The 56,299-nt window shown below is 69.7% G+C and carries 50 protein-coding genes (3 of these 50 only partly in view); 30 read left to right on the top strand and 20 right to left on the bottom strand.

Translation table 11 applies throughout. The features are described from left to right. Positions 1–2: a 2-nt sliver of a ChaN family lipoprotein gene (locus OMP39_RS14795; protein WP_264892583.1), read on the top strand. The gene continues 889 nt to the left of window position 1, outside the view; only 2 of the gene's 891 nt are visible here; its start codon lies off the left edge, out of view; only part of the stop codon is in view: it crosses the left edge, with 2 bases visible at positions 1–2. Then, positions 1–1,198, top strand: partial view of a CaiB/BaiF CoA transferase family protein gene (locus OMP39_RS14790; RefSeq protein ID WP_264892581.1) — the 3' portion only. Its footprint begins 2 nt before the window's first position; the window shows 1,198 of its 1,200 coding nt (coding positions 3–1,200); only part of the start codon is in view: it crosses the left edge, with 1 base visible at position 1; it ends in the stop codon at positions 1,196–1,198. Before OMP39_RS14795 ends, OMP39_RS14790 begins: the two co-directional genes overlap by 4 nt. A 259-nt stretch (positions 1,199–1,457) precedes the next feature. Then, a complete protein-coding gene (locus tag OMP39_RS14785; protein ID WP_264892580.1) occupies positions 1,458–2,132 on the top strand; it encodes a CAAX prenyl protease-related protein in 675 nt (224 codons plus the stop codon). Here the strand turns inward: OMP39_RS14785 and tgt are convergent, their stop codons facing one another. Then, a complete protein-coding gene (gene tgt, locus OMP39_RS14780) occupies positions 2,133–3,302 on the bottom strand; it encodes a tRNA guanosine(34) transglycosylase Tgt (protein WP_264892579.1) in 1,170 nt (389 codons plus the stop codon). Between the two features lie 72 nt (positions 3,303–3,374). Here tgt and OMP39_RS14775 point away from each other — a divergent pair, with 72 nt between their 5' ends. Continuing rightward, positions 3,375–3,599, top strand: a complete 225-nt coding sequence (locus OMP39_RS14775; RefSeq protein WP_264892578.1) for an AbrB/MazE/SpoVT family DNA-binding domain-containing protein — start codon at positions 3,375–3,377, stop codon at positions 3,597–3,599. Continuing rightward, positions 3,596–3,994, top strand: a complete 399-nt coding sequence (locus tag OMP39_RS14770; protein ID WP_264892577.1) for a type II toxin-antitoxin system death-on-curing family toxin — start codon at positions 3,596–3,598, stop codon at positions 3,992–3,994. The genes OMP39_RS14775 and OMP39_RS14770 overlap by 4 nt, the downstream gene beginning before the upstream one ends. On the opposite strand, the gene queA is transcribed toward OMP39_RS14770, so the two are convergent. After that, the gene (gene queA / locus OMP39_RS14765) at positions 3,991–5,082 is read right to left on the bottom strand and encodes a tRNA preQ1(34) S-adenosylmethionine ribosyltransferase-isomerase QueA (protein WP_264892576.1); all 1,092 of its coding nucleotides are present in this window, start codon (positions 5,080–5,082) and stop codon (positions 3,991–3,993) included. The two genes, OMP39_RS14770 and queA, sit on opposite strands and share 4 nt — an antisense overlap. Positions 5,083–5,198: 116 nt before the next feature. On the opposite strand from queA, the gene recG reads away from it, so the two are divergent. From recG to ubiA, 5 genes are all read left to right on the top strand, one after another. Further along, complete coding sequence (gene recG, locus OMP39_RS14760) at positions 5,199–7,265, top strand: ATP-dependent DNA helicase RecG (RefSeq protein ID WP_264892575.1); 2,067 nt, start codon at positions 5,199–5,201, stop codon at positions 7,263–7,265. A gap of 442 nt (positions 7,266–7,707) precedes the next feature. Beyond that, positions 7,708–8,631 carry a hydrogen peroxide-inducible genes activator gene (locus tag OMP39_RS14755; protein WP_264892574.1) on the top strand — a complete coding sequence of 308 codons (924 nt, stop codon included), beginning with the start codon at positions 7,708–7,710 and terminating at the stop codon, positions 8,629–8,631. A 64-nt stretch (positions 8,632–8,695) separates the two neighbouring features. After that, the gene (locus OMP39_RS14750) at positions 8,696–9,190 is read left to right on the top strand and encodes a Dps family protein (protein WP_264892573.1); all 495 of its coding nucleotides are present in this window, start codon (positions 8,696–8,698) and stop codon (positions 9,188–9,190) included. 163 nt (positions 9,191–9,353) lie between these two features. Then, entirely contained in the window at positions 9,354–9,881 is a 528-nt protein-coding gene (locus OMP39_RS14745; protein ID WP_264892572.1) for an anti-virulence regulator CigR family protein, read from the top strand. Between the two features lie 52 nt (positions 9,882–9,933). Then, positions 9,934–10,800 carry a 4-hydroxybenzoate octaprenyltransferase gene (ubiA, locus tag OMP39_RS14740; protein WP_264892570.1) on the top strand — a complete coding sequence of 289 codons (867 nt, stop codon included), beginning with the start codon at positions 9,934–9,936 and terminating at the stop codon, positions 10,798–10,800. Between the two features lie 87 nt (positions 10,801–10,887). Here the strand turns inward: ubiA and proC are convergent, their stop codons facing one another. Together proC and putA are read right to left on the bottom strand one after the other, a co-directional pair. Beyond that, positions 10,888–11,703 carry a pyrroline-5-carboxylate reductase gene (gene proC / locus OMP39_RS14735; RefSeq protein WP_264892569.1) on the bottom strand — a complete coding sequence of 272 codons (816 nt, stop codon included), beginning with the start codon at positions 11,701–11,703 and terminating at the stop codon, positions 10,888–10,890. Positions 11,704–12,071: 368 nt separating this feature from the next. Next, positions 12,072–15,089, bottom strand: coding sequence for a bifunctional proline dehydrogenase/L-glutamate gamma-semialdehyde dehydrogenase PutA (gene putA / locus OMP39_RS14730; RefSeq protein WP_264892568.1), 3,018 nt, complete (start codon positions 15,087–15,089; stop codon positions 12,072–12,074). 96 nt (positions 15,090–15,185) lie between these two features. Between putA and OMP39_RS14725 the strand changes: the two genes are divergently transcribed. Beyond that, positions 15,186–15,668, top strand: a complete 483-nt coding sequence (locus OMP39_RS14725) for an Lrp/AsnC ligand binding domain-containing protein (protein ID WP_264892567.1) — start codon at positions 15,186–15,188, stop codon at positions 15,666–15,668. A gap of 33 nt (positions 15,669–15,701) precedes the next feature. Here the strand turns inward: OMP39_RS14725 and OMP39_RS14720 are convergent, their stop codons facing one another. Beyond that, the gene (locus OMP39_RS14720) at positions 15,702–16,403 is read right to left on the bottom strand and encodes a YggS family pyridoxal phosphate-dependent enzyme (RefSeq protein WP_264892566.1); all 702 of its coding nucleotides are present in this window, start codon (positions 16,401–16,403) and stop codon (positions 15,702–15,704) included. Between the two features lie 63 nt (positions 16,404–16,466). Between OMP39_RS14720 and OMP39_RS14715 the strand changes: the two genes are divergently transcribed. The 4 genes from OMP39_RS14715 to OMP39_RS14700 all read left to right on the top strand — a co-directional run bounded on the left by OMP39_RS14715 (position 16,467) and on the right by OMP39_RS14700 (position 20,391). Next, on the top strand, positions 16,467–17,510 hold the full coding sequence (locus OMP39_RS14715; protein ID WP_264892565.1) for a type IV pilus twitching motility protein PilT: 1,044 nt from the start codon (positions 16,467–16,469) through the stop codon (positions 17,508–17,510). A 32-nt stretch (positions 17,511–17,542) separates the two neighbouring features. Continuing rightward, complete coding sequence (locus OMP39_RS14710) at positions 17,543–18,184, top strand: cyclic nucleotide-binding domain-containing protein (RefSeq protein WP_264892564.1); 642 nt, start codon at positions 17,543–17,545, stop codon at positions 18,182–18,184. Between the two features lie 33 nt (positions 18,185–18,217). Continuing rightward, positions 18,218–19,354, top strand: a complete 1,137-nt coding sequence (locus tag OMP39_RS14705) for a PilT/PilU family type 4a pilus ATPase (protein WP_264892563.1) — start codon at positions 18,218–18,220, stop codon at positions 19,352–19,354. A gap of 143 nt (positions 19,355–19,497) precedes the next feature. Further along, positions 19,498–20,391 (top strand): NAD(P)-dependent oxidoreductase, encoded by an 894-nt coding sequence (locus OMP39_RS14700; protein ID WP_264892562.1) that lies wholly within the window; start codon positions 19,498–19,500, stop codon positions 20,389–20,391. Between the two features lie 127 nt (positions 20,392–20,518). Here the strand turns inward: OMP39_RS14700 and OMP39_RS14695 are convergent, their stop codons facing one another. The 3 genes from OMP39_RS14695 to OMP39_RS14685 form a co-directional block, all read right to left on the bottom strand. After that, the gene (locus OMP39_RS14695) at positions 20,519–21,193 is read right to left on the bottom strand and encodes a BON domain-containing protein (protein WP_264892561.1); all 675 of its coding nucleotides are present in this window, start codon (positions 21,191–21,193) and stop codon (positions 20,519–20,521) included. Further along, positions 21,190–21,786, bottom strand: a complete 597-nt coding sequence (locus OMP39_RS14690) for a phosphoheptose isomerase (RefSeq protein ID WP_264892560.1) — start codon at positions 21,784–21,786, stop codon at positions 21,190–21,192. The genes OMP39_RS14695 and OMP39_RS14690 overlap by 4 nt, the downstream gene beginning before the upstream one ends. Positions 21,787–21,888: 102 nt before the next feature. After that, positions 21,889–22,257 carry a YraN family protein gene (locus OMP39_RS14685; protein ID WP_264892559.1) on the bottom strand — a complete coding sequence of 123 codons (369 nt, stop codon included), beginning with the start codon at positions 22,255–22,257 and terminating at the stop codon, positions 21,889–21,891. Between OMP39_RS14685 and rsmI the strand changes: the two genes are divergently transcribed. Further along, positions 22,250–23,203, top strand: a complete 954-nt coding sequence (gene rsmI / locus OMP39_RS14680) for a 16S rRNA (cytidine(1402)-2'-O)-methyltransferase (RefSeq protein WP_264892558.1) — start codon at positions 22,250–22,252, stop codon at positions 23,201–23,203. The genes OMP39_RS14685 and rsmI overlap by 8 nt on opposite strands. A 31-nt stretch (positions 23,204–23,234) precedes the next feature. On the opposite strand, the gene OMP39_RS14675 is transcribed toward rsmI, so the two are convergent. From OMP39_RS14675 to OMP39_RS14645, 7 genes are all read right to left on the bottom strand, one after another. Next, positions 23,235–24,077 (bottom strand): septal ring lytic transglycosylase RlpA family protein, encoded by an 843-nt coding sequence (locus OMP39_RS14675; protein WP_264892557.1) that lies wholly within the window; start codon positions 24,075–24,077, stop codon positions 23,235–23,237. Positions 24,078–24,422: 345 nt separating this feature from the next. Next, the gene (locus tag OMP39_RS14670; protein ID WP_264892555.1) at positions 24,423–25,286 is read right to left on the bottom strand and encodes an OmpA family protein; all 864 of its coding nucleotides are present in this window, start codon (positions 25,284–25,286) and stop codon (positions 24,423–24,425) included. Beyond that, on the bottom strand, positions 25,283–26,272 hold the full coding sequence (gene tagF, locus OMP39_RS14665) for a type VI secretion system-associated protein TagF (protein WP_264892553.1): 990 nt from the start codon (positions 26,270–26,272) through the stop codon (positions 25,283–25,285). The genes OMP39_RS14670 and tagF overlap by 4 nt, the downstream gene beginning before the upstream one ends. Beyond that, positions 26,269–30,060 (bottom strand): type VI secretion system membrane subunit TssM, encoded by a 3,792-nt coding sequence (gene tssM, locus OMP39_RS14660; protein WP_264892552.1) that lies wholly within the window; start codon positions 30,058–30,060, stop codon positions 26,269–26,271. The genes tagF and tssM overlap by 4 nt, the downstream gene beginning before the upstream one ends. 25 nt (positions 30,061–30,085) lie before the next feature. Further along, positions 30,086–31,600: a hypothetical protein gene (locus OMP39_RS14655; protein WP_264892550.1), complete on the bottom strand. Its 1,515-nt coding sequence runs from the start codon at positions 31,598–31,600 to the stop codon at positions 30,086–30,088. Positions 31,601–31,605: 5 nt separating this feature from the next. Beyond that, positions 31,606–31,875 carry a PAAR domain-containing protein gene (locus OMP39_RS14650; RefSeq protein WP_264892548.1) on the bottom strand — a complete coding sequence of 90 codons (270 nt, stop codon included), beginning with the start codon at positions 31,873–31,875 and terminating at the stop codon, positions 31,606–31,608. A gap of 59 nt (positions 31,876–31,934) precedes the next feature. Then, a complete protein-coding gene (locus OMP39_RS14645) occupies positions 31,935–32,798 on the bottom strand; it encodes a M15 family metallopeptidase (protein WP_264892546.1) in 864 nt (287 codons plus the stop codon). 141 nt (positions 32,799–32,939) lie between these two features. On the opposite strand from OMP39_RS14645, the gene OMP39_RS14640 reads away from it, so the two are divergent. Beyond that, complete coding sequence (locus OMP39_RS14640) at positions 32,940–33,668, top strand: hypothetical protein (RefSeq protein ID WP_264892545.1); 729 nt, start codon at positions 32,940–32,942, stop codon at positions 33,666–33,668. Between the two features lie 67 nt (positions 33,669–33,735). Here OMP39_RS14640 and icmH read toward each other — a convergent pair whose 3' ends face one another. Genes icmH through tssJ form a run of 3 tightly spaced genes read right to left on the bottom strand, consistent with a single transcriptional unit; the run spans position 33,736 to position 36,575 of the window. Beyond that, complete coding sequence (gene icmH, locus OMP39_RS14635; protein WP_264892544.1) at positions 33,736–34,533, bottom strand: type IVB secretion system protein IcmH/DotU; 798 nt, start codon at positions 34,531–34,533, stop codon at positions 33,736–33,738. A gap of 31 nt (positions 34,534–34,564) precedes the next feature. After that, positions 34,565–35,914: a type VI secretion system baseplate subunit TssK gene (gene tssK / locus OMP39_RS14630; RefSeq protein WP_264892543.1), complete on the bottom strand. Its 1,350-nt coding sequence runs from the start codon at positions 35,912–35,914 to the stop codon at positions 34,565–34,567. A gap of 19 nt (positions 35,915–35,933) precedes the next feature. Beyond that, entirely contained in the window at positions 35,934–36,575 is a 642-nt protein-coding gene (tssJ, locus tag OMP39_RS14625) for a type VI secretion system lipoprotein TssJ (protein WP_264892542.1), read from the bottom strand. Positions 36,576–36,869: 294 nt separating this feature from the next. On the opposite strand from tssJ, the gene OMP39_RS14620 reads away from it, so the two are divergent. The 13 genes from OMP39_RS14620 (at position 36,870) to OMP39_RS14560 (ending at position 53,265) form a co-directional block, all read left to right on the top strand. Beyond that, positions 36,870–37,571 (top strand): tetratricopeptide repeat protein, encoded by a 702-nt coding sequence (locus tag OMP39_RS14620; protein ID WP_264892541.1) that lies wholly within the window; start codon positions 36,870–36,872, stop codon positions 37,569–37,571. Between the two features lie 26 nt (positions 37,572–37,597). Beyond that, a complete protein-coding gene (gene tssB / locus OMP39_RS14615) occupies positions 37,598–38,107 on the top strand; it encodes a type VI secretion system contractile sheath small subunit (protein WP_264892539.1) in 510 nt (169 codons plus the stop codon). Between the two features lies 1 nt (position 38,108). Next, positions 38,109–39,602: a type VI secretion system contractile sheath large subunit gene (gene tssC, locus OMP39_RS14610; RefSeq protein WP_264892538.1), complete on the top strand. Its 1,494-nt coding sequence runs from the start codon at positions 38,109–38,111 to the stop codon at positions 39,600–39,602. A gap of 126 nt (positions 39,603–39,728) precedes the next feature. Then, positions 39,729–40,271, top strand: coding sequence for an Hcp family type VI secretion system effector (locus OMP39_RS14605; RefSeq protein WP_264892537.1), 543 nt, complete (start codon positions 39,729–39,731; stop codon positions 40,269–40,271). Positions 40,272–40,368: 97 nt separating this feature from the next. Beyond that, entirely contained in the window at positions 40,369–40,851 is a 483-nt protein-coding gene (gene tssE / locus OMP39_RS14600) for a type VI secretion system baseplate subunit TssE (RefSeq protein ID WP_264892536.1), read from the top strand. Positions 40,852–40,858: 7 nt separating this feature from the next. After that, on the top strand, positions 40,859–42,715 hold the full coding sequence (gene tssF, locus OMP39_RS14595; RefSeq protein ID WP_264892535.1) for a type VI secretion system baseplate subunit TssF: 1,857 nt from the start codon (positions 40,859–40,861) through the stop codon (positions 42,713–42,715). Further along, positions 42,679–43,734, top strand: coding sequence for a type VI secretion system baseplate subunit TssG (gene tssG, locus OMP39_RS14590; RefSeq protein WP_264892533.1), 1,056 nt, complete (start codon positions 42,679–42,681; stop codon positions 43,732–43,734). Before tssF ends, tssG begins: the two co-directional genes overlap by 37 nt. A 20-nt stretch (positions 43,735–43,754) precedes the next feature. Further along, positions 43,755–46,448, top strand: a complete 2,694-nt coding sequence (gene tssH / locus OMP39_RS14585) for a type VI secretion system ATPase TssH (RefSeq protein ID WP_264892532.1) — start codon at positions 43,755–43,757, stop codon at positions 46,446–46,448. Beyond that, the gene (locus tag OMP39_RS14580; RefSeq protein WP_264892531.1) at positions 46,448–49,429 is read left to right on the top strand and encodes a type VI secretion system Vgr family protein; all 2,982 of its coding nucleotides are present in this window, start codon (positions 46,448–46,450) and stop codon (positions 49,427–49,429) included. The genes tssH and OMP39_RS14580 overlap by 1 nt, the downstream gene beginning before the upstream one ends. An 8-nt stretch (positions 49,430–49,437) precedes the next feature. Continuing rightward, on the top strand, positions 49,438–50,901 hold the full coding sequence (locus OMP39_RS14575; protein ID WP_264892530.1) for a hypothetical protein: 1,464 nt from the start codon (positions 49,438–49,440) through the stop codon (positions 50,899–50,901). Positions 50,902–50,988: 87 nt separating this feature from the next. After that, positions 50,989–51,654 carry a hypothetical protein gene (locus tag OMP39_RS14570; RefSeq protein ID WP_264892529.1) on the top strand — a complete coding sequence of 222 codons (666 nt, stop codon included), beginning with the start codon at positions 50,989–50,991 and terminating at the stop codon, positions 51,652–51,654. Between the two features lie 261 nt (positions 51,655–51,915). Then, positions 51,916–52,179: a hypothetical protein gene (locus OMP39_RS14565; protein WP_264892528.1), complete on the top strand. Its 264-nt coding sequence runs from the start codon at positions 51,916–51,918 to the stop codon at positions 52,177–52,179. Between the two features lie 339 nt (positions 52,180–52,518). Then, positions 52,519–53,265 carry a DUF6708 domain-containing protein gene (locus OMP39_RS14560; protein ID WP_264892527.1) on the top strand — a complete coding sequence of 249 codons (747 nt, stop codon included), beginning with the start codon at positions 52,519–52,521 and terminating at the stop codon, positions 53,263–53,265. Between the two features lie 181 nt (positions 53,266–53,446). On the opposite strand, the gene tssA is transcribed toward OMP39_RS14560, so the two are convergent. Next, positions 53,447–54,616, bottom strand: coding sequence for a type VI secretion system protein TssA (gene tssA, locus OMP39_RS14555; RefSeq protein ID WP_264892526.1), 1,170 nt, complete (start codon positions 54,614–54,616; stop codon positions 53,447–53,449). 211 nt (positions 54,617–54,827) lie between these two features. Then, on the bottom strand, positions 54,828–56,299 hold the 3' portion of the coding sequence (gene paaZ / locus OMP39_RS14550) for a phenylacetic acid degradation bifunctional protein PaaZ (RefSeq protein WP_264892525.1). The gene runs 574 nt beyond the window's last position; only the last 1,472 of its 2,046 coding nucleotides appear in the window; the start codon falls outside the window, past its right edge — the gene reads right to left on this strand; the stop codon is at positions 54,828–54,830.

Here is a 56,299-nt window from a genome sequence, read left to right as displayed (position 1 = left end):
GAACGACACCGCCACCCCCGGCCCGCTCGCCGGCCTGAAGGTTCTCGAACTGGGCCAGCTCATTGCAGGGCCCTTCGCCGCCAAAACGCTCGCCGACTTCGGCGCCGACGTGATCAAGATCGAACCACCCGGCACCGGCGACCCGCTGCGCCAATGGCGCTTGCTGCATCAGGGCACGAGCGTGTGGTGGCAGGTGCAGTCGCGCAACAAGAAGAGCGTGACGCTCGACCTCAAGCAGCCCGAGGCGCGCGAGATCGTGCGCCGTCTCGCCGCGGAGGCCGACGTGCTGATCGAGAACTTCAAGCCCGGCGTGATGGAAGGCTGGGGGCTCGGCTACGAGGACCTCAGCCGCAGCAACCCGGGCCTCGTGATGCTGCGCATCAGCGGCTACGGGCAGACGGGCCCGTACAAGGACCGCCCGGGCTTCGGCGTCGTGGCCGAGGCGATGGGGGGCCTCAGGCACCTCACGGCCGAGCCGGGCCGCGTGCCGGTGCGCGTGGGCGTGAGCATCGGCGACACGCTCGCCTCGCTGCACGGCGTGATCGGCGTGCTGATGGCCCTGCATCACCGGCACAAGACGGGCCGCGGGCAGGTGGTGGATGTGGCGCTGTACGAAGCCGTCTTCAACTGCATGGAAAGCCTGCTGCCCGAGTACAGCGCGTTCGGCGTGGTGCGCGAGCCGGCCGGCTCGGCGCTGCCCGGCATCGCGCCGAGCAATGCCTATCCCTGCCGCGACGGCTGGGTGCTGGTGGCCGGCAACGGCGACTCCATCTTCAAGCGGCTGATGCATGCGATGGGCCGCGACGATCTGGGGCAGGACCCCGCGCTGGCCACCAACGTCGGGCGCGTGGCGCGCGTGCAGGAGATCGACGATGCGATCGGCGCCTGGACTCGGGAGCGCACCGTGACGCAGGTGCTGGAGGCGCTGGCCGCCGCGCAGGTGCCGGCCGGGCGCATCTACACCGCCAAGGACATCGCCGCGGACCCGCACTACCGCGCCCGCGGCATGATCGAGCAGGTGGTGACGCACGACGGGCTGGCCGTGGAGGTGCCGGGCATCGTGCCGAAGCTGAGCGAGACCCCCGGCGCCCTGCGCCGACGCGCCCCGACGCTGGGCGAGGACACCGACGCGGTGCTCAAGGAGGTGGGTCTGACCGATGAGCAGATCGCGCAATTGCGCGCGCGGGGGGTGGTGTGAGGCGCCGCTGACGATCCCCCTCGTTCGCGGGGGTCGGGCGGGCCCGTTGAAACGCGGGCAGCCCGCGGCCGGGCGCCGCTCCCGCGGCCTGTTCGACCCTCTCCGGCCGCGTGGCGCGTGGTCATGACGGCGATCGGGCGCTGTTCCTGGGCCGCGTCGCGGGCGCCTCGCATCGGGATGGCGGATACCAATTGACAAGAGGGGCCGGGCGGCCCTGCGGCATGCTTGGCGCCGTTCGAAGAACGCCGGGAGACGAAGGATGAGCCTGCCGCTTTCGCGTGCCGCGGCCGCGCGCGTCGCGCCGTTCGCGTTGTTCATGATCCTGCTCGCGCTCAGAGGGGCGATCCCCGAGGACACGCTCATCGACCCGCGCTGGATCTACGGCGTGAGCGTGGTGTCGGTGGGCGCGGTGCTGGCGTACTTCTGGCGCGACTATGCCGAGCTCGCCCGCTCGCACTGGCCCGATCTGAAGGAGTGGGCGCTGGCCATCGCGGTCGGGCTGGCGGTGTTCTTCCTCTGGATCAAGCTGACCGAGCCGTGGATGGTGCTGGGCGAGCCGAGCGCCACCTTTCGCCCGGTGGACGAGCAGGGCAACCTGGACTGGTCGCTGATCGCGATCCGCTGGGTCGGCGCCGCGCTCCTGGTGCCGGTGATGGAAGAACTGTTCTGGCGCTCGTTCCTGATGCGCTGGGTGGAGCAGCCGAAGTTCGGCAGCGTCGATCCGCGGCGGGTCGGTTTTCGCGCGATCGCGCTGTCCACTGCGGTGTTCGCGCTGGCGCACACGCTGTGGTTGGCGGCGATCGTCGCAGGCCTGGCCTATGCCTGGCTCTACCGCTACACCGGCAAGCTGTGGGTGCCGGTGGTGTCGCACGCCGTCACCAACGGCGTGCTCGGCGCGTGGGTGGTGCGCACCGGGCAGTGGCACTTCTGGTGATCACACCCCACGCGCCCGGTCCGCGGCGAACTGCCGCTGGAACTCGGCAAAGCGCCCCGCGTCGAGCGCCTCGCGGATCTGGCGCATGAGATCCAGGTAGAAGTGCAGGTTGTGGATGCTGGTGAGCATGGGCCCCAGCATCTCGCCGCAGCGGTCGAGATGATGCAGGTAGGCGCGGCTGAAGTTCTGGCAGGTGTAGCAGCCGCAGCTCTCGTCGATCGGCCGCTCGTCGGTCTTGTAGCGCGTGTTGCGCAGGCGCAGGTCGCCGTATCGCGTGAAGAGGTGCCCGTTGCGTGCATTGCGGGTCGGCATCACACAGTCGAACATGTCGATGCCGCGCGCCACGCCCGCCACCAGGTCCTCCGGTGTGCCCACGCCCATCAGGTAGTGCGGCTTGTGGGCCGGCAGCCTGGGGCCCAGGTGGTCGAGGATGCGCAGCATCTCCTCCTTGGGCTCGCCCACGCTGAGGCCGCCGATCGCCAGACCGGGGAAGTCCAGCACCTCCAGCCCTTCCAGCGAGGCATCGCGTAGGTGCGTGTACATGCCGCCTTGCACGATGCCGAAGAGCGCGTTGCGGTTCTCCAGCCGGGCGAACTCGGCCTGGCAGCGTTTGGCCCAGCGCAGGCTCAGCTCCATCGACGCACGCGCTTCTTTCTCGGTCGTGATGTGCCCCGTCGCCTTGTCGCCCATGATGTACGGCGTGCACTCGTCGAACTGCATGACGATGTCGCTGCCCAGCACGTGCTGGATCTGCATGCTCACCTCAGGCGTGAGGAAGAGCTTGTCGCCATTGACGGGCGAGGCGAACTTGACGCCTTCCTCGGTGATCTTGCGCATGTCGCCCAGGCTCCACACCTGGAAGCCGCCGCTGTCGGTGAGGATGGGCTTGTGCCAGCCCTCGAAGCGGTGCAGCCCGCCGAACTGGCGCAGCACGTCGAGCCCGGGGCGCAGCCAGAGGTGGAAGGTGTTGCCGAGGATGATCTGCGCGCCCATCTCCTCCAGCGAGCGCGGCATCACGCCCTTGACGGTGCCGTAAGTGCCCACCGGCATGAAGATCGGCGTCTCGACCACGCCATGGTTGAGCGTGAGCCGGCCGCGGCGCGCATGGCCTTCGGTCTTCAGGACCTCGAACTGCAGGCCGCGGGGGAGGGAGGGCGTGGACGGGAACATGGGCGATGGGCGGCTTGCGAGGCAACAGGGGAGGGCGTAGTATAACAACCGTTATAACGTTCGAGGCCTCCCATGATCGCGCTCAAGCTCACCCAGATCGGCAACTCGGTCGGCGTCATCCTGCCCAAGGAGGTGCTGGCGCGGCTGAAGGTGGAGAAGGGGGATACGCTCTATGTCATCGACAGCCCCGACGGGGTGCGCCTGACCCCTCACGATCCCGAGTTCGAGGCGCAGATGGAGGCGGCGCGCGAGATCATGAAGCGTCGCCGGGCCGTGCTGCGCGAACTGGCCAAATGACGGCGGCGGACGCTTCCTGGCACTGGCTGCAGCGCGAGGTGATCCTGGCCGTGCACGAGGAACAGCTGGCCGAGCATGGGGGAGCCACCGGGGTGCGCGATGAGGGCCTGATGGATTCCGCGCTGGCACGACCGCGTCACCTGGCGGCTTACGGCGAACCGGATCACGCCGAGCTGGCGGCGGCCTACGGCTACGGCCTGGCGCGCAACCATCCTTTCTTCGACGGTAACAAGCGCACGGCCTTCGTGGCTGTGGAACTGTTCCTGGCGCTCAATGGCTGGGCCCTGACGGCCAGCGACGCGGATTGTGTGCTCACCATGCTGTCCGTCGCCGCCGGTGAGATCGACGAGCCCGGCTTCGCCGACTGGATCCGGCGGCACAGCCTGCCACGCTAGCGGGTGCGTGCCAGCAGCATCGCGTCCCCATAGCTGAAGAAGCGATAGCGCTGCTCGATCGCATGGCGGTACAGCGCCATGATGTGGCCATGGCCCGCGAAGGCGCTCACCAGCATCATCAGGGTGCTCTTGGGCAGGTGGAAGTTCGTGATCAGCACCTCCACCACCCGAAACGTGAAGCCCGGGGTGATGAAAAGGTCGGTGTCGCGGCTGCCGGCCACGAGCTGCCCGGAGACGGCGGCCGATTCCAGGGCCCGCAGCGTGGTGGTCCCCACGGCGACGATGCGTCCGCCCGCGGCGCGGGTGCGTTCGATGGCCGCCACCGTGTTGGCGCTGACCTCGAACCATTCGCTGTGCATCTTGTGCTCGGCCAGGTTCTCGGTGCGCACCGGCTGGAAGGTGCCGGCACCCACGTGCAGGGTCACCTGGGCGGTGCCGATGCCACGTTCGCGCAGGGCCGCCAGCACACCTTCGTCAAAGTGCAGCGCCGCGGTGGGGGCCGCCACGGCCCCGGGCTTGGCGGCGAACACCGTTTGGTAGCGGCGTGCGTCGTCCTCGCTGTCGGCATGCGTGATGTAGGGCGGCAGCGGCACGTGGCCGTGGCGTTCGAGCAGCGCGAGGGGGTCGTCGGGAAAGCGCAGGCGAAAGAGGCCGTCGTCGGGGCCGCCGCGGCCCAGCACCTCGGCGTCGAACGCCTCGGCCAGGCGCAGCACCGCCCCCGCCTTGGGCGACTTGCTCGCGCGCAGGTGGGCCAGCACCTCGTGCCCGGGCAGGATGCGCTCGACCAGCACCTCGACCGCGCCCCCGGTGGCCTTGCGGCCGAAGAGCCGCGCCTTGATGACTTGGGTGTCGTTGAAGACCAGCAGGTCCCCCGGCGCGAGCAGGGCGGGCAGCTCTCGGAACACGCGGTCGGCGGGCGGCTTGCAAGTGGCATCCAGCAGCCGCGAGGCGCTGCGCTGCGGCGCGGGGTGTTGCGCGATCAGCTCGGGCGGCAGTTCGAAGTCGAAGTCGCTCAAGGTGTACGCGCGCGCGGGCTCGGCGCTCGCGGTGGTGGTCACGGGGGAGGGGGTCGGATGAGGGTGGTTCATGCGATCGAGGGCCGGACGGACCCGTGCCGAAGTGGAGATGAGTGTCTGCGCGGGTGGCGCTCGCTGCCGCCAGCAACCGATCCACGCGTGGACGCCCGAAGGCAGAATTGTCTCCCATGCCCACGGCCGCGACCTCGTCCCGCGATAGTGCTCCTCGGCGCGACAAGTCCGCCGCGCAGCGAGCGCTCGAGAAGATGGGCCTCGTGCGCGACATCGACCTGGCGCTGCACCTGCCGCTGCGCTACGAGGACGAGACGCGCCTGGTGCGGCTGGCCGACGCGCGCGAGGGCGAGACGGCGCAGGTCGAGGGCATCGTCACCGACAGCCAGGTGCAGTTCCGGCCGCGCCGGCAGCTCGTCGTGACGCTCGACGACGGCAGCGACACGATCCATCTGCGCTTCTTCAGCTTCTACCCGTCGCACCAGAAGACGCTCTCGGTCGGCCGCCGCGTGCGGGTGCGCGGCGAACTGCGCGGGGGCTTCCTGGGCCGCGAGATGGTGCACCCGAGCTTCAAGGCGGTGGAGCCCGGCGCGCCGCTGGCCGAGGCGTTGACGCCCGTCTACCCCACCACCGCCCAGCTGCCGCAGGCCTACTTGCGCAAGGCCGTGGCCTCGGCGCTGGAGCGCGCGCCGCTGGACGAGATCCTGCCGGCCCACGTGGTGCCCCCCGGGCTGCCCACGCTGCGCGAGGCGCTGCACTTCCTGCACCACCCGCGGCCCGACGTGTCCGTCGCGACGCTCGAGGACCGCAGCCACCCGGCGTGGCGGCGCCTCAAGTTCGAGGAGCTGCTCGCGCAGCAGCTCTCGCAGTTGCAGGCGCAGCGCGAGCGGGCCCGGTTGCGCGCGCCGGCCTTGCCCGTGCGCGAGGGCGGCCTGCAAGAGCGCCTGCTCGCGGCGCTGCCCTTCTCGCTCACGGAGGCGCAACGCCGCGTCGTGGAGGAGATCGCGCGCGACCTGCAACGCGGCCAGCCGATGCACCGCCTGCTGCAGGGCGACGTCGGCTCCGGCAAGACGGTGGTGGCGGCGCTCGCTGCTGCGATCGCGATCGACGCCGGCTGGCAGTGCGCGCTGATGGCGCCCACCGAGATCCTCGCCGAGCAGCACTTTCACAAGCTGGTGGGCTGGCTGGAGCCGTTGGGTGTGGGCGTCGCTTGGCTCACCGGCAGCCAGAAGGGCAAGGCGCGTCAGGCGATGCTCGAGCGCGTGGCCGACGGCAGCGCGCAGCTCGTCGTGGGCACGCACGCCGTGATCCAGGACCAGGTGCAGTTCGCCAAGCTGGGGCTGGCCCTCATCGACGAGCAGCACCGCTTCGGCGTCGCGCAGCGCCTGCGCCTGCGCCAAAAGCTCCAGGACGGCCCGCTGGAGCCGCACCTCCTGATGATGAGCGCCACGCCCATCCCGCGCACGCTCGCCATGACGTACTACGCCGACCTCGACGTCAGCACCATCGACGAGCTGCCGCCGGGGCGCACGCCGGTGGTCACCAAGGTCTTCGCCGACGACAAGCGCGAGCAGGTGATCGCGCGCATCCGCGAGGAGGTTGCCCGGGGCCGGCAGGTCTACTGGGTCTGCCCGCTCATCGAGGAGTCGGAGGTGCTCGACTTGCAGAACGCCACCGAGACGCACGCCCAGCTGAGCCAGGCGCTGCCGGACCGCATGGTCGGCCTCCTGCACGGCCGCATGCCGGCAGCGGAGAAGGCGGCCGTGATGTCGCTCTTCGCCGGCGGACAGATGAGCGTGCTCGTCGCCACTACCGTGATCGAGGTGGGCGTGGACGTGCCCAACGCCAGCCTGATGGTGATCGAGCACGCCGAGCGCTTCGGCCTGTCGCAGTTGCACCAGCTGCGCGGGCGCGTCGGGCGCGGGGCGGTGGCCAGCGTGTGCGTGCTGCTCTACACCCCGCCGCTCAGCGACACCGGCAAGGCGCGCCTCAAGGCGATGGCCGAGACCCACGACGGGTTCGAGATCGCGCGCCGCGACCTGGAGATCCGCGGCCCGGGTGAATTCCTCGGCGCGCGGCAGTCGGGCGCGCCGCTGCTGCGCTTTGCCGACCTGCAGGAGGACCTCCCGCTCGTGCAGCAGGCTCGCCACGCCGCGCGCCGCCTCCTGGACCAGCACCCCCGGGCCGCAGCGGCGCACGTCGCGCGATGGCTGGGAGGCAAGTCCGAGTACCTCAAGGCGTAAGGCCCGGCGCTCGGCCGCCCGGAGCCGGGCCGCACCCCCGCGGGGGGTGGGGCGCAAGCCCCGGGGGCAAAGACATGAGGCCCGGCGCTCGGCCGCCCGGAGCCGGGCCGCACCCCCGCGGGGGGTGGGGCGCAAGCCCCGGGGGCAAAGACATGAGGCCCGGCGCTCGGCCGCCCGGAGCCGGGCCGCACCCCCGCGGGGGGTGGGGCGCAAGCCCCGGGGGCAAAGACATGAGGCCCGGCGCTCGGCCGCCCGGAGCCGGGCCGCACCCCCGCGGGGGTGGGGCGCAAGCCCCGGGGGGCCAAGACATGAGGCCCGCGGACGCCCAATCCCCGAGGCCGGGGCGGGCATTGCATGGGGGCTTTCCGTCGCGGGTCAGGAGGCGCACAATCACTTCGTCTGTTTGGATAGATTCAACTTATCTCGCCCGGAGGCGAGCCCCATGACCCTGACGGAATTGCGCTACATCGTCGCTGTCGCCCGGGAAAGGCATTTCGGCCGCGCCGCCGAAGCGTGTTTCGTGTCCCAGCCCACGCTGAGCGTCGCCGTCAAGAAGCTCGAGGACGAACTCGACGTCAAGATCTTCGAGCGTGGGGGGGCGGAAGTCGCTGTGACCCCGCTCGGCGAAGAGATCGTGCGGCAGGCGCAGGTCGTGCTGGACCAGGCGGCCGCCATCAAGGAGATCGCCAAGCGGGGCAAGGACCCCTTGGCCGGCCCGCTGCGGCTGGGCGTCATCTACACGGTCGCCCCCTACCTGCTGCCCGAGCTCGTCAAGCACGCCATCGAGCAGCTGCCGCAGATGCCGCTGATGCTGCACGAGAACTTCACCGTCAAGCTGCTGGAGATGCTGCGCACCGGCGAGCTCGACTGCGCCATCATGGCCGAGCCCTTCCCGGATACCGGGCTGGCGATCGCGCCGCTGTACGACGAACCGTTCGTCGTGGCTGTGCCGCGCACGCACCCGCTCGCCCGACGAGATCGCATCACGCCCGAGGAGATCAAGAGCGAGACCATGCTGTTGCTTGGCACGGGGCACTGCTTCCGCGACCACGTGCTGCAGGTCTGCCCCGAGTTCGCCCGGCTGTCCAACAACGCCGAGGGCATCCGCAAGAGCTTCGAGGGCTCGTCGCTCGAGACGATCAAACATATGGTAGCCTCGGGCATGGGCATCACCGTCGTGCCCCAGATGAGCGTGCCCAAGGAGCCTCAGCCCCACGTGGCCTACGTGCCGTTCGCGTCGCCGCCGCCCAGCCGCCGGGTGGTGCTCGCCTGGCGGCGCAGCTTCACGCGCTACGAGGCGATCGCCGCGCTGCGCAACTGCGTCTACGCCTGCGACTTGCCCGGGGTGACGCGTCTGACCGAATGACTGCGATTCTTCGCGGCGGGAGCGCTTCCTGCCGCATCCATGGCACTGAACAGCAGGAGGAAGCATGGCCCAGACCGCCCACCCGATGCCGGTGAACATCGGCATCTCCGAAAAGGACCGCGCAACCATCGCGCAAGGACTCAACAAGCTGCTCGCCGACACCTACACCCTCTACCTCGCGACGCACAACTTCCACTGGAACGTGACCGGCCCCATGTTCAACACGCTGCACGTGATGTTCATGGAGCAGTACACCGAGCTGTGGAACGCGGTCGATCCGATCGCCGAGCGCATCCGCGCACTCGGCCATGTGGCGACCGCCTCGTATGCCGACCTGAGCCGGCTGACCAGCCTGAAGGACGTGCCGAGCCAGCCGCCGAAGGCCGAGGAGATGATCCGCATCCTCGTGGAAGGGCACGAGGGCGTGGCGCGCACCGCCCGCGAGCTGTTTCCCGCGGTGGAACAGGCCCACGACCAGCCGACGGCCGACCTGCTGACGCAGCGTCTGGACGTGCACGAGAAGACGGCCTGGATGCTGCGCAGCCTGTTGGAGCGTTGAGGAGCGTCGACGCGGCGCGTGCCCGACGGCCCGCTTGCGTCCGACTCGCCTTCGCGCGTACTTTTTGACACGCCGTGGGGCGGGGCGCGCCCCGTCGCTTGTGCACTGGGCGCGGGTGTGGCACGTTAATGGGCAAGTTTCCCTTGCCGTGAGAAGCCATCCGATGCCCGTCCGACCCACCCTAGCCCGCCGTCACCTCGTGGTCGCGGGCCTGTTGTGCACCTTTGCCAGTGTCCACGCCGGCCCGCCCGAAGGCAAGGGCCCGCCGCACAAGGAACACGGCGGCAAGGGCGGGGGCCCCCGGGACAAGGGGGAGTCGATGCACGAGCGCCGCGGCGGCCGAGCGGGCGACCGCCGCGGTGGAGGCCCCGGTGGCGGGGGCGGCTCGGTGGGTGGCGGCGGTGGCGGCACCTTGGTCACCGCCGGCATCAGCATCTCCACCGCACGGCAGATCGCGGTCGATGTCGGCATCCGGCCCGGTGCCTACCAACCGCTGCCGCCTGGCATTCGCAAGAACCTGGCGCGGGGCAAACCGTTGCCCCCCGGCATCGCGAAGAAGATGGCGCCGCCCGCGATGGTCGCGCGCTTGCCGTCCTACCCCGGCTACGAGTGGCGCATCGTCGGCACCGATCTCGTGCTGGTGGCCGTGGCCACGCTCATCATCGCCGACGTGTTGTTCGACATCTTCTGAACCCCGCCCGGGCGAGCGCGGCGGGCCGCCGGCCCGCTCTACACTTGCCGCCATGACGGCGACGCTCAAGTTTCCCCTCTACCTGCAGCTCATCCGCTGGGACAAGCCCGTCGGCACCTTGCTGCTGCTGTGGCCGACCCTGGCGGCCCTGTGGATCGCGGCCGAAGGCTTCCCCGGCTGGCACCTGCTCGGCGTGTACGTGCTCGGCACCTTCCTGATGCGCTCGGCCGGCTGCGCGGTCAACGACGTGGCAGACCGCGACTTCGACCGCCACGTCCAGCGCACCGCGGCGCGGCCGGTCACCACCGGCGCCGTCTCGGTGCGCGAGGCGCTGGCTGTCGGCGCGGCGCTGGCGCTCCTGGCCTTCGCGCTGGTGCTCACGACCAACACCGCGACCATCCTGTGGTCCTTCGTCGCGCTGGCGGTCGCCATCGTCTACCCGTTCACCAAGCGCTTCTTCTCGATGCCGCAGGCCGTGCTGGGCGTCGCGTTCAGCTTCGGCATCCCGATGGCCTTCGCCTCGGTGCAAGGCCAGGTGCCGGCGCTCGCGTGGTGGCTGCTGCTGGGCAACCTGTTCTGGGTGGTCGCCTACGACACCGAGTACGCGATGGTCGATCGCGACGACGACATCCGCATCGGCATCCGCACCTCGGCGCTGACCTTCGGCCGTTTCGACGTGGCCGCGGTGATGCTCCTGTACGGCGCCTATCTCGTCGTGTGGGGCGTGATCGGCTGGCAGCTGGGCCTGGGCTGGCCCTATGCACTCGGCCTGCTCGCCGCGCTGGCCCAAGTGGCGTGGCACTACACGCTGATCCATCGGCGCGAGCGCGAAGGGTGCTTCCGCGCCTTCCGGCTCAACCATTGGGTGGGGTTTGCCGTCTTCGCCGGCGTCGTGCTCGGCTACGCGGTGCGCGGCTGAGGCCCGGCGCTCGGCCGCCCGGAGCCGGGCCGACACCCCCGCGGGGGGTGGGGCGCAAGCCCCGGGGGCAAACACATCGGGCCCGGCCTACCGGCCGAACTCGTCGCCCAGTTCCTTCGCGCGCCGCTGGGCGGCCCGAATCGCGCGCACGAAGGCGGCTTTCAAGCCGTCCTGCTCCATCGACGTGAGCGCAGCGTAGGTCGTGCCGCCCTTGGACGTTACGCGCTCGCGCAGCACTTGCGGCGGCTCGGGCGAGCGGCGGGCGAGCTCGGTGGCACCCGCGAAGGTGCCCAGCGTCAACTCGCGGGCCTGCTGCGCGTCCAGACCCATCTCCTGCGCCGCCTCGATCATCGCCTCGATGAAGTAGAAGACGTACGCCGGCCCCGAGCCGGACAGGGCGGTCACCGCGTCGAGGTCCGCCTCGTCACGCACCCACACGGTGCGCCCGGTGGGCGCGAACACGCGCTCGACGTCGCGCCGCTCCTCGTCGCTCACCTGCGGCCGCGCATACAGCCCCGCGACGCCCAGACCAATCAGCGCCGGCGTGTTGGGCATCGAGCGCACCACGCGCTGGCTGCCGGTGGCGGCCACGATGGCGTCGCAGCGGATGCCGGCCATCACGCTCAGTTGCAGCGCGCGTTGCACATGCGCCGCGCAGGGGGCCGCCGCCTCGCGGAAGCTCTGCGGCTTGACCGCCCAGACGACGAGCCGCGCCTCGGCCAGCCGCGGCGTGGCCTCGGCGTCGGCCCGCACGCCGAACTGCTGTGCGAGCCGCTCGCGCTGCGCCTCGGAGGGCTCCACGACGATCAGCGACTGCGGGGACTGACCGGCCTGCACGAGGCCGCCGATGAGGGCGGAGGCCATGTTGCCGCCGCCGATGAAGGCGATGCTGGAGGTGCTCATAAAGCGCAGTGTAGGGCGCCCGGGCGCGGGTCTCGCACAGGCCAGAAGGTTCGGGCCGCAAGGCCGAAGCGCCGCCTGCGGCCCGCCCTCACCCGGACGCCGCCATGGCGCACCGGGGCCGCACGGCGGCCCAAGAAGCCCGCCAACGACCACCCACGGTGAATGGCGGGCACCGGGGGCGCGGTGCACCAAGCGATTCCCGAGGAGCGACTGCACCGTGCCCCCGGTGCCCGCCCGCTCCACGCCCCGCCAGGCCAGGCCAAGCCAGCGCAGAGCAGCGCAGAGCAGGGCAGGGCAGGGCAGGGCAGGGCAGGCGCCCGCCACACCTCAAGGCCGCAGGCGAGATTTGCCCGGCACCGGCCGACGCTTCAGTGTCCGCCCGCCAGCAGCGTCGCGTTGCCACCGGCCGCCGCGGTGTTGATGGTGAGCGTCTGCTCCCCGCAGAAGCGCAGCAGGTAGTGCGGGCCCCCCGCCTTGGGGCCGGTGCCGCTCATGCCCTCGCCGCCGAACGGCTGCACGCCCACCACCGCGCCGATCATGTTGCGGTTGACGTAGACGTTGCCCACGCGCGCGCGGTGCGCGATCTGATGAGCCCGCCCGTCGATGCGCGTCTGCACCCCCAGCGTGAGGCCATAGCCCAGCGCGTTGATCCGGTCCACCACCGCGTCGATGGAGGCCAGCTCGCCGCTGCCCCAGCGCACCACGTGCAGCACCGGGCCGAAGATCTCCTCGCGCAGATCCTCGATCCGGGCGAGCTCGAAGGCCACGGGTGCGATGTAGTCGCCGGCCAGGCCCGCCGGCATCGGCGTGCGCGCGATGAGGCGCGCCTCGCGCTCCAGCCGCTGCACGTGCCGCACCAGGTTCGCGTGCGCCTCGGCGTCGATCACCGGGCCCACGTCGGTGGCCCACCGCACCGGGTCGCCGACCACCAGCTCTTGCATCGCGCCGCCGATCATCTTCATCACGCCGTCGGCGATGCGCTCGTGCACCAGCAGCAGACGCAGCGCCGAGCAGCGCTGGCCGGTGGAGCGGAAGGCGCTTTGCACCACGGCGTCGGCCACCTGCTCGGCGAGCGCGGTGGAGTCGACGATCATCGCGTTCAGGCCTCCCGTCTCGGCGATCAGCGGCACGATCGGGCCGTCCTTCGCCGCCAGCGTGCGCTGGATGATCTTGGCCACTTGGGTCGAGCCGGTGAAGCACACGCCCGCGCAACGCGGGTCGGCGACGAGCGCCGCGCCCACCGTCTCGCCCAGGCCGTGCAGCAGCCGCAGCGCATCGCGCGGCACACCAGCCTCGTGCAGCAGCTCGACCATGCGCTGGGCCACCGCCGGCGTCTGCTCCGCCGGCTTCGCCGCCACCGTGTTGCCAGTGACGAGTGCGGCCACCACCTGGCCGGCGAAGATCGCCAGCGGGAAGTTCCACGGGCTGATGCACACGAACACGCCGCGACCGCGCATGCGCAGCTCGTTCGATTCACCGGTCGGTCCCGGCAAGGTCTCGCTCACGAGCAGGCGCTCGGCCTGCATCGCGTAGTAGCGGCAGAAGTCCACCGCCTCGCGCACCTCGGCCACCGCATCGGCCATCACCTTGCGGCCCTCGCGCACCAGCAGGCCGCAGAACTCCGGCATGCGCGCCTCCAGCGCATCGGCCGCGCGCCGCAGGATGGCGGCGCGCTCGGCCACCGGCGTCGATTCCCAGGCCGGGAAGGCGGCGTGCAAGGCCTGCATCGCCTCCTCCACGGGGGCGCGCTCGGCCATCGGGATGGCAGGCACCTGCGTGCGCTCGGCGGCTTCGAACAGCGGCAGGCGGTGATGCAGGCAGGCGAGGTCCGCGCCCTTGGAGTTGGGGCGCAGTGGGCCATAGAGCGCCGGCGGCAAGGGCAGCGCCGGGCCCTCGTCGCCCGGGCGCTGCAGCGGCGAGGCCAGGAGCGTCGCGATGGGCACGGCCGGGTCGGCCAGCTGGTGCACGAAGGACGAGTTGGCTCCGTTCTCCAGCAGTCGGCGCACGAGGTAGGCGAGCAGGTCGCGGTGCTCGCCCACCGGTGCATACACGCGCAGGGCGATGCCCTCGCTCTTGAGCACCTCGCGGTACACGCTCTCGCCCATGCCGTGCAGACGCTGCATCTCGAACGCCGCGCCGCGCTCGCGCGCCATCTGCACGATCGCGGCGATGGTGCCGGCGTTGTGCGTGGCGAACTGCGGGTAGATCGAGGGCGCCAGGTCCAGCAGCGCCTGGGCACAGGCAAGGTAGGACAGATCGGTGTGGTGCTTGCGCGTGAAGACGGGGTAGTGCGCCAGGCCCAGCTCCTGCGCGCGCTTGATCTCGCCGTCCCAGTAGGCGCCTTTGACGAGCCGCACCATCAGGCGCAGGCGGTACGTCTGCGCGATACGCCCGACCTCGCGCACCACGTCGAGCGCGCGCGTCTGGTATGCCTGCACCGCCAGGCCGAAGCCCTTCCACTGCGGGAAGTGCTGCGCGATCTGCGCGGCCAGCGCTTCGAGCACGTCGAGCGAGAGCTCCAGCCGCTCGCTTTCCTCGGCGTCGATCGTCAGGTTGATGTTGGCCGCCGCCGCCTGCTCGACGAGCGACCACACGCGCGGCAACAGCACCTCGAAGACGCGCTCGCGCTGCGATTCCTCATAGCGCGAGAAGAGCGCGCTCAACTTGATGGAGATGCCGTCGGAGACTTCGGGACCGGCCTGCGGGTCCACCCCTTGCGCGATGCGCGCAATGGCGTTGCGGTACGACGCGAGGTAGCGCTCGGCGTCTTCCTCGGTGCGCGCGCCTTCGCCCAGCATGTCGAAGCTGAAGCGCAGCGAGCCCACGTCCTTGCGCTGCGAGTTCGCCTCGCGCAGGGCCTCCTCGATGTCGCGCCCGAGCACGAACTGGCGACCCAGCAGTTGCAGCGCCCGCACGCCGGCGGCCACCACGGTCTTGGCGCCCAGCCGTTGCACGAGGCCCGCTTGCGCGGCGTCCTGGGGCAGCAGCTTCTTGGTCAGCCCGATGAGGCTGGACGACAGCCCCGCGAGCACCGGATGCGCGCTGCCGTCGCTGGTGTCGAACGAGGCCCGGCCGAGCTGGTCCGCCGTCAGCGCCATGGCCGTCTCCACGTCGGGCACGCGCAGCAGCGCCTCGGCCAGCCGCATCAACGCGAGCCCTTCGGCGCTGGACAGCGGGTACTCCTTCAGCAGCGACTCCATCGCCCAGAACGGCGCGGGGCGGGAGCGCACCGCTTCCACCCACGGGGTGGCGCGGGCCTGCACCGTGTCCCAGCGCAGTCCGAAGCGTTCCTTCAGGCCGGCGACGACCTCGGCTTCGGGTCGGTCGGGCGGGGCGAGCCGCATCTTGGGCGGCAGGGCGGGGAAGCGCAAAGTCGTGCGAGCCATGGGAGTCTTCTCAGGGTTTTGCATGACTTGCTAGGTTAAGAGTTTCAACCTAGCATCTTTCTCCATTGAGGGGCCCTTCAACAGAGGAAAATCAAGATGAGGTCTGGGGGCGGAGACGGCGGCGATTTGGACAAGATCGACCGCAAGATCCTGAGAATCCTGCAGCAGGACGGCCGTATCGCCAACCTGAAACTGGCGGAGGCGGTGCATCTGTCGCCGACGGCGGTGCTGGAGCGCGTCAAGCGGCTCACGCGCGACGGCTACATCCTCGGCTACGAGGCGCGGCTCAATCCGCTCAAGCTCAACGCGGGGATGATGGTGTTCGTCGAGGTGGTGCTCGACCGCACCACGCCCGACGTGATGAACGCCTTCAAGGCGGCTGTGCAGACCCGCCCCGAGATCCTCGAATGCCATCTGGTGGCCGGCGGCTTCGACTACCTCATCAAGACGCGCGTGGCCGACATGCAGGCCTATCGCGAACTCATCGCCTCGGTGATCTGGTCACTGCCCGGCGTGCGCGAGACCCACACCTATGCGGTGATGGAAGAGGTCAAGAACACGTCGCTGTTGCCGATCTGAGGCTCGTCCACCGGCAGAACGCCGGTCCCTGACTCAGCCCCGCAACACCTCACGCCGCCCGAAGATCGCCGTGCCCACCCGCACCAACGTCGCACCCTCCAGAATCGCCGCCTCCAGGTCCTGCGACATCCCGATCGACAGCGTGTCGAGCGGCAGCCCCTCCTCGCGCAAGCGCTGCCACAGCTCACGCAGTGCCCGGTGAGGCCGCCGCTGGGCCTCCAGGTCGCCCGTCGGCTCGGGAATCGCCATCAGCCCCCGCAACCGAAGGCCCGGCAAGCGCGCCACCGCGCGGGCCACCTCTGAAACCTCGTGGGGTGCGAGGCCGCTCTTGGTCGCCTCGCCGCTGATGTTCACCTGCAGGCACACCTGCAACGGCGGCAGGCCCTCGGGCCGCTGCGCCGACAGCCGCTCGGCGATCTTCGGCCGGTCCACCGAATGCACCCAGTCGAAGCGCTCGGCCACCACACGCGTCTTGTTGCTCTGCAACGGCCCGATCAGGTGCCACTCCAGGCGGTCGCGCAGATCGCCCAGCGCCTCGATCTTGTGCACCGCTTCCTGCACGTAGTTCTCGCCGAAACGGGTGAGCCCCGCCGCATGCGCCTGTCGCACGCAGTCTGCATCGAAGGTCTTGCTCACGGCCAGCAGCGTGACGCTTTCCACGGGGCGACCGGCCCGGGCGCAGGCCGCGGCAATGCGTTCTCGCACTTGTTGTATGTTCTGAGAGATCGTCGCCATAATGGGACGAGCTTAACGTCTTCTTGCGCTGTCGCGCGCCGTTCCCCGCTTTCCCGAGGATCCATGGACATCACGCAGCTGTTGGCCTTTTCGGTGAAGAACAAGGCTTCCGACTTGCACTTGTCGGCCGGGCTGCCCCCCATGATCCGCGTGCACGGCGACGTGCGCCGCATCAACGTCGACCCGTTGGACCACAAGCAGGTCCACGACATGGTCTACGACATCATGAACGATGCGCAGCGCAAGGCGTTCGAGGAGACGCTCGAGTGCGACTTCTCCTTCGAGATCCAAGGCCTCGCGCGCTTTCGCGTCAACGCGTTCAACCAGAGCCGCGGCGCGGGCGCCGTCTTCCGTACGATTCCTTCCAAGATCCTCACGCTCGAGCAGCTCAACGCCCCCAAGGTGTTCGCCGACCTCGCCCTCAAGCCCCGCGGGCTGGTCCTGGTGACCGGCCCCACCGGCTCCGGCAAGTCGACGACGCTGGCCGCGATGATCAACCACCTCAACGAAAACGAGTACGGGCACATCCTCACCGTCGAGGACCCGATCGAGTTCGTGCACGAATCGAAGAAGTGCCTGATCAACCAGCGCGAGGTAGGCCCGCACACCCTGAGCTTCAACAACGCGTTGCGCTCGGCGCTGCGCGAAGACCCGGACGCCATTCTCGTGGGCGAGATGCGCGACCTGGAGACCATCCGCCTCGCGCTCACCGCGGCCGAGACGGGTCACCTCGTGTTCGGCACGCTGCACACCTCCAGCGCGGCCAAGACGATCGACCGCATCGTGGACGTCTTCCCCGCCGCGGAGAAGGAGATGGTGCGGGCGATGCTCTCCGAGTCGCTCGTGGCCGTCATCTCTCAGACGCTGTGCAAGCTCAAGGACGGTTCGGGCCGCGTGGCCGCGCACGAGATCATGCTCGGCACCTCGGCCATCCGCAATCTGATCCGCGAGAACAAGATCGCACAGATGTACTCGGCCATCCAGACCGGCAACAGCATGGGCATGCAGACGCTCGACCAATGCCTCGCCGACCTGGTGCGGCGCAACCTCATTTCTCCGGCGGAGGCGCGCGCGAAAGCCAAGTTCCCCGAGAACTTCCCCGGCTGACGCCACCTCCTTCGCCGCCCCGGTCTTACGCGATGAAGAAACTGATCGACAAACTCAAGGGCGCCCCCGCCGGGTCGGACCAAGAAGAAGGCGCCGAGGATTCGGGCTTTTTCTCCACGATGTTCCAGGAACGCACCGACGACACCCAGCTCGTCACCACCTGGCGCGCCCGCGCGCAGGAGGTGGGGGCGCAGCCCTACGACCGCCGCAAGGGTGCGGAGCGCTTCGCCGAGCTGTGGGGCGCCGACCGCTATGTCGCCTCGCTCGGGCGGGCCGAGCTCGAACGCATGAGCCAGTACCTGGACTTCGTGCAGGTGCCGCCCGGCCAGGAGATCATCGGTCAGGACGAGCAGGGCGACTACATGCTGATCGTGCTCGAAGGCACGGTCGCCGTCGACCGCGTGCAACCGTGGGGCGGCCGCGCCCGGCTGGCCGAGGCGCGGCCCGGCGACATGCTGGGCGAGATGTCGCTGCTCGATGCGGGCGCGCGCTTTTCGGCCTGCAAGACGCTCACGCCCTGCGTGCTGGCCGTGCTCGACGCCGAGGGTCTGGACCGCATGATCATGCAGGAGCCACGACTCGGCCTGGCCTTGCTGGCCTCGCTCGCCCGGCGCCTGTCCCTGCGGCTGCGGCAGGTCAGCGCGCGCCTGAGCGCCTTGCTGTCCCGGGCCTGATGCCCGACGTCGCCTGCCCAGAGGGAACGAAGCATGGAACGTGATCAGGCATCCAAGTTCATCAACGACCTGTTGCGCCTCATGATCGCGCGCAACGGATCGGACCTGTTCCTCACCGCCGACTTCCCGCCAGCGATCAAGATCGACGGGCGGGTCACCAAGGTCTCGCCGCAGCCGCTCAACGGTCAGCACACGATGGCGCTGGCGCGCGCCATCATGAACGACAAGCAGGCTGCCGAGTTCGAGCGCACGAAGGAGTGCAACTTCGCGATCGCACCGCAGGGCCTCGGGCGTTTCCGCGTCAATGCCTTCATGCAGCAGGGGCACGTGGGCCTCGTGCTGCGGGTGATCCCGCAGACCCTGCCCACCATCGACACCCTGGGGCTGCCGCAGGTGCTCAAGGAGATCGCGATGACCAAGCGCGGCCTGGTCATCATGGTGGGCGCCACCGGCTCGGGCAAGTCCACCACGCTCGCTGCGATGGTGGACTACCGCAACGAGAATTCCTACGGCCACATCATCACGATCGAGGACCCGGTCGAGTTCGTGCACCCGCACAAGAACTGCATCGTCACCCAGCGCGAGGTGGGCATCGACACCGACGGCTGGGAGGCCGCGCTCAAGAACACGCTGCGCCAGGCACCCGACGTGATCCTCATGGGCGAGATCCGCGACCGCGAGACGATGGAGCACGCGGTGGCCTTCGCCGAGACGGGCCACCTGTGCATGGCCACGCTGCACGCCAACAGCGCCAACCAGGCGCTGGACCGCATCATCAACTTCTTCCCCGAGGAGCGGCGCGCGCAACTGCTGATGGACCTGTCGCTCAACCTCAAGGCGATGGTGTCGCAGCGGCTGCTGCCGCGGCAGGAGGGCAAGGGTCGCATCGCGGCGGTCGAGATCCTCCTCAACACGCCGCTCATCTCCGAGCTGATCTTCAAGGGCGAGGTGGCCGAGATCAAGGAGATCATGAAGAAGAGCCGCGAGCTGGGCATGCAGACGTTCGACCAGTCGCTCTTCGACCTCTACGAAGGCAACTTCATCACCTACGAGGACGCGTTGCGCAACGCCGACTCGGTCAACGACCTGCGGCTGCAGATCAAGCTCAACAGCCAACGGGCCCGCAGCGCCGACTTGTCGGCCGGCACCGAGCACCTCACCATCGTCTGACGCGGCGTGCCGGGCCCCGGCGGCCCATGCCCCCCGCTCGCGCCCGTCCCGCGCGCCGGTGGCTGCGCGCTTCGTGGCGTGGCGTCACAATCGCTGGCAGGCGCTTCCCGGCGCCTGCCAGCATTCCAGCAAGGAGACGCGCGATGACCACCAAGACCTACGCCCCGATCGACCCGCACACGGTCGCTTTCATCGGCCTGGGCGTCATGGGCTACCCGATGGCCGGGCACCTGGCGCGCGCCGGGCACCGGGTCACGGTCTACAACCGCACCACGGAGAAGGCCGCACGCTGGGCCGAGGAGCACGGCGGCCGGTACGCTGCGACCCCGCGGGAGGCCGCGCAAGGCGCCGACATCGTCTTCGCCTGCGTGGGCAACGACGACGACTTGCGCAGCGTCACGCTCGGTGACGCCGGCGCGTTCGCGGGCATGAAGGCCGGGGCGATCTTCGTCGACCACACCACCGCCTCCGCCGAGGTCGCGCGCGAGCTGGCAGCCGCCGCGCGCGAGCGCGGCCTGGCGTTCATCGACGCACCCGTCTCCGGCGGCAACGTGGGCGCGATCAATGGCGCGCTCACCGTGATGTGCGGCGGCGAGCCGGCCGCCTTCGAGCGCATGCAGCCGGTGGCGATGGCCTATTCCAAGGCCGTGACCTTGCTCGGCGGCAGCGGTGCGGGCCAATTGGCGAAGATGGTCAACCAGATCGCCATCGCCGGCCTGCTGCAAGGGCTGAGCGAGGCCATTGCCTTCGGCCTCAAGGCCGGCCTGGACATGGAGGCCGTGCTCGGCGTGATCGGCAAGGGCGCCGCCCAGAGCTGGCAAATGGACAACCGCGGCCCGACGATGATCAAGGACCAGTTCGACTTCGGCTTCGCGGTCGATTGGATGCGCAAGGACCTGGGCCTGTGCCTGGCCGAGGCCAAGCGCAACGGCGCGCGGCTGCCGGTGACCGCGCTGGTCGATCAGTTCTACGCCGACGTGCAGGCCCAAGGTGGCGGCCGCTGGGACACCTCCAGCCTCATCCGCCGCCTGCGATAAGCAGGCCACGGCCGGTCGCCGCCCCGCCGCCCCGCCGCCCCGCCGCAGCGGGGGCCCGGCGCGAGGCCTGCAGCACGACCGACGGCGCCTGGCTTGGGCCCGCGTCAGCCGGGCGCGCCCGCCGACGTCACTGTCCGGTCGAGCCGCCGCCCGAACCCCCTTGCGGGGCGGACGCGGGCCGCAGGCGGGCGAGTTCCTCTTCGCTGATGATCTCGAACACCTTGACCACCTTCTGCACGCCGCCGACGCTGCGCGCGACCTCGGCGCCGCGGTTGGCTTCGCGCTCGGTCACCAGGCCCATCAGGTAGACGACGCCGCGCTCGGTGACGACCTTGAAGGCGTTGGCCTGCAGGTCGCGTGCGTCGATCAGCGTGGCCTTCACCTTGCTTGCGAGGAGCACGTCGTTCGAGCGCGAGGTCAGCGAGCTGTTGCCCATCACCGCCAGCTCGTTGACGATGGAGCGCACGTTCTCGATGCGCGAGACGGCCTGCTCGACCGCGAGCTTGTCCTGCTCGCTCGGCACCTCGCCCGTCAGCAGCACCATGCGGTTGTAGCTGGTGGCGCTCACGTGCCCGCGCTCGCCCAGCACCTCACGGATGCGGTTGACGGCCTTCAGCTCGATGGCCTGGTCTTCCACCTGGGCGCCGGACGTGCGCCGGTCGGTCACGACCATCATGCCGCCCACCATCGCTCCGCCGACGACCAGCGGTGCGCAGGCAGACAGCAGCGACGCGCCGGCGAGCACGGCGGCCGCGAGCGCCAGGCGGCGCGACGAGAAAGCCAGAGTCGAACGGATGCTCATACGATGTCCTGTTCCCCGAGGAGTTGCGCGTCGACCGCGTCGCAGATGCAATGCAGCGCCAGGATGTGCACCTCCTGGATGCGCGCCGTGCGGTCGTGGGGCACGCAGATGTGCACGTCGGTCTCCGCCAGCAGGTCCTTGAGCTTGCCGCCGCCGCGGCCGGTCAGCGCGATGACCGTCATCTCCTTGTCGTGCGCGGCCTGCACGGCGGCCATCACGTTGGCCGAGTTTCCGCTCGTGGACAGGGCCACCAGCACGTCGCCCGGCTGGCCGAGCGCCTGGACCTGCTTGGAGAACACCTGGGTGAAGTCGTAGTCGTTGCCGACCGCGGTGAGGATGGACGTGTCGGTCGTGAGCGCGATGGCGGCCAGCCCCGGGCGTTCGCGCTCGAACCGGCCGACGAACTCCGCGGCGAAGTGCTGTGCGTCACTGGCGGAACCGCCGTTACCGCAGGCCAGCACCTTGCCGCCCGCCGTGAGGCAACCGATGATCGCGTGCACCGCGTCCGCGATGGGGCGGGCCAGCGCCTCGGCTGCCTGGTACTTCAGGTCGGCGCTTTCGAAGAACTGCTGTTGGATGCGTTGCTCGAGCATGGCAAGCGATGATAAGTCAGCCGCCGCGCTCCGCCCTGGGGGCACGAGGGTGTCGCGTGCCTTGCACGAGCAGCGGGCGTGCAGGACGGCGCGCGCTGGCACTCAGCCGAGGTCGAAGGCGGCGCGCAGCCACTCGAGCCGGTCGCCGTCGATCGCCACCACGTCGAAGCGGCAGGGCGGCGGCGAGGGCAGCCGCAGCAGGAAGTGCTGTGCCGCCCGTACGATGCGCTCGCGCTTGGCCCACGAGATGCTGGCCGCCGCACCCCCGTGGGCGACGCTTCGCCGACGCCGCACCTCGACGAACACCAGCGTGCCGTCGCGGTCGCGCATGATCAGATCCACCTCGCCGGCGCGGCGGTGCGGGCCCCCCGCCAGCCGATAATTGCGCTGCACCAGTCGCAGCCCGGCTCGCTCCAGATGTGCGAGCGCGCGCGCCTCCCCTGCATCTCCCAGCGTCTTCGTCGTGACCATCGAAGCTTCTTCCTGGATCGCCGCGGCGGCCGACGCGGCCGCCAGGCAGCAGTATCCCGCAGCCACGCTCTACGTGGTGGCCACGCCCATCGGCAACCTGGCCGACGTGACCGTGCGGGCGCTGCACGTGCTCGCGCTGGCCGACGCCATCGCCTGCGAGGACACCCGGCACACCGCCCAACTGCTGCGGCACTACGGCATCGACGGCAAACCGCTGATCGCCGTGCACGAGCACAACGAGCGCGAAGCCGCGCCCCACGTGATCGCGCGGCTGCAGGCCGGGCAGCGTGTCGCCTGCGTGAGCGATGCCGGCACGCCGGCAGTCTCCGACCCGGGGGCGCGGCTGGTGCAGGCGGTGCGGGCGGCGGGCCTGCGGGTGGTGCCTTTGCCGGGCCCGAGCAGCGCGGTGGCCGCGTTGAGCGTGTCAGGCGACGAGGCCAGCCGGGGTTTTCGCTTCGTGGGCTTCCTGCCGGCCAAGCCGCGCGAGCTGGAGCAGGCCGTGCAGGCGCTGGACGAGGTCGCCGCGGTGGTGATCTTCGAGGCGCCTCATCGGATCGAGGCGCTGGGCCGGGCCCTGGCCGCGCATCAGTCCGGGCGGACGGTCACCGTGTGCCGCGAGCTGACCAAGCAGTTCGAGGAGATCGAGACCCTCGCCGTCGCCGATCTCCCCGCCTGGCTCGCGGCCCAGCCGCAACGCCGCAAGGGCGAGTTCGTGCTGGTCTTGCACAGCCGCCCGGCGTCCGCGCAGGAGGCGGTCGCCTCGCGCGCGCAAGCGGCGCTCGAGGCCCTCGTGGCGGTGCTGCCGCTGAAGCAGGCCGTGGCGCTTGCCGCCGAGGTCACCGGGGCGCCCCGCAATGCGCTCTACAAGCTGGCCTTGCAATGGAAGCGCGAGCGTGGCCAGGAACGGCAGGACGATCGCGACCCCGGCGAGGAGCACGCCGGCTGATGCCCGGCCTCCTGCGGGCGGGCGCTTCGCGTCAACGCCGCTCCACCACCACCGGTACGAGCCGTAGGGCCTCGCGCACCCGCTCGGCGATGCCGGCGGCTTCTTCGCGGCTCCGGTACGGACCCGCCTGAAGGCGGTACACCGGGGCGTCCTCGACGACCGCGAGCACGGGCGCGAGCCACTCGAGCTCGGAGGACACCCGTTGTCGAAAACCCTGGGCCCCCTCGCGTTGTCGGAACGCGCCCAACTGCACCCAAAAGCCAAGCCCGGGCTGCTGCGCGGCGCCGCCGGAGCGCGGCGCGGCCGGCGCGCCGGCCGCCCCTTCCCCCGGCAAGGCTTCGGTGGGGGAGGCCATCACCGGCTCCAACCCGCCCGCCCGCGAAGGCCGCTCGGCAGGCGACGAGGCCACCTGCACCGGCTCCCCCGGAGCTCGCCGCCATGTGCCCGCCCGGATCTCGTCGTGCGTCAGGCGTTCGACCTCGACCAGGGCGCTGCCGCGATGCACGACCCCGAGCTTCAAGGCGGCCATGTAGCTCAGGTCGATGATGCGGTTGCCGTGGAACGGCCCGCGGTCGTTGATGCGCACGATCACCTCGCGCCCGGTGGCCGGATGCCGCACGCGCGCGTAGCTGGGAATGGGCATCGTCGGGTGCGCCGCGGTCATCGCGTACATGTCGTACGGCTCGCCACTGGCGGTGCGCTTGCCGTGGAACTGCCGCCCGTACCACGAGGCGTAGCCGCGCTCGCGCATCGGGATGTCCGCGAGCACGGGGGTGTACTCGCGCCCTCGCACCACGTACGGCCGGTTCGGCCCCTGCGCGAAGGGCTCCACCCGCGGCTGGACATCGGGCACCGACGCGGCGGGCCCCGGCACCCGATCCGGCGGTCCGTCGGTCTCGTCAGGGCCTGCGGGCCGCGACTTGCCGCCCGGGCCGCTCGCACAGCCGGCGGCGATGCACGCAACACAACACAAGAGCGCCCACCGGCCGGCGCGCTGCCGAGTCCGGCGGGCCCGAGGAAGGCGGGCTCGCATGGCCGGCAGATTAGCAGGGCCGGCGCCGGGGTGTATCGAGGATCGGGCGCCGGCACGGTCCGCCTGCGCACAAATTGCAGATCGAAACGATTCCCCGGCCGCCGAGGGCCTGGACAGTGGCGAACGTGCGGCCCCCTGGCCGCCCGCACGCAGGGGCCGACGGGCGGCGGCGCCTTGCCCGCCCGCTCACTCGCTTACGCGGAACTCGATGCGTCGGTTGCGGGCGCGGCCTTCTGCCGTGGCATTGCTCGCTACCGGCCGGTCGGGGCCGACGCCCGAGGCTTCGATCATCTGCGCAGGGATCTGTCGGCTCACCAGATACGCCTTCACCGCGTCGGCCCGAGCGGCCGACAGGGCGATGTTGGCGTCGCGGCCGCCCACGCTGTCGGTGTGCCCCACCACCTGCACCTTGCGATGGGCAGGCAGCGACTTGAGCGGGCCGACCAGCTCGTCGAGCACCGCGCGCCCAGCGGGTGTGAGCACCGCGCTGCCGGACTCGAACTCGACGATCCGATGGGCCAGCGCCTGGTCGATGATCGACTGCTCATCGGCCCGCACGCGCAGGCCGTTGCGCACGGTGTAGGTGGGGTTGAGCTGCGTCGAGATCTGGCTGGCGACCTGCTGCCGCAGCGCCTCGTTGCCCACCTCGCCCTTGACGTCGATGGTGTTGCCGTGGATGGCCAACTGCCCCCGGCTGACCTGTTTGAGTTCGGGCGAGAGCACCCGCTGCACGTACTGCGACCAGTTCGGCGGCGCCACCACCGGCCCGACGCCGAGCTGGTCCACCACACGGTCGGCGCCGTACAGCTCGCGCACCCGTTGCAAAATGGCCTGCCGCGTCGCTTCGTCGGGCACCGTGCCGGCGACCACGACGGCGTTGGGCGTGGCCGCGGCGGCCGCGCGGGGGGCGGGCGCCGCCGCAGCCGGGCCGGCGGCCGCCTGGGCGCGCACGCCCGCAGCGGCCGTGGCCAGCCACAGGGCCAGCAGCGCGGCCAGCGCGAGCGCGGTGCGCTCGGCTGGCGAACGAGGGGGTCGGAGCAAAGTACTCATAGGCCGAGAAAGGCTTCCTGAAAGCCGTCGAGGGCGAGCTGCAAGGGCAGCTCCGGTTGCTGGAGATGGCTGGACAGCTTGCGCAGCCCATAAGAGCTGCCGAGCGCGTCGTCGATCCATTCGGCCTGGCTGACGTCGACCAGGTCCTCGTGGGCGTCGTCGCCGTTCATCAGTCCCCGGAAGGTGCGGGCCGAGGCCCCGTTGAACCCCACCACCAATTGCGGGCGCGGCACGGTGCGCACGAACAGCGAGACTTCGAAGTCGTGCCGCTGCAGGAAGGGCGACACCAGCGCCAGCCACCAGCTGGCCACGAGCGCGCGGTACAGCGGGTCGCCCGGCAGCGGCAGCACCAGGCCGCGCTCGAACTGCGTCAGGCCCTGCGTGAGCACCGGCTGCAGCAGCAGGCCCACCGCCAGCACGGTGCGTCGCAAGGACAGCGCGTGGCCGGCTTGGCGCAGTTGGGTCTCCAGGCCGCCCACGGTGTGCAGGCCGAGGAAGTCCTGGAACGGCGCGGCGTGCGCCTGCGGCCGCACGTCGGCCTGCACGTCCTGCTGCCCCAGCGTGGCGAGCACGCGGGCCGCATCGGCTTCGCCGCCGCACGCCTGCTGCGACAGCCGCTCCAGTTGGGCCCACACCCGGGCCAGCGAGCTGGGCGCGTGGGTGAGCACCGCGGCCGACGGCTGCGCGATGTCGAACAGCCCCACCATCACGAACGGGAACCGGCGGCCCGAGGCGTCGTGGCTGGCGGTCAACTGCCCGGCGAGCCCCAGGCGCCCGCGCGTGCCCACGAAGGCGAAATGCATCGGTGCGACCCGGTCGTAGTGCAGCTTCCAGCGCGGGTCGGTGGACAACAGCTCCATCCCCTGGGTGAGCCAGCGGTCCAGCGATTGCGTCAGCGCCGCCTGCCCCGGGCTGCGAAGGAAGTCCCCCCGCGTCGGCAGCTTGCCGAAGTACGCCAACGCCAGTGCGACGGTCGGGGCGCTCACGGCTTGGCCTCCGGCGCCGTGCCGGCGTGGGCGGCGACCTGCTCCTCCCACGCCGAGGCCAGCGCGACCGTGGCGGGCAGACGCACGCCCCGCAAGCCGTTCGCGCCCGAGGCCGCCTCGGCCGCGGCGCCGCCCGCGCCGACCTGCGCCGGCGTGCTCACGATGCGCAGCCGCACCGTCACCGCCGTGTCGCCCTTGGGCCAAGTCAGCTCGAAGGTCGAGGCATCGATGCGCTTGCGCTGCGCGGCGGCGACCATGCGTTCGAGTCCGAAGCCGCCCGGTTCGGTCAAGAACTCGACCGACGAGCCGTCGTACTTGACCCCGCTGATGCGCACGCCGGCGCCGGCCTGAGGCCCCGGCCAGGTGAAGTCGCTCCAAGCGGGGGCCGCATTGCGATAGCGCAGCGTCTGCCCGTCGATGTCGATGGAGTATTCGGACAGCCCCTGCGCCGGCGCCGGCTGGATCTGGAAGCGTGTCTGCGCGGCGGCCGAGGCCGTGGCCCCGCCGCCCGCTCCGCCGCCCACCGGGGCGACCCAGGCGTGGAACGCGCCGGTGAACTCCGGTTGCAGGCGCACGCCCATCTCGGCCCACTGGCGCGGCGTGATCTGGTCGCCGCGCCGCACCACCAGCGTGCCGAGGGTGTCGTTCGAAAAGCGCGCGATGGCGCCGTCGGGACCGAAGATCTTGGCGATCTCGGCGGGCGCCGCCTCGACCTTCGAGGCGGTGTCGAACGGGTACTTGGCCGCCAGCGACCGCTGGAACGGCTCGTACACCTGGGCCGTCCACACGCGGTTGATCTCGGCCTCGGCCGGCGGCACCAGCACCGCGAAGGCCTGCATCAACGGGCGCACCAGCAGCGGTCGCAGCGCCGTCTTGGCCCCATCGGGCAGGCCGGTGAGCATCTGCTCGTCGACGAAGCGCAGCGCGTCGGCCAGGTCCGAACCGTTGCCCTCGAGCGTCTGCGCCATCAGCGTGCGCGACGCCGGCCCCGGGTCGCCCTGGTTCTTGATCTGGTTGAAGCGCGTGCGGATCTTGGCCAGGTGCTGCAAGTACGTGCGGGCGAGCGCCTCGCCGTCATGCCGCGGCGCCATCAGCCGGGCGATGCCGGCGAACTCCTTGCCGATCGGCCCCATCGGGATCGCGGCCTGGTCGGCGGTCACCTTGACGTTCACCTCGACGCGCGAGGGCGCTTGCCGCAGGATCGTCTGCCGGAACCACTCCACGACGCCGCGCTGCGCGCCGGCCAGCCGCTCGTTGACGACGCTCGGGTTGTCCCAAGACGTCTCGCGGTACAGCGTGTCGAGCACCTTCTGGATCGGCGACAGCTGCGGGTCGCCCAGGCGATTCATGCGGGCCACCGCCTGATCGAAGCTGCCGAAGGCCGGCACCGAGATGCCGCGCAGGAACTTCTGCCATTCGGCCACGTACTCGGTCTTGTACATCTGCACCAGCGCCTTCTGGATCTGCTCCGGGCTGCCCTCCAGCGTGAGGTCGTCGCGCACGGCGGTCTGCAGCACCCAGTCGGTGCTTTGCAACTCCTTGGCCGCGGCCTCCTTGATCGCGTCCTCGACGTACTTCTCCCAGGCGTCGCGCGTGAACGCGCCGTTGACGGTGTACGAGCCCACGACGGTGTCGCGGTCCTGCTCGCCGACGATGCGCAGCACCGTCACCGGGGCGAAACGCGTCGACGCGCGCGACTTGATCTCGCTGTAGACGCGCTCGCGCGCCGGCATGCCCCGCACCACCCGGCGCAGGTTCTCGCGCGTGGTGTCCACCAGCGTGAGGTTCGTCTTCACCTGCGGGAAGGCCGGATCGCTCACCTGCGTGAGCAGGAAGCTCAACATGCGCTCGGCGCTGCGGATCATCTGCTCGCGCGGCATGGCGCCGCGATTGGCCTCCAGCCAGCCGCGCCAGAAGCGGGTGATCTGATCGGCCAGGTGCCCCGGGTCCAGGCGCTGGCGGTCGGCCAGCATCAGGTAGGTCTTGAGGGCGTTGTAGGCGTCCTCGACGCTGTCCGGCGCCGCCGCCTGGTACGGGGTGCCTGCGGCGGCACTGACCTTGACCGGCGCCGCGCCCGAGGCCGGCAGCCGGGTGAGCGGCTGCAGCGCCGCGGCGTTGCCGTTGACCTCGGTGAGGTAGGCCTCGATGCTCTCGGCCACCGGCGCGAGCATCAACTGCTGCACGCCCGCGAAGTACTCGGCGCGCAGCTTGCGCTCGATCTCGTCGCCCTGGTAGAGCCCGAGCCCCAGGCCCAGCGGCCGGTCGTCGCGCAGCGCTTGCAACTGTTCCAGCCGGTCCTGCAGGATCTCCAGCGCCTCGATGCGCGACTGCAGGTCCAGCCGGTCCTTCTGGAGTTTGATCACCTTGTCGAGGTCGGCCTGCACGTTGGCCAGCAGCTGCCGGTTGCCGGCATACGACCAGGCCCAGCCGCCCAGCATCGCCCCGAGCACGACCACCGAGGTCGCGAAGGCGGCATAGCGCCAGCGACGCTGCGCCCGCGTGGTGTGCTGACGCACCAGGTGCTTGTCCGCGAAGATGACCTTCTGGAACAGGTCCTTCAGGAAGAAGCCGCTTTGCGAATACACCGAGGCGACCGTGCGCGGCTTCAAGTCCAGCGCGAACTGCTGCGCGACCTTCTCGCTGGCGCGGCTGTGCGACGTGCCTTCCTGCACCGAGCTGGTGAAGTAGAAGCCGCGGAAGATCGGGCGGTGCTGGTACGGGTTGTCCTCGAACAGCGTGCCGATGAACGACCGCAGCGCCGGCTTGAGCGCCGCGAACTCCAGCGGAAACGTCAACACGCCCGGCGGCAGTTCCTCGCCGCGGTGCATCGCCATGCGCGCGACCGACATCTCCTTGAGCCCCGCGAACAGCTCGTCGAAGCGTTCGTCGAACGCGGCGATCGCGTCGCTGCGGCCTTGCGTGTCGTAAGGCAGCGTCGCGCCCCACACTTTCTCGCGCTCGGCCGGGTCGCGGTCCTCGAAGAACTCGGCGAAGCCGGCGATGAGGTCGGCCTTCGTGAACACCAGGTACACCGGCGCGAACACGCCCAGCTGCTCGGTCAGCTCCTGCACCCGCTGGCGCAGCTGCTTGGCCAGCGTGATCGCGAAGTCCGGCCGGTGGCCCGCGATGTCGGCCACGCTGGCGACGATCAGAATGCCGTTGATGGGCGCCTTGGGCCGGTGCCGCTTGAGCAGCGAAAGAAAACCGAACCATTCCTGGCGGTCCTCCTCGTGCACCGCATAGCGACCGGCGGTGTCCAGCAGAATGCCTTCGTTCGTGAAGAACCAGTCGCAGTTGCGGGTGCCGCCGATGCCCTGCAGGATGTTGTCGGTCTGGTTCGCGAACGGAAACTTCAGCCCCGAGCGCACGATCGCCGTGCTCTTGCCCGCCGCCGGGTTGCCGATCACCATGTACCACGGCAGCTCATACAGCGCGGCGGCGCCCGTTTCCTGGCCCAGCCGCGAGGTCTTGATCGTCTTGACCGCCTCGGCCAGCCGCTGGCGCAGCGCGTCGACCTCGGCCTTTTTGGCGGCCGGCGCCGCTTGCACGGCCGCCTGCGCCTGCTGTTCGAGGGCCTGGCCGAACTGCGCCGCGGCCCGGCGCTCGCGCCGTCGGCGGTAGAGCCACACGCCCAGCGCCACCGCCAGCACGACGGCGCTCGCGCCGGCCGCCCAAACGAGCGCCACACGCAGCACATCGGCGCCCAGGAACAGGAACGCAATCAAGGCCAGGATCCCGATCGCGCTCAGCGTGCGGGGGTCGATGAGAAAGCTCCAAAGTCGGCTCATGGCGGGAACGTCGGTGATGAATCGTTCAAGCGGCGGGCGCGTCTGCCGCAGAGGGCTGCAGGGCGGGCGCGTGCGCGGCAGGGGTCAGCAAGGCGGCCAGCCGGTCGTGGGGGTGCGCCACGGGCAGCGCGCATGCCGGCGCGCCGAGGTCACGTACGAGCTGCGCGGCCGCCAGCACGCACAGCAGCGCGCTGGCGATGCCCGTGTGGCCGCAGGCGCTGCCGAGGCACACGCAGCGCTCGGCCGCGTCTTCGCCCGGCACGCAGGCCAGCAGGCCGCGGAACAGCTCTGCACTGCGGCCCGCGGTGAGGTCGTGGTCGGAGACGACACGGGCCACGTCTGCGGCCGGCCAGCCCGCCTCGCGCAGGGCCGTCCCGAAGGCGTCCTCGAGCGCTTGCGGGTCCAGGGGGCCGCGTGCGTCGGCACTGCGCTCGCGCCGCCGCAGCGCCAAGGGCTGCAGAAAGACGGCCGGCGCCCCGTCCTCCCAGCCGGCAGGGGCCCCGGCGGCGCCGGGGTGCAGGAGCAGCGCGGCGGCTGCTTCACCGGGCATCCACCCTTGCGGCCGCGACGCGGTGAAAAGCCGCTGCTGCGCATCTAGCTCGTCGATCCAGCCGGCGTCCAGTCCACTGTCGGCCGCGATCAGCAGCACCGGCTCGTGACGGCCCTCGCGGTGCAGCAGGACCAGCCGTTGCTGCGTCTGCCACAAAGCCTGTTCGCCACTGTCGGCCAGCAGCCATTCGCCGTGCCACTGCAGGCCCGGCACGTCGCGGCGGCACTGATCGAGCCAAGCCTGCGCGGCGCGTGCCAACGCCTGGCGCTCGTGGTCGGGCCAACTCGACGGCAGGGCCCACACCACGCGCACGGCAGGGGACGATGCGGCGGTTGCCGCGCCGCGGGGCATCACCAGGGTCGGGTGGTCCGTCTCGGGAGCGCGGTCGGGTGCCGGGGGCGGCTGCCAGGCGGAATGGGCGCTGAGCAGGCGTGCGAGCGGCTCTTGCACGGCCTGCATCGCCAGGCACCACGCGCGTGCCGCGCGCGGCGCCTCCTCCGCAGGAGGTGCCGTGCCGGATTCTGCCGGCTTCGCGTCGGCGTGTTCGCTGCGCCGCGTGAACACCCCAAACCCATCGGCCGCGCGCAACTCGGGGTCGAGCGCCAACGGCGGCAACTCGGCCGCCAGGGCCAATAGCGCCTGCGCATCATCGGCTCCCGGGGCCGCCACGCCCCCGGCGAGCAGTCGGTGGGCCGTCTCTTGCCCGCCGAGAGCGGCGGCCTGGCGCGCGGCAGCGTCGTGGACGGGGGATGGTGACGACGACCCCGACGGGGTCGCCGCCGCGCCTACCGGGGTGGTGCGCGTGCGCCGCATCGCGCGCCACAGCAGCGCCGCAGCCCCCCATGCGAGCACGGGAATGAAGACCAGGTACACGACGAGATCGATCCCGTCCACCGAGCGGCCGGTGCGCTGCCAGTGCCACCACACGGCGCCCCACAGCATCGCCGTCCCCAGCACCACGAGGAGGGCAGCGGTCAGTGTCTTTCGCATGGCGCTCAGACGTCGGTGCTGACCGCCTGGCTCGCGATCAGCGTCGCGCCGCAGGCGCACTTGTCGCCATGGCGCGCGGCCGGCTTGCCGTCGATCAGCATCGTGGGGTCGCCGCTCACGATGACGGTGGTGCGCCCGTGTCCCTTCTTGGGACAGGTGACCTTATCGCCCACGCGCGCGATGCGCTTGCCCCCGGTGTCGGTGGTGGGCGAGGCCTCGATCACCATGCCTCCGTGGTCGGTGCGATCGCCCAGCACGATGAAAGGTCTGCTCATCCTTCCTCCCTCTGTCGCTTTCTTGCTCTTCGTCGGTTCTGACGTGGGCCCCGCGCGGCTCACACGCCGGGCGGGCGCGTCGTCTTCTTCACGCCCGGTCGCCTCAGTTCCACGTGGCCCAGGTCCACGATCGACTTCCAGCGGCCGCCCCAGGTCAGTCCCACGGCCTCGGCCATCTCTCCGTAGAGCTGATAGCCTTTCGCGGCCCACGCGTCCTTCTCGCTGATGACCAGCTTGCCGTCGCGCAAGAACGCGCAATCGGCCGCCAGCCCGAACTGGTGGTAGCTCTGGTATGCGCCGGCGTGAGTGACATGGCCGCCCTTGTGGCGCAGCATCTCCTGACGTTCCGGGCTGCGGTAGCCTTCGAGCAGCACCATCTCGTAGCCGTACCGTTCGCGCATGATCTTGAACACCAGCAGCAGCCGTTGCTGGAAATCGGCATCGAGCAGGGCCCACTCGCGGCTGGCGAAGGCGAGCATCGGCCGCTCGGCCTCGACTTCGCGCGTGGCGAACACCTCCGGTGGCAAAGGAGGGGGCGGCACCAGATGCTCGCCTTCCAGCAGCGCAGCAATCTGGCGGTCCACGGGCCGCTCGCCCCAATCGTCGAAGCCGTCGAGCATGCGATGGCTGCCGAGCCAGTACGCCAGCAACGGCGGCAGGCACACGACGAGCAGACCGCCGGCCAACCATCCCCACTCGCGCGGCCCCCAGGCGTGCAGGCGCTCGCTCAGGCGGGCCCACTGCAAGCCTGCGCCTCGTATGCGCATCAGCCCGGTCGTGGCCTGCCGCGCCGCCCGGCGACCCTGCACCGCGCAGCGGCCCACCCACGCACGCGCTGCGTCGCGCGCCTCGGGCAGGGCGAGCAGCGCCCCCGCCAGCCCGACGATCACGAGGTACGACACCAATGCAGCGGCCAAGCTCATCGCAGGTCGGCCTCCAGATCGCCCCCTCGCCTGCAGGCCCTCGACGGCTTGCCCGTCCGGCACAGGTGGCTCCTACAATCCGACGCCACCGCGACCGCCGCCCGGCGCGGTCCATACCAACAACTTCTCGGGGAGGTCATCGTGTCGGAGATCGAACGTTCCGGCGCCGCGTCCGCGCTGCGCCCGCCCACGCTGCTGTCGTCCAACGGGTCGTCCCATGGGGGCGACTTGCGGCTGCTCTCGGCCGTGGAGGGTCGCAAGGGCTCCCCGCGCGGCGAATCGCCCAGCGGACGGCGCGTGAGCATCGCGCTCATCGTCTGCGCCGCGGCCGCCGGCGCTGCGGGGTGGTGGCACATGGCGGGGCAGCCGGCCGCTCCGGCCCTGCAGGCCGCCTCAGGCCCCGCTGCCCGGCCCACCAGTGAGGCGGCCGCCCCTGTCGCTGCGCGAGTGTCGGCGGCCATGGGCACCGCAGCGGCCCCGGGCGCCGCAGACGCTTCGGGCATCGCCGCCGCCCCCATCGTCGAGGTGGTGCCTTCGGCCTCCGCGGCCGTGGCGTCCATCAAGAGCCCCGCCCCGGCCGCCCCTGCCGCGCCCCAGGCGGCCAGCTCTGCCGGCCCGGTCGGGGCCCCGCAGGGTGCGCCCACGGCGCGCCCTGTCGCATCCGCCCCTACCCGCGCGCAGGCGGCCCCCAAGGTGCGCCGTCCCGCCGCCCCGTCGGCGCGAGCCCAGGAAGAGCTGCCCCCCGCCGTCGCGCGCCAGCGCGAGGCCGACGTGGACCTCCTCGAGGCCATGGTGGCGCACGTCAAAGGGCAGCGTCCCGCGAGCCCGGGCACGAAGAAGTCGGGCGAGGCCGCGTCGTCGCGCCCCTGAGGGGGCACCGCAGCCGCAGCCCGGTGTGCGCGGCCCGGCGGGCGGCGCGCCGGCAGAGGCGGGCGCGTCATGGCAGCGTGATCGTCACGTGCGCCATCTTCGGCGCCAGCTTCACCAGCTCGCTGTAGGCCGCGAGTCCTTGCTCGGTGTCTCGGGCGAGCGAGGCCCGCAAGCCGACGAAGGCGAGCAACCCGGACAGCGCGAACACGGCTGCCACCGACCAGGCCGGCACCTCGTGGCGCAGCGTGTGCACGATGCGATCGGGCGGCAGCGCCCGCGGCGCGAAGCCCACGGCCTTGCCGCGCAAGTGCGCGATCTCGTCCCCGAGCCGGGCCGTCAGGTAGTTGAGCTTCTCCGTGCCCTCCAGCAGGTACTTGCCCTGAAAGCCAAGCAACAGGCACATGTGGAAGACCTCCAGCACCTGCAGCTTGCGGGCACCTTCGCGGCGCAGCGCTTCGAGCCGATCGAAGAAGTGCTCGCCGGCGAGTTGGTCACCGAAGTACTCCAGCTGCAGCGGCCGCAACTGCCAGGCATCGCGGATCGAAAACGACGAACGCAGGATCGTCTCGTCCACCACCGCGCAGAAGGCGTATTTGGCCTGGTGGATGTCGTCGGTCTCCAACCCCAGCCGCTTGGCGGCGCGGTCGAACTGCGCGAGGAAGTCGCGCACGCGCTGGCGGAACTGATCGGCCTGCGTCGGCGGATGACGGTTCTTCAGCAGGAAGAGCATGTAGAAGCCGTCGTACATCAGGTCCAGCATCGTGCGCGGGTCGGCCACCAACACACCTTCGCGGGGGGCGGGCGCGGTGCTTCCTCCGGCATGCGGGCCGAACAACGAGGGAGGCCCTGCGGGGGTCGTCGTCATCAGCGTGTCTCCAGGGGCGTCGTGCGCGGCGTCATTGCGACGCCGCGATCAGCTCGAGCTGCAAGCCCGACATGCCGGCCGGCACGTAGATCGAGATGGATTGGGCCTGCAACATGCGCTCGTACAGCGCGCCGCGCGGCTCGAGCAGGAAGTAGAAGTGTCCGGGGCGCACCGGCACGGCGGCCGGCACCTGCGGCGCGTGGGTGAGTCGCACGCCGGGCAGCGCCGAGAGCACCATCTTCTCCACGTCGTCCGGGGCCCCCACCTTCAACCGCATCGGCACGGCCTCGACCAACTCCGCCGGCGGCAGGTCGGCTGCCACGCCGAGATACAGGTGCGTCTGCGCGTTGATCTTCTCCGAGTCCAGGCGGCCGTGATGGAACGAGGGGCGCACTTCCTCGAGCGCCACGGCGAAGTAGCGCGTCGAGATGACCGTCTCCAGCAGCTCGCGAACGATGTGGTCGAGCTTGGCGAAACCGGGTCCCGGATCCTCGTGCTGATACACGGGCAGATCCGCCAAGGTGTAGGTGCGCGAGAAGGTCATCAGCGCCCCGGCCAGCTCCAGCAGGCGCTCGAACAGGCGCTCCGGATGCAGCCGGGGGTGATGGAAGTGATGCGACAAGGCCGCGAAGGCCGCGCTCGCCGTGTGCAGGAGCCAGAACGACGCCACATCGCCGGAGCGGAACTCGATGATGTTCTTCGAGGGCTCGCGGTGAAAGCCATACAGCGCGTCGACCTTGGCCTGCAGCACGTCCAGCAGGCGGCGCAGCGCACCGTGCAGCACGGGCGAGGCACCGATGGAAAGGGCCGGTGGCACGAAGCGCGCGTCCAGTTCCATCTCGCCGGTGGAGGTGCGCCTGAGCCGCAGCAGCGGCAGGCTGACCAGGTGATCGCGCGGCTGGTGCTCGGCAAGCACCCGCACGCTCTTGCGCAGCGTCGTCACTTCGGCCTCGACCGCCCCGGTGTACCAGTCGGCGGCCGGCTCGTGATGCTGCACGTAGCGCACCGCGGTGGCCGCCTCCTCCAGCGACGAAGCGAAGTTGGTGCCGTGCGTGCGCAAAGGGGCCATCGCGAGGTGAAACACGACCTGAGGGCCCAGATCCGGCAAGGACGACAACGGCACCGGCGGCGGCAGCTCGTCCACCTGGGGCGCGTCGTAGAGTTCTCCATCGGGGAAGACCACCTGCAACTCGGTCAGCCGCAGCACACCGGCCTGCAGCGCCTCTGCAGCGACCTTCACCGACCGCACGCCCCAGGCGTAGGGATGCAAGGCGCGCGCGGTCTGGGCCAGGCGCCACTCGTGGTACGCGTCCTGCCGCTGGAAATGCTGCGGCCGCAGGAAGAGGCCCTCTCCCCACAGCACTTTCGATGAATGAATCACGCGGGACTCCCTTGCACTGTCATCGCGGGCACCGGGCCGAGCCGGTCATCGCCAGGTCCACCTGCGCGCCCACGGGCACACCCTCGCTCACGCTCAGGCTGCACCCGTGTGCGCCCAAGACGATCCCGCTGCGCTCGGCCGAGGCGGCATCGAAGGTGACCTTCCATCGGTGGGGAGCCGGCGCATGGAACAGGGCCACGATGCCCACCGCGGCGGCCTCGCGCGGCACCTTCTCCTTGGTGTCGTACTTCTGCCCAGGCACGAGCAGCACGTCTCGGCTCTCGATCAGGTCATCGCCGAAGAACTGCTTGTCGCGCCCCGGTTCGGCGAAGGCTTCGTACGGTGCCTGCTGGAAGGCCGCCGGGTTCTTGAGCTTGTAGATGCGTGCCACCAGAGACAACGGTCGGCCCGCGGCGTCGTGGTTGAGTTGCGAACCTGCATGAATGCGCAGGGGCACTTCGCGCGGCAGCCGCAGCACTTCGACCTGCGGGAGCGCCGGTGCTTCGGGTTTCTTCAGGCCCGTCTTCTCGAGCAGCGACTTGGTCAGATCACCCAGCGCCTCGTCGGCCGCCTTGGTCGCGGCGCACCCGCCCAGCACGGCGCACGCGGCCCAAGCCCAGGCGCACGCGCACACCCAGCGTGTGTAGAACCCTCCCTGCATGCCTCACCTTGTTGTGTGTGATCGGTCAAAGGCTCGCGAGTGTGATCGTTGATATGGCGAGCCTCTGCAAAGGCCGCGAGTGTAATGAGCGCGCCTGCAAGTGCAACCCCACCGAGGTGGGGATGGGCGTTCGTTTACGTTCAGTTGCACAAAGACACCCCCCTCCTTGGAGGGGAGTGTGCTCAACGCGCGAAGCGCCACGGGTATATTGCGCCTCGCTTTCGCATAGCTCGCTCTCGAAGCGAGGGAGGACGTCACTTCGGTGACGGTGACAACACAAGAGGAGAGAGAAGCGTGATTCGACGCCTGAGTCGGGCCGCCGGCATCGGCGGTTCGTCGGCGACGCGTGCCCTCGTGCGCCGCGTGTCGTCTGTGATCTGCGCCTGCACGCTGGCCGCCTGCGCCAGCAGCCCCAAGAACGAGACTCCCGCGCCAGCCCCCAGCTACGAGCAACTGCTCGAGAACGGGCAGCAAGCGCACAAGGCGGGCGACACCTTGCAGGCCGTGCAAGCCTGGCGCGAGGCCGCGCGCGTGAACCCGACCACCAAAGAGCCCTGGCTGCGCATCGCACAACTGCACTTCGACGCAGGCGACTACGGCCAAGCCATCACCGCCGCGCAGGAAGCCCGCCAACGTGACGCACAAGACGCGACGGCCAACGGCCTGCTGGCCGTCAGCGGCCTGCGTGTGTCGTCGGACGCTCTCGCGCGGCTGCGCAGCGACACGCTGACCGGCTCCACGCGGGCCGAAGCGGAAGCGCTGGCCAAGACCCTGCGCGAGATGCTGGGCACGCCCGTGCTGGTGCCCACGCCCCCGACGCGCGCGGCCGCGCCTCGGCCGAGCAAGGCGGAAGCCGCGTCCTCGCGCCCGGCGAAGCCCGTGGCGCCCGCCTCGCAAAGCGCTTCGGCCGGCCCATCGCCGACGCCGGCGCCCAAAGGCCGCGGCGACGACAAGGCCGCCTCCGGTTCGCGTGATCCCTTCAGCGCCTTGCGCTGAGCCTCCATCAAGCTCAGGGAGTTCTCATGGCTAAGAAAGACAGCGTCCAGAAGAGGCTGGAAAAGGTGCGCCCGCCCCGGGTGCAGCTCACCTACGACGTGGAGCGCGGCGACGCGATCGAGCAGAAGGAGCTGCCCTTCGTGCTCGGCGTGATGGCCGACTTCTCCGGCAATCCCAAGGAGCCGCTGCCCAAGCTGCGCGACCGCAAGTTCGTCCAGGTCGATCTGGACAACTTCGACGAGGTGATGAAGGCCATGGCGCCGCGCGCGACCTTCAGGGTGCCGAACGAACTCACGCCCGAGGGCGGCGAGTTCGCGGTGGACCTCACCTTCGAGAAGATGGACGACTTCCGCCCGGAAGCGGTCGTGCAGAAGGTCGAGCCGCTGCGACAGTTGCTGGAGGCCCGCACCAAGCTGGCGGACTTGCGCAACAAGCTCGCCGGCAACGAGAAGCTCGAGGACATCCTGCAGGACGTGCTGACGAGCACCGAGAAGCTGGCCGAGCTGAGCCGGGCCACCGACACGCCGGAGAAGTGACATGAGTGCCGCCGTCTTGCAAGACAACGCGCCCGGGCTGGCCGCGTCCGCGACCTCGGGGCTGCTCGACGAGATCGTCGCGCAAAGCAAGGTCGCGACCACCGAATCCGAACACCGGCGCGCCAAGGACCTCATCGCCGAGCTCGTCAAAGAGGTGATGCAAGGCACGGTGGTCGTGTCGCAGAACCTCTCGGCCACGCTCGATGCACGCGTGGCCGAGCTCGACCGGCTCATCTCCGCACAGCTGTCGGCGGTGATGCATGCTCCCGAGTTCCAGCGCCTCGAAAGCACCTGGACGGGGCTGCACTACCTGTGCAAGCACACATCCACCGGCGAGTCGATGAAGATCAAGGTGCTGAACGCCTCCAAGAAGGATCTGGTGCGCGACTTCAAGACGGCGATCGACTTCGACCAGAGCACGCTCTTCAAGAAGGTGTACGAGGAGGAGTTCGGCACCTTCGGCGGCTCGCCGTTCGGCGCGCTCATCGGCGACTATGAGATCGGGCGGCATCCCGAGGACATGTACTTCCTCGAACAGATGTCCCATGTCGCCGCGGCCGCGCACGCCCCCTTCATCTCGGCGGCGTCGCCCCAGCTGTTCGGTCTGGAAAGCTTCACCGAGCTGGGCAAGCCGCGCGATCTGTCGAAGGTGTTCGACACGGTCGAGTACGCGAAGTGGAAGTCCTATCGCGAGTCCGAGGACTCCCGCTACGTGGGCCTCACGCTGCCACGCTTTCTCGGCCGCCTGCCGTACGACCCCACCGAGGGCACCGTCACCGAGGGCTTCAACTTCGTCGAGGACGTGGACGGCAGCGACCACTCCAAGTACTTGTGGGTCAACACGGCCTATGCGTTCGGTGCGCGGCTCGTCGCGGCGTTCGAGAACTACGGTTGGTGCGCCGCCATCCGGGGCGTCGAGGGGGGCGGGCTGGTCGAAGACCTGCCCACGCACACCTTCAAGACCGACGACGGCGAGATCGCGTTGAAATGCCCGACCGAGATCTCGATCACCGACCGGCGCGAGAAGGAGCTGAGCGACCTCGGTTTCATCCCGCTCGTGCATTGCAAGAACACCGACTACGCGGCGTTCTTCGGGGCGCAGTCGACGCAGAAGCCCAAGAAGTACGACAGCGATGCCGCCAACGCCAACGCCGCGCTGTCGGCCCAGCTGCAGTACATGTTCGCCGTGTGCCGCATCGCGCACTACATGAAGGCGATGATGCGCGACAAGATCGGCAGTTTCGCTTCGGCCTCCAATGTCGAGGACTTCCTCAATCGTTGGATCAGCCAGTACGTGACTTCCGACGACAACGCCACGCAGGCGGTCAAGGCGCAGTATCCGCTGCGCGAGGCGAGCGTGCAGGTCTCTGAAGTACCGGGGCGGCCGGGCGTCTACCGTGCGGTGTCGTTCGTGCGGCCGCACTTCCAGCTCGACGAGCTGTCGGTGTCGTTGCGGCTGGTCGCCGAGCTGCCTCAAGGGGCCGGGCGCGGCTGACCGGCCGCTGTCCCCACTCACAGGTTGTCATCACGGTTCGGGCTCCGTTGGGCCCGTCGCGCCGCCCCCGCCCTACGGGGCGGGGGCTTTCTTCAACTCTACGAAATCGAGCGGAGGTAACAGCAGATGAAAGACATCTATGTCGTGTTCAAGAACGGCGACATCAAGGGTGAGACCCGCGATGCGAAGCACGCGGCCGACAAGGCGATCGAGGTGCAGTCCTGGTCGCACGTCATCAAGCAGCCCAAGTCGTCCACCGCGTCCACGGCCGGCGGTCACACGGCCGAGCGCACCGAACACGGAGAAATGATCTTCACCAAGGACATCGATGCGGCCAGCCCGAAGCTGTGGCAGGCCTGCTCGGCCGGCACCGTCTACAAGGACGTGGAGATCTACTTCTACCGTGCGCTGGGCGGCTCCGACACGACGCAGACGGGCAACAAGCGCGTCAACTATCTCAAGATCCAGCTCAAGAACGTCGTGGTGACCTCGGTGTCCACCAACATCGGCGCCGACCATGCCGGCGAGATCCCGACGGAGACCTTCGGCCTGCGGTACTCCGCGGTGCAATGGGTCTACAACGACTCTCCCCTGGACGGTGCCTCTCAGAAGAACACCAACGTCTCGGGCATGTGGAACCTCGCGAAGAACGAGGTCAGCTTCAACTGACGGTCCGAGGGCACGGGGGCTCGCCCTCTGCGCGGTGCCGGCGGCAGTCGGCGCTGCGCAGGTGGCGCCCCCGTCCCGCTGCCTTCGCTGAACACGCATGGCCCGCTTCGCTCCCTCCTTGCTCGACCGGCTGATGGACGATCAGCCCGAAAGCGCCGGGACGGCGTATGCGACGCACGTCGGTCTGGAGCAACTCAAGGACGCGGTAGCCCGCGACCTGGAGGCGCTGCTCAACGCCCGGTGTGGCGTGCGTCGCGAGGCGCTGGCCGGGTTCCGGCATGTCAGCCGGTCGATCCTCAGCTTCGGGATGGTGGACTTCTCGGCGATGAGCCTGGCCCACACCGAGGAGCGAGAGGCGATCTGCCGCGCCATCGAGGACGCGATCGCGACGCACGAGCCGAGGCTGCAGCAGGTGCAGGTCTCGCTGGTCGAGGATGCCTCCTCCCGGGGCTACACCTTCCAGATCCAGGCCCTGCTGCTGGTCAACCCCGCGCAGGAGCCGGTGAGTTTCAACGCGACGCTCAAGCCGTCGACGCAGCTCTATTCCGTGAGCAAGAGCCGGCGCGCGGTGACCCTGTGAGGGTGCGATGCACGACCTGCTGAACCATTACGAGCGCGAACTGGCCTTTCTGCGGGAGCGGTCCAAGCTCTTTGCCGAGCGCTACCCGAAGATCGCGGGGCGGTTGCAGGTCTCCGGCGAGATCGCCGAGGATCCGCACGTGGAGCGGATGATCGAGTCCTTCGCACTGCTCACGTCCCGCATCCACAAGCGCCTGGACGACGACTTCTCGCTCTTCACCGAGAGCTTCCTCGAGGTGGTGTATCCGCACTACCTGCGGCCCTTGCCGTCGGCCTCCATCGCGCAGTTCGAGCTGGGCACGGCGGCCGCGCAGATGAGCGCGCCTGCTCTCGTGCCGCGCGGCACCTCGCTGACCAGCCGGACCGTGCGCGGCGTGTCCTGCCGATTCCGCACGGCGTTCGACGTGCCGCTGCTGCCGCTGGTGGTCGCGCAGGCGCAGTACCGCGCGGCGGTGAGTGCGCCGGCGGGGACCCGCCTGCCGGCCGGAGCGACGTCGGTGCTGTCGATCACCTTGGACCTCGTGGCGCCCCAGATGACGTGGGACGCGCTCGGCATCGAGCGGCTGCGTGTCTTCCTGGACGGCGAGCCGGCACAGGTGAGCGTGTTGCGCGAGGCGCTGGCGTCGCGCGCCGTCGGCGTGATGGTGCACACCGACGAGGCCGGCCCCTGGCAGGGCCCGTTGGGCGCCCCAGGCGCTTCACCGGCGTTGCCCCAGCTGGCCGGCTTCGGTGCCGACGAAGCCCTCCTGGATGCCGACGATCGCAGCCATCCGGCCTACCGGTTGTTGGCCGAGTACTTCGCCTACCCCGACAAGTTCAATTTCATCGACCTGCCTTGGCCGAGCGGGGCCTTGCAGGGCCAGCCGCGCCGCCGCGTGGTGCTGCACCTGCTGTTTGCCGGCATCCGGGCCGACAGCGATGCATCGCGACTGCTGGAGTCGGTGAAGGCCAGCCAGTTCAAGCTCGGTTGCACACCGGTGGTCAACCTGTTCCGCCACCGCGCCGATCCGATCCGCATCACGCACGAACGCACCACCTATCCCCTCGTGGCCGATGCTCGCCGGGCCTACGGGTACGAGGTGTACCGGGTCGAACGCGTCTATCGCGTGCAGCAGACCGCGCAAGGCGAATCGGTGACGGAGTTCCGACCGTTCTATTCGCTTTCGCATGCCGAGGTGGGCGACGGCGGACGCTACTGGTACTTGCACCGCGACGAATCGGTGGCCGAGCACAGCCCGGGCTACGAGCTGGAGCTGGGCATCGTGGACTTGCAGTTCGACCCCCGTGTTCCGCAGGCCGAGACGCTGTCGATCGAAGTGACGGCTTCCAACCGCGATCTGCCGGCCTTGCTCGCCATCGGTCACCCGGCAGGCGACCTCACGATCGAAGGCGGCGGTATCGCGCGCACCGTGCGACTCTTGCGCAAGCCGACGCCCTCGGCGCGGCACGAGCGCGGACGGGGGCTGCTGTGGCGGCTGATCTCGCACCTGTCGCTGAACCACCTGTCGTTGTCGGGCAGCGGCGTGGAGGCGCTGCGCGAGATGCTGCGCTTGTATGACCTCGCGCAGGCGCCGGCCACGCGCCGGCAGATCGACGGCGTGCGGGCGGTGGAGTACCGGCCGACCACTGCCTGGCTGCCGGGCCGTCCGTTCGCCACCTTCGTGCGCGGGATCGAGGTGCGGCTGACGGTCGATGAGGAGGCCTTCGTCGGCAGCGGCCTGGCCGCGTTCGTGGGCGTGCTCGATCGCTTCTTCGCGCTGTACGTGCACGTCAACGGTTTCAGTCAGCTGGTGGTCGTGTCCGAACGCACGGGCCAGGAGGTGTACCGATGCCCCCCTCGCAGCGGCGAGATCTCGTTGATGTGACGGCGCGGCTGCTGGAGCAGCCGCATCGCTTCGGCCTGTTCCAGGCCCTGCGCGTCATCGAGCACTGGCACCGCAGAGCCGGCGGGCGTCCCCGCACGCAGGTGCTGGCCACGGCGGTGCGCTTTCGCAATTCGCTGTCGCTCGCCTTCCCGGCGAGCGAGATCGAGGCGCTGCGCCCCGTCCGCGCCGCTTCGTCGCACGGCCCCGACCCCGCGCTGCTGGAGCTGACGCCCGCGTGCTTCGGCCTGCTGGGGGTGGCCGGGGCGCTGCCGCACTTCTACACCGAGCTCTTCGCGCAACGCGAATCGCACCACAAGGACACTGCGGCGCGTGCCTTTCTGGACGTGTTCCAGCAGCGCGCGGTGATGCTGTTCTACGAAGCGTGGCGCAAGCATCGCCTGGCCTTGCAGTACGAGGACGATCGAAAGCGCCACTTCCTGCCGCACGTGCTGGCACTGGCGGGACTGGGTCAGGACGCGGTGCGCCAGCGACTGCGCGAGAGCGCGGGGCGCCTGAGTGACGAGTCGGCGGCGTTCTTCTCGGGGGCCATGCAGCAGCGGGCGCGCTCGGCCGCGCAGATCCAGCGCGTGTTGTCGGCGTACTTCGGGGTGCCGGTGCGCATCGAGCAGTTCGTGGGCCGCTGGAGCGTGCTGCCGCAGGAAGCGCAGACCTGCCTGGGGCGCGCCGGTGTGCTGGGCGAGACGGCCTTGGTGGGTGCGCGCGTGTGGCAGCGCGACCTGCGGGTGCGCCTGCACATAGGGCCGTTGGGGCGAGAGGAGTTCGACGCCTTCCTGCCTCAAGGCCGCCATGCGGCGGCGTTGCGGGATTGGCTGCCCCTGTTGGCGGGCGCCTGCGTGGAATGCGAAGTGCACCTGACGCTTGCGCCCGGCCATGCGCCCGAGCCGCGCCTCGCGGGGGGGCAGGCCGGCGTGCGCCTGGGGTGGGACGCCTGGTTGCGCACCCGCGCCTCTCACCACCCCCTCAACGACGCCCGCTACGAACTCCAAGCCGCCGGTTGAACGCCGCGGGGCTCATCATCATGACGACGACTCTCAAGACCCTGATCTCCAAGCTCAACACGACGACGCGCAAGGCCGCGGAGCGGGCGGCCAACCTCTGTCTGGCGCGCGGGCACTACGAAGTGGATCTGGAGCACCTGTTCCTGGCGCTGCTCGAAGAGCCGGGCAGCGACCTCGAGACGCTGTGCCGGCAGTTCGACGTGCCGGTGACGGGCTTGCAGCGCGACCTGGAGCAGGAGCTGGCCCGGCTGCAGACGGGCAACACACGCACGCCGGTGTTCTCGCCGCACCTGCCCAAGCTGCTCGAGCACGCCTGGCTCATCGCGTCGCTGGACGTCCAGACGCCACGCATCCGCAGTGCCCATCTGCTGCTGGCGCTGCTGACCGAGCCCAACCTGTCGTCGCTCGCGCTGCGCGGCTCGCCGCTGTTCGCGAAGTTCCCGGTCGATGAGTTGAAGCACCGCTGGGGCGAGCTGACCGCGACTTCTCAAGAGGCGCGGGAGGGCTCGCCCGTGAGCGCTCGACCGCCGGTTGGCGGGGGGGGCGAGTCGGCCGTGTTGTCCGGTCGCACGCCGGCGCTCGACCTGTACACGACCCATCTCACACAGCGCGCGAAGGAGGGCCATCTCGACCCGGTGATCGGGCGCGATGCCGAGATCCGGCAGGTGATCGACATCCTGATGCGCCGCCGTCAGAACAACCCGATCCTGACCGGAGAGGCCGGCGTGGGCAAGACGGCCGTCGTCGAAGGTTTGGCCTTGCGCATCGCGAAGGGCGACGTGCCGCCTCCCTTGCAAGGCGTGGCACTGCACGTGCTCGACATGGGGCTCCTGCAGGCCGGGGCGTCGGTCAAGGGCGAGTTCGAAAGCCGACTGCGGCAGGTGATCGACGAGGTCAAGAAGAGCCCGCATCCCATCATCCTGTTCATCGACGAGGCGCACACCCTCATCGGCGCCGGCGGCCAGGCGGGACAGAACGATGCGGCCAATCTGCTCAAGCCGGCATTGGCGCGCGGCGAACTGCGCACGATCGCCGCCACCACCTGGAGCGAGTACAAGAAGTACTTCGAGAAGGACGCGGCCCTCGCACGACGCTTTCAGGTGGTGAAGGTGGAGGAGCCGAGCGAGCCCGTGGCGGCCGCGATGCTGCGCGCCATGGTGCCGCTCATGGAGCGGCACTTCGGGGTGCGCGTGCTGGACGAGGCGATCACCGAGGCGGTGCGCCTGTCGGCGCGCTACATCAGTGGGCGCCAGCTGCCGGACAAGGCGGTGAGCGTGCTGGACACCGCGTGCGCCCGGGTGGCTTTGGGGCAGCAGACCAAGCCGGCCCGCATCGAGGAGGCCGAGCGTGAGATCGAACGCTTGGACGTCGAGATCCGCGCGTTGGAGCGCGAGGCGGCGACCGGGCGACCCCATCTCGACCGGCTGGCCGAGTTGAACGCGGCGCGGCAGGCGCGCCGGGCGGAGCTGGAAGACCTGCGCGTGCGCTTCGACCAGGAGCGCGTGCTGGTTGCCGAGGTGCAGGCCCTGCGGGCCGAGCTGGAGGCGGCCGGCGAGCTGCCGGTGGCCCGGCCGTCACCCGCCGCGCGGGGACGCAAGGCGCCTGCCGCGCTGGCACTCACCCCGCGTCAGCAAGCGCTCAAGGGCAAGCTCGACGAGCTGGCGGCACTGCAGCGCGACACGCCGATGTTGCCGTTGCAGGTCGACGCGTCTGCCGTGGCGCAGATCGTGTCGGCCTGGACAGGCATTCCGCTCGGCAAGATGGTCAAGGACGAGATCGACACCGTGCGAGAGCTGAAGTCCCTGCTCGAGCAGCGCGTGATCGGCCAGCCGCATGCACTGGAGGCGATTGCGCAACGGGTGCGAACCTCGCGCGCCCAACTGGAGGACCCGAACAAGCCCAAGGGCGTGTTCCTGTTCGTCGGGCCCTCGGGCGTGGGCAAGACGGAGACGGCGCTGGCGCTGGCCGACATCCTCTACGGCGGCGAGCGCAACCTCATCACGATCAACATGAGCGAGTACCAGGAGGCGCACAGCGTCTCGGGGCTGAAGGGGTCGCCCCCCGGCTATGTCGGTTATGGCGAGGGCGGCGTGCTGACGGAAGCAGTGCGGCGCAAGCCCTATTCCGTGGTGCTGCTCGACGAGGTCGAGAAAGCCCACCCGGATGTGCTGGAGCTCTTCTTCCAGGTCTTCGACAAAGGCTTCATGGACGACGCCGAGGGCCGCGAGATCGATTTTCGCAACACGATCATCATCCTCACCTCGAACGTCGGTTCCTCGGCCATCATGCAGGCGTGCCTCAACAAGGCCGCCGACGAGCGGCCCGATCCGCAGGCGCTGGTCGAGGCCATCCGGCCGCAGCTCTACAAGGCCTTCAAGCCGGCCTTCCTGGGCCGCATGAAGACGATCGCCTACTACCCGCTGCCCGACGAGGTGCTGGGCTCGATCATCCGTCTCAAGCTCGAGCGCATCGCCGCGCGGGTGCGCGATCACCACCGTGCCGAGTTCCTGTACGACGACAGCCTGGTCGAGGCCGTGCTCGCGCGGTGCACCGAGGTGGACGCCGGCGCGCGCAACGTCGACCACATCCTGAACGGCACCCTGCTGCCCGAACTGGCCGACACCGTGCTCGGGCGCATGGCCGAGGGCGAGCCCATCGCGCAGATCAAGGTCACAGCGGGCAGGGACGGCCGCTTCAAGTACAAGGTGAGCTGATGAACGGGCTGACCCGCCTGCTGGCGGCGCTCAGCGGAAGCGCCCGCCCCACGCAGCATGAGCGCCTGCTGCGGCTGCACACCCCCTTCGGGCCCGACGTTTTGCTGGCCGAGCGGGCCGAAGTCGTCGAGGGCATTGGGCCTGGGTTGGAAGGCAGCGAGGCCGCCGGCTTCCGCATCCGCCTGACGGCGCTGTCGGTGCGGGCCGACCTGGCGCTCGACGCACTCGTGGGCCAGCCGGTGTTGCTGGAGCTCCTCACCGCGGCCAGCCGCGTGCACCTGCGGCCCTGGCACGGGCACGTCACGGCCTTCTCGCTGCTGGGCAGCGACGGCGGCCTGGCCCGCTACGAACTGACCGTCGAGCCGTGGCTGGCCTTCCTGCGGTGGCGGCAGGACAGCCGGGTGTTCCAGGACATGACGGTGATGGAGATCGTCGAAGCCGTCTTTCAGCGCTATGCGGGGCAGGGGCGCTTGGCCCCCGCCTGGCGCTGGGCCTTGGCGAGTGCCGAGGCCTACCCGCGCCGCTCGCTGTGCATCCAGTACCAGGAGAGCGACCTCGACTTCGTCTGTCGGCTGCTGGCCGAGGAGGGGTTGTTCTGCTGGTTCGAGCACGCCTCAGCCGCGGTGGACGCATCGCTCGGCACGCACACGCTCGTCATTGCCGATCACAACGGCGCGTTCACCCCCGCTGCGACGCCGCGCCTGCGCTACGCCCAGTCCGGCAGCGCGGCCTTCAAGGAGGACGGCCTACAGCAATGGCGCGCGCGGCGAGAAGCCGCCGTGCACGAGGTCTCGCTTGCCAGCTTCGACTATCGCAGCGTCGATCATCGCCCGGTGGCGGCCGCTGCTGCACCCGTGGGCGATGTGCCCCTGGTCATTGCCGACGTGCCGGGCCTGTATGCCTACGAGGACCGCGCCCAGGGAGAGCGGCTGGCCGCGCGGTGGCTCGAGACCTTGCAGGCCGAGGCGCTGCGTTGGTGCGGCGCGGGCACGGTGCGCGATCTCGCCCCCGGGCGGCATTTCGAGGTGCTGGGGCATCCGGTGCGCCAGCCAGGCGCGTTCGTCGCCCTGGAAGTGACGCACCGCGCGCGCAACAACCTCGCGGCGGACGTGGCCGCGCAGATCGAGCAGCGCCTCGGTGAGCCTCCCGAGGGGCTGCGCGTACCCGGCCGCATGGCCAATGACGACGAGGAGCCGGTCTATGGCTGCGAAGTGACCGCACAGCCGATGTCCTTGCCGGTGCGGGCGGCCGCCTCGCGTCGGGGCCTCCATCCCCGGCCGACGGTGTGGGGCGGCCAGACGGCCATCGTGGTGGGCGACGGCCCCGTCCACACCGACCGTGACCACCGCATCAAGATCCAGTTCCACTGGCAACGCGGCAGCCGCGGCAGCCATCAGCTCGCCTGTGAAGACGGATGCAACGCCCCGGCGGGCGACGCCTCTTTCACGTGGGTGCGCGTGGCCGAACCCTTGGCCGGCGCCAACTGGGGCACGGTCTTCACGCCGCGCGTCGGCCAGGAAGTCGTCGTCAGCTTCCTAGACGGCGACATCGACCGGCCCGTGGTGACTGGCGTCGTCTACAACGGGCGCGGCGCAGCCGACGCCCAGGGCAACGAGGTCCTCGGCGGGGCGGTCGGCACCCACGGCAGCGCGCCCGCGTGGTTCCCCGGCGCGGCGGGGCCACACAGCGGCCCCGAAGCCTCGCCGGCGGGCGAGGGCGAGCCCCTCGCGCAGGGTCACCGGCATGCGGCCGTGCTCACCGGCTACAAGAGCCAGGAGTTGAGCTCGAGCGCCCAGGGCAACGGCGGCTACAACCAGATGGTGTTCGACGCCACACCCGGAGCCGAGCGCATCGAGCTGTCGAGCACCACCGCCGCCACCCGGCTGCAACTGGGCCACCTGCTGCACCAGGAGGACAACCAGCGCCTGCAGCCGCGCGGGCATGGGCTGGACCTGTCCACGCGGGCGTGCGGCGCACTGCGCGCGGGCGCGGGCCTGCTGCTCAGCGCCCACGGTCGCCCGCCCAGCAGCGCGCACGCTCAGCAGATGGACGCACGAGAGCCCCGGCAGGTGCTCGCGCGGGCCCGCCAGCTCACCGGCACGCTGACCAGCACCGCCCAGCAGCACCAGGCGCGGCTGGACGGCGAGGCACCGGCCGAGCGCCTGCCCGTCGTCGATGCGCAGGACGCCTTGCAGCGCAGCCTGGCACACCACGTGGACTGCGGTGCGCCCGGCGCCCCCGAGTCGCCCGACCCGCAGGCCATCGAAGGTGGCCGAGGCCGCCATGCCGCTTTCGCACGGCCCGACCTCGTCGTCTCGGCCCCTGGCGGCGTCGCCTGCTTCACGCCGGCCACGATGTGGACGAGCGCGGGCCGCACCATCGGCCTGATGGCCGGGCAGGACGTGGTTTTCAGCACGCAGCGCCATCACACCAGCGCCGTGCGAGCAGGCATCGTGTGGTTCACGGCCGGCCGTGCGCGCGAGCCGGCCAAACCCAATCAGGAGACGGGCATCGCCCTGCACGCGGCCCAAGGCAGCGTCAGCGTGCAGGCGCAAAGCGCCGCCTCGCACTGGCACGCCCAGGGCCGCATCGACATCGCCTCCACCCACGAGGCGGTACACGCCGCCGCACCCGACCACGTGCTGCTGGCTGCCGGCGGCAGCGCGTTGCGCATCGACAGCGCAGGCATCACGCTGACCACCCCGGGGCCGGCGCAGTTCAAGGCCGCGGTCAAGGAGTTGGCGGGGGCGGGGAGTGCGTCCGTTCAGGGGATGGAGCTTGAGTCGGCAGCGCTGACCATGCCGAAGCGCGAGTTGGAGGTGTTGCTGGTAGATGCGGAAGGCAATGTGCCCTCCAGTGAGCCGATCTCGTTAGTCGATTCGGCCGGCGTCCAACATCAGGCGACCGTGGCGGGCGCTGCCGCCAAGATCGCGGGATTCAAGCCGGGCCTGTCCGTGAGCCGTCAGTCGAAGCGTCGTTAGCCGCCACCATGTCAATCCTGAAAGCCGTCGAAGCCGAGCGCAGGCCACAGCCTCGCGTCGTGCCGTCTGACACACAGCAAGTCTGCATCGACCTTCCGGGCGAGGAAGTGCGGTGCGTGGTGCACAAGCCCAAGCTGGAGATCGTGCTGCGCAAGCATCGCGACGTGATCTTTGAGATCCAGTTGTTCAAGGGCATGACCTATTCGGTCGAGGCAGACCAGAGCGACTTCTACAACGCGCGAGACAAGAAGATCGTTCTGCACAAGAAGAGGCAAGCGGTGACTTTTAAGGACGGGGAGCGCTTGCACCTGTGGGTCAGCCGGGAGTTCAAGGGCGCGCTGATCCTTAAGGCCAATGGCAACGTGTGGGGACGATACGAGCCCAACAAGCTCGACCCAGTTCGTTATGGCGCGGATCCGAAAACGAAGCCGGCTCCGTTGATCGTCGTGATGAAGCACAGTCCTTCCGGGGATGACCACGGAGGACCGACTGCCGCGCCCCCTAAGTCATTAGCCACACCTCTCCCTCTCCCCAAATGCACGATAAATGAAGAATCGTTTTCCCCGTTGAACCAGTATGGGATCCCCATGCCTCGTTTTTATACGGAGATGAGGCATGCCCGCACCGCGGGTGCTGGTGACGGCTCCGAGCAGAGCATGCATGTGGTGGAGGTGAAACGGGACCATGAAGCACCTCCTCAGATCGCGGAGTTCTTTAAGCGCGGCGGCGAACAAACTGCGATTGATTCCACCGGCATTTTGACTCGGAATTGGCTGTGGCAGCAAATCACGGGAGGGGCTGCATATGTGAACGACAACCGCCAATGGATCAAAGATTTATGGCGGCAAAAGTTTTACCTCCAGAAAGTCATTCACAAGTCAGGTCCTAAGTGGTATATTATCTTCAAAGGCAATCCAGGGCTCCGCGAATTCCTCAAAGGAACCCGGTACGGCGTCACAAATGCCAAGGTGCTGGCAATAACCGCGGGTGCCGGGTCTGCGGCTGGGTTGCGACACGCGGCATGGGATGCTGCCAAAGGCGCCTTCAAGAAGGCAGGAATGCTTGCCTTGATTTTTACTATCACGATCGATTACGCAGAATGGCTTGCAGATTATGAACAAAGAGACCCGAAAACGGGGAAACCAAAGAAAGATGTCTTTGACTTAGTCTACAAAATTGGCGTGGACGTCGTTAAAGCGGGTGTCAGCGCGGCGTTGGGTTCACTGATCGTCGGGGGGTTGATCACTGCGGCGGCAGGGTTAGGGGTGGCAGTTGCCGCGCCTGTACTCGCCGTGGTTGTGGCCACCGTCGTCGTGTCGGTAGCTGTGGGCATAGGCCTTGACTGGCTCGACAAAAAAACCGGCGCTACAGACAAGTTGAATCAACAAATCCGCGGGGTAGCGCGCGATCTTGAGTCGCGCCTTTCGGTAGATTACAGAGGTTACGTAGCTGCGCTGGAAACAGCAACTTGAAGGGGGAGTCGTATGACGCGACAGTACAGGTCCTCTTTGAGATTCGCCGCAGTTGTGTGGTTGGCAGCCTTTTGTCTGCCGATCCCCGTGATCGACATGCTCGCCGACGGCGGTTACTTGGCGGAGCGATGGTGCCTTGTGTTTCTCGGCGTCGGCATTACGGGAGCGGTGATTGCTGTGGTAGCCAGCCTGGTGATGCGCCAGCCTCCTCGATCCCTGGTGCGCCGCACAGCGGTAGTGGGCCTCGCGATATGGCTGCCTTCCTACCTGTTCTTGTGCATGGCGGCTCTGGGTTACTTGGTCCTCTGGTCAGACGTCCAAATGTGGGTAGGGTTCAGTCTTTTTGTTTTGGGTTCGGTGGTATGGGCTGGTTACGCAATCAAGAAGGTGCGACGAAATATTGCGGGGCGTCGGATATTCGAGCGTCAGTTTGTAATGCGAGAGGATCACATTGGCGTTGCACTCCCGATAAGAATGGATGACGGCGCAACTTCCAACAATGGTCCGATGTCGCGTTTGTCGAACTGGTTGGGTCCTAAGCTTGCCCCGGCGATTCCTCTTGCCTATCCACTGCAGAGATTCATGACCGAAAACGGCGGACTGGGTGCGGTGCTTGCGTTTCTGTCTATCCTCGCAACTCCCCTGGCTCTCTACATAGGCGGACGGCTTTCCGCTGGAGCGTATTTCTGGCTATATTGTGTTCCGCGCTATGAGAAACAACAGGGCAAGCGCGTGCTAAGTGATTCTGCCTAATGTTGCGGCCATACACCGCGGCAATGTTCCAAACATCAGCAGGCCGAAGTCTCCAAGCCAGAACCCACCGCCTTCGACGAACACCATCTGGGCAAGGGTTTTATCGACCAGCGCCTTGAAACGCGCCTGGGTCTCCGGTGAGCGGGCCCCCGTCTCAGGGTCCTTCGATTCGCTGCTGCAGCCGATGAGCAGCGCGACCGCAAGCATGCATGCCGGTAGGCCAGCAAGGTCGCATTGCGGTCCCGAAGCGGTCTCGTTGACATGTGTCCTCCCTCTTTATGTTTTGCATCGACTCGCGTCGAAGGGATTCTCATTCCGCCGGAAGAGGTTATCGAGTTCACCGAGCCCTTCAAGGTCTCGTTCGAAGCGGGGGCGGCCGTCTTTACTGGCAAGATCCGCGTGAACGAGGACTACTTCAACAGCGCGAAGCTGAAGTTCGAGTACTGGCCCGACGCCACACGCCAACCGGAGCTGAAGATGGTGCCGGTGCCAGGCGGAGCAAACTTTGCGGAGGTAGCGGACTGAAATGGGGATGTTCGACCGCACATCGGGTGGCTGGCAACGCGCTAAGGCTGCAACGCACAGCGTGAAGCTGCTGCAGCCGCACCTGCCTCTTGCGCCATGGGGCAATGGCGACCAGATGGTGTACGCCGTCAATCCGGCTTATTTGGAGATCGGACAGGGGGGAGCTCTCCAATGCGGGGCTGGGGGATGCTGGCATTTCTTGGGCTGCCTGCCGTGGGCGGATACGGGCTTCTTTTCGACATCGAACTCTCGGTAGAACTTTGGTCCCGGTTCGGGTGGTCAGATGAGGGAGTCGGCCTTGCAACGCCTGTTCAGGGCCTGTTTTCGGTCGCAGTCTTCGTGCTCTCTACCTGGCTCTTTTGGGTCTACTTCGCGATGAGCTTCCTCACCGTCACCGACCCGGTGGTGCGCTTGGACCACAAGCGGCAGAAGGTGTGGATGTGGATCGGCAAGGGTCCGATCGAGATGGACTGGGCGAAGCTGGTGCCGAGGGTGGAATCCAGCGTGGCGACGGCGTATGCGACGGTGAAGCTGTACCGCGGCCAATACGCCGAGCTCGGTCCCGACGGTGAACCCCTGAAGACCCGCGGCATCCCGCATGTGTTCCAGTGCGGCCAGGTCTCTGCAGCGGAGGAGGGCGTGCGCCCCAGTATGGAGTATGTGCGGCTGTACATGGAAGCAGGCCCGCAGGCGGTGCAGCCGCCGCAGAAGCTGCTGACCCACCGCGTGCGCTGGTACGCGATGGTGAATCTGGCTGGGATGGCCGATGACTGGGTGCGCTGGCGCGAGAACCGCGACAAGCCCTGTGTGGCGCCCGCGCCGTGGATCCGCACCGTGGCTTTCGTGCTGTTGTTCCCGATCCTGTTTCCGATGCAGTTCACGAACTGGCTGGCGCTGGCGCTGGCGCCGCGGCCCAAGTGGCCGAGGGAGCTGGAAGCCTTGCACGCAGCAGATCTGTCGCTGGCGCAGCAAGCCCCGCCCGGGACTGGCGGCGTCACGACGGTCCGCTCGCAAGGGGCTGAGGGGGCGCGACGCAAACCGGTGATCCGTGTCAACGGCGAAATCGTGCGGCGCGACGGATCGTGATCGCGGGCTGCCGCAGTCCTTGATGGATTCGCGCAGCCTGGCGGCCCGCGTCGCGGGCACGGGCCTCACTCGAGTCGAACTCGTTGCGTGGAGGAGGCCTACAGCGAAGCCGCGGAGGCCGAGGAGGCGGTCGCCACGCGGCAACCGCTCCCACCTCGGGCCCTGTCTCACACGCGGCGCTCTACTCGGCCGCTTTGGGCAGCCCCAGCAGTTCTTCGAGATGGGCCAGGCTGCCGGCGTCTTTGATGACTTCGCGCAGCCAGGCGTCCAGGGGCATGTCGCCCCAGCGGGCGGCTTTGTCGGCCAGGAAGGCGACGGGGCTGTGGGGTTCGGTGCGGCGGAAGAAGTCGGCGACCAGGCGCAGCTGCTGGAGGGCTTGGGCTCGGGTCTGGGGTTCGACGGGGCCCATGGGCGACGAGGCGGGGTGCGAGGTGCCGAGGTGCGAGGCGGCGGCGGGCGAGGGGCCGGTGGCGGCGCAGGCCGTCGGCCCGCCGAGCGCGAACGCACCGGGGGCGGCGTGCGACGGGGCGCGGCCGTCCGCGCTGCCGGGGGCTGAAGGGGGCGGCGTCATACGGGCACCGGGGGCCGACGCGCCGGCGACCAGGGCGCCCGCATCTTGCGCCAGACGTTGCACGGCGTGATGGGCGTCGTCGAGCGCTTGGCGCGCGTGGACGAAGGTCGGGGCATCGTCGCCCAAGCGCGGGTCCACCCAGGCTTGCAGCGCGTCCAAGTGCGAGCGGGCACGGGCCAGGGCCGCCAGGTGTTCGTGCCACACGGGGGGCGGCGTCTCATTGCGGGCGCGGGTGACTTGCGCGAGCGTGGGTTTGCCTTCGGGCGCGGAAGCGGCAAGCTCGGGCTGCCGCTCGATCTGCTGTTGCCATTGGCGCGCTTCCTCGAAGTCGAGCAGGCTGTAGCGGCCCGCCGGGGCGGCGGTGACGGCCAGGCGCGGCGCGAGCTTTTGCACCTGGGCCAGCAGCCAGCGCAGCGTGCCTGCGCGTTGCTCGACGTCGTCGCCGTCGGGCAGGGGGTGCAGGTCGTCCCAGTAGCGTTCGCACACCTGCACGGTGTCGGCCAGCCCTTGCGCCAGCCCGGTGTAGCCGCGCGTGCGGGCCAGCGCCTCGGTGCGCCAGGCGAGCAGGCGCAAGTCCTTGGTGTGCTCGACGAGGAGCCGCTCGCACTGGCTCACCACCGCGGGCCAGTCGGCCGTCTTGAGGGCGGTGATCCACTCGCCCTGGTCCAGTGTGGGATCGTCCTCGCGGCGCAGTTCCTGAATCGCGTCGAACTCGGCGGAGAACGACAGGTCTTCGCCGCACGGTCGGGTGTCGGTGATGGGGTGGAGCAGGTCGGCCATGCGGCACGCGGGGGGAAGGTCGGGAAGCGCCGATTGTAGGGAGCGCTTCCCGCCGGACATGCGATGGCGAACACCCCCATGCGGGGGGCACGCGGCCGCGGCCGGGCGGCGCACGAAGACGGCGCCAGCCGATAGGGGGCCGGCCCGGCCCCGCCCGGACCCGCGCGGGCGGATTGGGGCCGATGGGGCTGCCGATGGGGCCGGGGCCCGCTCAGCCGCGTTTGGCCACGAGCGTGAGGATGTCGTAGCTGGCGACGAGCTCGCCGTGCTGGTTGGTCACTTCCACGTCCCAGGCGACGACGCCCTGGCCGACGCCCTTGGCGTCCTTCTTGTGGCGGTCGATCTTGCGCTTGCAGGTCAGGCGCGCTTGGATCGTGTCGCCGATGCCTACGGGTTTGACGAAGCGCAGCGTGTCGAGGCCGTAGTTGGCGAGCACCGGGCCAGGCGCGGGCGAGACGAACAGGCCCGCGGCGGCCGACAGCACGAAGTAGCCGTGCGCGATGCGCTTGCCGAAGGGCGACTCCTTGGCCGCGATCTCATCGAAGTGCATGTAGAAGTAGTCGCCCGACAGACCGCCGAAGGCGACGATGTCGGCCTCGCTGACCGTGCGGCGGTGCGTGAGCAGCGAGTCGCCGACGCGCAGGTCCTCGAAGTAGCGGCGGAAGGGATGCACCTCGGACTCGTGGCGCTGTGCGCCGCGCACGTACTCGCCGGTGACGGCGGTGAGCATGGTGGGCGAGCCCTGCACGGCGGCGCGTTGCAGGTAATGCTTGACGGCGCGCAGGCCGCCCAGCTCCTCGCCGCCGCCGGCGCGGCCCGGGCCGCCGTGCTTGAGGTGCGGCAGGGGCGAGCCGTGGCCGGTGGATTCGGCGGCCGCCTCGCGGTCGAGCACGAGCAGCCGGCCGTGCCAAGCCGCCGCCACCGGGATGGCCTGGGCGGCGACTTGCGGGTCGCGCGTGACCAGAGTGCCGACGAGGCTGCCGCGGCCGCGCGCGGCCAGTGCGAGCGCCTCGTCGAGGTCGTCATAGGGCAGCAAGGTGCTGACGGGGCCGAAGGCTTCGACGTCGTGCACGGCGTCGTGCCGGTGCGGGTCGCGGCTGAGCAGCAGCGTGGGCGCGAAGAAGGCCCCCTCGGTGGCGCCTTCGCCGACGGGCGTGAAGCCCGAGGGATCGCCCCACACCAGCTCGGCGCCTTCGCGCAGCTGAGCCACGCGCTCGGCCACGTCGCGCTGCTGCGCGTGCGATGCGAGTGCGCCCATGCGCACGTCCTCGCGCGAGGGATCGCCGACGACCACCTTCGCCAACCGTGCGCGCAGGCGGTCGGCCACCGCGTCGAGGTGCCGGCGAGGCACCAGCGCCCGGCGGATCGCGGTGCACTTCTGGCCGGCCTTGACGGTCATCTCGCGCACGACTTCCTTGACGTAGAGGTCGAACTCCTCGTCGTCGGGCGTGACGTCCGGCGCGAGGATGGCGCAGTTGAGCGAATCGGCCTCGGCGTTGAAGGAAATGGACTGCCGCACGATGTTGGGATGGGTGCGCAGCTTGGCGGCGGTGTCGGCCGAGCCGGTGAAGGTGACGACGTCGTTGCCTTCCAGGCGGTCGAGCAGGTCGCCGGTGCCGCCGATCACCAGTTGCAGGCTGCCTTCGGGCAGCAGGCGGCTCTCGTCGATGAGCCGCACCAGCG

This window comes from Schlegelella aquatica (assembly GCF_026013905.1).
In the GTDB taxonomy this organism is placed as follows: domain Bacteria; phylum Pseudomonadota; class Gammaproteobacteria; order Burkholderiales; family Burkholderiaceae_C; genus Caldimonas; species Caldimonas aquatica.
The sequence above is the reverse complement of the archived record's forward strand: the minus strand, read 5'-3'. Positions and strand labels throughout refer to the sequence as shown.

Excerpts from the sequence above, each read along its gene's own strand:
- OMP39_RS14750 (WP_264892573.1), top strand. The coding sequence starts at position 8,696 with ATGGCCCAGACCGCCCACCCGATGCCGGTGAACATCGGCATCTCCGAA.
- recG (WP_264892575.1), top strand. The coding sequence starts at position 5,199 with ATGCCCACGGCCGCGACCTCGTCCCGCGATAGTGCTCCTCGGCGCGAC.
- OMP39_RS14650 (WP_264892548.1), bottom strand. The coding sequence starts at position 31,875 with ATGAGCAGACCTTTCATCGTGCTGGGCGATCGCACCGACCACGGAGGC.
- OMP39_RS14695 (WP_264892561.1), bottom strand. The coding sequence starts at position 21,193 with ATGAGCATCCGTTCGACTCTGGCTTTCTCGTCGCGCCGCCTGGCGCTC.
- OMP39_RS14785 (WP_264892580.1), top strand. The coding sequence starts at position 1,458 with ATGAGCCTGCCGCTTTCGCGTGCCGCGGCCGCGCGCGTCGCGCCGTTC.
- OMP39_RS14725 (WP_264892567.1), top strand. The coding sequence starts at position 15,186 with ATGAGGTCTGGGGGCGGAGACGGCGGCGATTTGGACAAGATCGACCGC.
- tssE (WP_264892536.1), top strand. The coding sequence starts at position 40,369 with ATGGCCCGCTTCGCTCCCTCCTTGCTCGACCGGCTGATGGACGATCAG.
- tssB (WP_264892539.1), top strand. The coding sequence starts at position 37,598 with ATGGCTAAGAAAGACAGCGTCCAGAAGAGGCTGGAAAAGGTGCGCCCG.
- OMP39_RS14710 (WP_264892564.1), top strand. The coding sequence starts at position 17,543 with ATGAAGAAACTGATCGACAAACTCAAGGGCGCCCCCGCCGGGTCGGAC.
- OMP39_RS14700 (WP_264892562.1), top strand. The coding sequence starts at position 19,498 with ATGACCACCAAGACCTACGCCCCGATCGACCCGCACACGGTCGCTTTC.
- tssM (WP_264892552.1), bottom strand. The coding sequence starts at position 30,060 with ATGAGCCGACTTTGGAGCTTTCTCATCGACCCCCGCACGCTGAGCGCG.
- OMP39_RS14720 (WP_264892566.1), bottom strand. The coding sequence starts at position 16,403 with ATGGCGACGATCTCTCAGAACATACAACAAGTGCGAGAACGCATTGCC.
- icmH (WP_264892544.1), bottom strand. The coding sequence starts at position 34,533 with ATGACGACGACCCCCGCAGGGCCTCCCTCGTTGTTCGGCCCGCATGCC.
- tssA (WP_264892526.1), bottom strand. The coding sequence starts at position 54,616 with ATGGCCGACCTGCTCCACCCCATCACCGACACCCGACCGTGCGGCGAA.
- OMP39_RS14580 (WP_264892531.1), top strand. The coding sequence starts at position 46,448 with ATGAACGGGCTGACCCGCCTGCTGGCGGCGCTCAGCGGAAGCGCCCGC.
- tssH (WP_264892532.1), top strand. The coding sequence starts at position 43,755 with ATGACGACGACTCTCAAGACCCTGATCTCCAAGCTCAACACGACGACG.
- OMP39_RS14745 (WP_264892572.1), top strand. The coding sequence starts at position 9,354 with ATGCCCGTCCGACCCACCCTAGCCCGCCGTCACCTCGTGGTCGCGGGC.
- tssJ (WP_264892542.1), bottom strand. The coding sequence starts at position 36,575 with ATGCAGGGAGGGTTCTACACACGCTGGGTGTGCGCGTGCGCCTGGGCT.
- OMP39_RS14645 (WP_264892546.1), bottom strand. The coding sequence starts at position 32,798 with ATGAGCTTGGCCGCTGCATTGGTGTCGTACCTCGTGATCGTCGGGCTG.
- OMP39_RS14715 (WP_264892565.1), top strand. The coding sequence starts at position 16,467 with ATGGACATCACGCAGCTGTTGGCCTTTTCGGTGAAGAACAAGGCTTCC.
- OMP39_RS14575 (WP_264892530.1), top strand. The coding sequence starts at position 49,438 with ATGTCAATCCTGAAAGCCGTCGAAGCCGAGCGCAGGCCACAGCCTCGC.
- OMP39_RS14705 (WP_264892563.1), top strand. The coding sequence starts at position 18,218 with ATGGAACGTGATCAGGCATCCAAGTTCATCAACGACCTGTTGCGCCTC.
- tssF (WP_264892535.1), top strand. The coding sequence starts at position 40,859 with ATGCACGACCTGCTGAACCATTACGAGCGCGAACTGGCCTTTCTGCGG.
- queA (WP_264892576.1), bottom strand. The coding sequence starts at position 5,082 with ATGAACCACCCTCATCCGACCCCCTCCCCCGTGACCACCACCGCGAGC.
- OMP39_RS14565 (WP_264892528.1), top strand. The coding sequence starts at position 51,916 with ATGTGTCCTCCCTCTTTATGTTTTGCATCGACTCGCGTCGAAGGGATT.
- proC (WP_264892569.1), bottom strand. The coding sequence starts at position 11,703 with ATGAGCACCTCCAGCATCGCCTTCATCGGCGGCGGCAACATGGCCTCC.
- OMP39_RS14775 (WP_264892578.1), top strand. The coding sequence starts at position 3,375 with ATGATCGCGCTCAAGCTCACCCAGATCGGCAACTCGGTCGGCGTCATC.
- OMP39_RS14690 (WP_264892560.1), bottom strand. The coding sequence starts at position 21,786 with ATGCTCGAGCAACGCATCCAACAGCAGTTCTTCGAAAGCGCCGACCTG.
- OMP39_RS14685 (WP_264892559.1), bottom strand. The coding sequence starts at position 22,257 with ATGGTCACGACGAAGACGCTGGGAGATGCAGGGGAGGCGCGCGCGCTC.
- OMP39_RS14655 (WP_264892550.1), bottom strand. The coding sequence starts at position 31,600 with ATGCGAAAGACACTGACCGCTGCCCTCCTCGTGGTGCTGGGGACGGCG.
- OMP39_RS14755 (WP_264892574.1), top strand. The coding sequence starts at position 7,708 with ATGACCCTGACGGAATTGCGCTACATCGTCGCTGTCGCCCGGGAAAGG.
- tgt (WP_264892579.1), bottom strand. The coding sequence starts at position 3,302 with ATGTTCCCGTCCACGCCCTCCCTCCCCCGCGGCCTGCAGTTCGAGGTC.
- OMP39_RS14670 (WP_264892555.1), bottom strand. The coding sequence starts at position 25,286 with ATGAGTACTTTGCTCCGACCCCCTCGTTCGCCAGCCGAGCGCACCGCG.
- ubiA (WP_264892570.1), top strand. The coding sequence starts at position 9,934 with ATGACGGCGACGCTCAAGTTTCCCCTCTACCTGCAGCTCATCCGCTGG.
- tssG (WP_264892533.1), top strand. The coding sequence starts at position 42,679 with ATGCCCCCCTCGCAGCGGCGAGATCTCGTTGATGTGACGGCGCGGCTG.
- OMP39_RS14605 (WP_264892537.1), top strand. The coding sequence starts at position 39,729 with ATGAAAGACATCTATGTCGTGTTCAAGAACGGCGACATCAAGGGTGAG.
- OMP39_RS14770 (WP_264892577.1), top strand. The coding sequence starts at position 3,596 with ATGACGGCGGCGGACGCTTCCTGGCACTGGCTGCAGCGCGAGGTGATC.
- tssC (WP_264892538.1), top strand. The coding sequence starts at position 38,109 with ATGAGTGCCGCCGTCTTGCAAGACAACGCGCCCGGGCTGGCCGCGTCC.
- putA (WP_264892568.1), bottom strand. The coding sequence starts at position 15,089 with ATGGCTCGCACGACTTTGCGCTTCCCCGCCCTGCCGCCCAAGATGCGG.